The sequence below is a fragment of the Micromonospora sp. H33 genome (assembly GCF_052068455.1).
Classification (GTDB): domain Bacteria; phylum Actinomycetota; class Actinomycetes; order Mycobacteriales; family Micromonosporaceae; genus Micromonospora.
Genome location: NZ_JBQHDE010000012.1, coordinates 112948 through 168534, shown reverse-complemented (window position 1 = coordinate 168534; position 55587 = coordinate 112948). Strand labels below are relative to the sequence as shown.

The following is a 55587-nucleotide window of genomic DNA, read 5'->3' as shown; positions in this document are numbered from 1 at the left end:
CCTGATGCCGGGCGGCCTGCTGGCGGCGTGGCTGATGGTCCGGGCGGCCGGATTCACCGTCTGGCCGTGGGTGGCGCTCCTGGCCGTCGGCCAGGCCGCGGTCAGCATCGCCTTCTACCGGTTGCTGCGCGACCTGCTGCGTCCCGGCTGGGGCCTGCTGATCCCGCTGTGCATGTTCCTGTTCAGCCCGCTGACGCTGGAGGTCTCCTCGCTCTGGCTGGTGGGACTGCTGCTGCTGCCCGTGCAGCTGGCGATGGTGCTCGCCATCAAGGCCCACGTGCGGTACGTGCGGACGGGGCGGAAGCGGCACCTGGTCACCGTCGCGCTGTGGCTGGTCTTCGGCCTGCTGTTCGACACCAAGGCGCTGCTGATCGCGCCGCTGCTGTTCCTGCTGACGCTCTTCCTGTTCACGTCGGGCGGGGCGGGGCGGGCCCTGGTGCAGACCGTCCGCCGGCACTGGCCGGCCTGGCTGATCCTGGCTGTGCTCTCGGGGGGCTACCTGGCGTTCTACCTGTCCCGACCGGCCGGGGAACTGATCGGCCCGCAGTCGGTCGGCGAGGTCCTCGGGTTCCTCGGGGACCTGATCGGGGAGACGCTGATCCCCGGGCTGCTGGGCGGCCCGTGGCGGTGGACGTACGCCGGCGACGGGCCGCCGCTCGTGGACCCGTACGACGTGGCGAAGTGGTTGTCCTGGGCGGCGCTGCTCGCGGTGGTGGTCGTGACCGTGCGGCGGCGCCCGTCGGCCGGTCGGGCGTGGCTGCTCCTGCTGTCGTACGTCGCGATGGTCTCGGCGCTGTTCGCCGCCACCCGCCTGGGCGACGTGCTCAGCCCGCTCGCCGGTCTGGTGCCCCGGTACGTCGCCGACGTGGTGGTGGTCGCCGCGATCTGCGTGGGAGCGGCCCTGCTCGGCCGCGCCGACGCGGAGGAGGCCGACGTCAGCGCCTGGCCGGTGCCGACCGTGCTGCGCGAGCCCGGCGCGTTCGCCGTCGGGCTGGTCGCGATGATCGCCGTGCTGGTGACGATCGGGGTCGGCACGCTCTGGACCACCGCCCGGTTCGGCGACAACTGGCGGACCAAGCACGGCCGCGAGTACCTGGCCACCGCCCAGGAGGAACTGGCGGCGGCCCCGCCGGGGACGGTCTTCCTGGACGGTCTCGTGCCCGACCGGGTGGTCGCCGGGTACTTCTGGCCGGACAACCGGCAGTCGCACTTCTTCCGCCCGGCGGAGCGCCGACCGGTGTTCGTGACGGAGGCGCAACGGCCGTCGATGTTCGACGACGCCGGCCGGATCCGGCCCGCCGCCGTCCAGGGCCGGAAGATCGTGCCCGGTGGCGTGCCCGACTGCGGGCACCTGGTCACGGGTGGGCGCACCACCCGGATCCCGCTGGACGGGCCGCTGGAGGAGTGGCCGTACGTGGTCTACTTCGGCTATCTCAGCTCCGGGGACTCCACGGCGACGTTCCGGCTGGGTGAGGCGAAGCGGGAGATCAACCTCCGGCGCGGCCTCAACGAGGTCTACTTCAACCTCGAGGGGGCGGGGGACGCCGTCCAGGTCACGGTGGACGATCCGAACGTCGGGGTCTGCACCAACGTGATCACCATCGGAAGGCTGGTGCCGGCCTCCTGAGTCCCGATCCCATGCCCCCCACCGTCCGGAGCCGCCCGGCGTCGCTGTACGTCGTCGCCGCCGTCGTCAGCGCGCTGGTCCTCGCCCCGCTGGCGCTGCCCGGCTACGTGCTGCTGTACGACATGGTGTTCGTGCCCCGGCAGCCGCTGAGCTGGGACCTGGTCGCGCCGGCGCAGAGCCTGCCGCGCGCGGTGCCGATGGACGCGGTGGTCTCCGTCGCCACCCAGCTCCTGCCGGGCTGGCTCCTCCAGCGGCTGGCGCTCGTCGCGGCGGTGTTCCTGGCCGCCGTCGGGGCCGGTCGCCTGGTGCCGACGGAGCGGCGCGCGGTGCGGCTGCTCGCCGCGGTCGGGTACGCGTGGACGCCGTACCTCGCCGAACGGTTGCTGATCGGGCAGTGGGGGCTGCTCGTCGCGTACGCCGCCCTGCCCTGGATCGTGCGCGCGGCGCTCCAGGTACGGGCGGGCGTGCCGGGCGCGGCGCCCCGGCTGGTGCTCGTCGCGGCGCCCGCCGCGATCACCCCGACCGGCGGTCTGCTCGCGTTCGGCACGGTGGCCCTGCTGGTCGTGGGGCGGGAGCGGAAGCGGGTGTCGGCGCTCGTGGTGGGAGCCGTCGCACTCCTCAACGCCCCCTGGATCGTGGCGGCGGCGGTCACCGGGGCCGGCGGTTCCTCCGACCCGGCCGGTGTGGCGGCCTTCGCCGCCCGCGCGGAGAACTGGGCCGGCCCCTTGGTCGCGCTGGCCGGCACCGGTGGCATCTGGAGCGCCCAGGCCACGCCCGGCAGCCGGTCCGCGCCGCTGGTGCCGCTGGTGACGCTGGTGCTGCTGGCGCTCGCGGCGGCCGGTGCCGGCCTGCTGCGGCGGCGACTGCCGGCGGGCACGGCCGGGCGGCTGGCGGTCCTGGCCACCGGGGGCTTCCTGCTCGCCGCGCTCGGCGTGCTCCCCGGCGGGGCCGCGCTGCTGCGGTGGGCGGTGGTGGAGGTGCCGGGCGCCGGGCTGCTGCGCGACGGACAGAAGTTCCTCGCCCCGTACGCGCTGCTGCTGGTGCTCTGCGTCGCGCTGGGCGCCGAGCGCCTGGCGGCACGGGCCGACCGGGAGGTGGCCGGGCTGGTCCTGGTCGGGCTGCTGCTCCTGCCGGTCGCCGCCATGCCGGACCTCGCCTTCGGTGGCGCGGGTCGGCTGCGTCCGGTCGACTATCCGGCGGACTGGCGGGTGGTGGCCGGACGGGTGGCCGGTGAGCAGGGGGAGATCCTGGCGCTGCCGCTGTCCGCGTACCGGGCGTACCCGTGGAACCCGGATCGGGTCGTGTTGGACCCGCTGCCCCGCTACCTGCCCGGGACCGTGCTCACCGACGACACGCTGCGGGTCGGCACCCTCGAGGTGGCCGGGGAGAACCCGCGCGTCCGGGAGGTCCGCCGCCTGCTGCGGGAGGGCCGGCCGGTGTCCGCGACCGGGGTGCGCTGGGTGGTCGTCCAGCACGGCTCGGCGGGCCGGGTGGACCCGGCGGCCCTCGCCGGCCTCCAGGTCGTCCACGACGGTCCCTTCCTCACGCTGTACCGCAATCCGAAGGCAGGGGCCCGTCCGGCGCCCGTCCGACCGGCGCGGTGGGCGGTCGTCGCGGCGTTGACGGCTGCCGTCCTGGTGGTCCTCGGTGCGGCACTTTTGGCGCTACGCCGGAGGCCTACCGCGTGGTAACGTCCGCTCGCACGTCTCGCCATAGGAGGATTGGCATGCGTAAAGCCCTCACCCTGCTCGTCTCGGGCCTGGTCGCGGCGTTGCTCGGTGTCCTGGCCCTCGGGGGTATCGCGGCAGCCGCCACCACCACCGACGTCGAGGCGGCCCAAGAGGCCAAGAGCGTCCGTGAGGCGGCCCAGCGGGCCGGCAAGAAGGATCCGTACGCCCCGACGGTCTACGGCATCAGGTAGGACGGTTCGCCCCGCCGGTGAACCCGGCGGGGCGCATCCTGCGCGGCCACGATGGCCGCGAAGCGCCCGCCCGCGGCCTCCCACGTGAACGACGCGGCGTGCTGCCGGGCCTGCGCGCCCATGGCCTCGCGGGTCTCGTGCTCCGAGAGCAGCATCCGCACCTTGGCCACGTAGTCGTCGATGTCGTCGGCGAGCAGGCCGGTGCGGCCGTCCACCACGGCCTCGGCGACGCCGCCCGCGTCCCGGAACGCGACCGTGGGGGTGCCCGCCGATCCCGCCTCCACGATGGTCAGCCCCCAGCCCTCCTTGAGCGACGGGGTCAGCGCCACCCACGCCGAGGCGAGCAGGGCGGCCTTCTCCTCCTCCGTGACGAAGCCCCGGAACTCCACCCGCTCGCTGATGCCCAGGTCGCCGGCGACCTCGTGCAGGTGTGGCTCCCACCAGCCCTGTCCGGCGACGACCAGCCGCAGCTGCGGCAGCTCGTCGGCGAGGGCCGCGACGGCGCGCAGCGCCACTTCGACGCGCTTGTGCGGGACCAGCCGGTTGAGCGTCACGAGCAGGGGGAACGGCGCCCGCTCGACGTCGGTGCGGGGAAGTGCCGGCGTGCCGTTGTGCACCACGGAGACCTGCTCCGGAGGCACGCCGAGGGTGGCCAGCTCGCGGCGGGTGGCTTCGGAGACGGTGACGTAGCGGCACCGGCGGTAGATCCGTACGGCGAACGACGACTCGACCCACCAGCCGAAGCGGGCGGCCCAGGGCGGCAGCACGACGGGCCACTGCTCGCGGTGGACGTGGTGGATCAGCTTGACCACCGGTCGCCGCGCCCACAGCGGTGCCAGGAACGGCAGGCCGTTGCAGACGTCCACGAGGATGTCCGGTCGGCCGCCCCGCCGCCGCGAGAGGGGGCCGAGGCCGAGGGCGCCGGCGACGTAGCAGAGCGCCGCCCACAGGTACACCGTGTGCCGACCGCCGCGCCGTACCAGGCGGACGCCGGCGTCGTTGACCTCGTCCGCGGGTGCCCGGTCGTGGGCGGCGCAGAACAGGCTGACGCGGAAGCCGCGGGCCACCAGCTCGGCGGCGATCCGCTCGACGTACACCTCGGAACCGCCGCCCTCGGGGTTGCGGGTGTCCCGCCAGTTGAGGAACAGCACGTGTCCGGGGGTGTCGGCGTAGTGCTCCACGCGAGTCCTACTCTCAAGTAATATTTCCGCGACGCGCGTCACACTAGGCGTTAACAGTCGGCGGCGGCAATGCCCAGATCTGGCGACGGTGCTCAGCGTGACGGGCCGACCGCAGGCAGCGGGGCGTCCGGCACAGGCGCGACCGGCCGGTGTCGGCGCTGCGTGCCGAGCAGCGTGATCGGGCGCTCGATGCCGTAGTAGCTGACCGCCGCGTAGGCCAGGCCGCCCGCCATGGTCAGGGCGAACGTGCTGACCAGGCCGCCGGTGAACAGGGGGCGGTCGTCCACGAGGTAGATCAGTTCGAGGACGAGCGGGTGCCAGAGGAACAACCCGTACGAGACCGCGCCGAGCCAGCGGGCGGGCGCGGCACCGAGGGCGGCCTGGGTCCGGGTCGGCCGGCCGAACGCCACCGGCACCAGGATCAGCACGCCGATGGCGAGGTACAGGGTGAGCTTGACGGCGAACTCCGCCACGGTCGGCTCGGCGAGGTCACGCGGGCCGGCCACCGGGGTCGTCGCGATCGCCAGCAGGCCGACCGCCGCCACCCAGCATGCGATCGGTGCGGCGGCCAGGTCGTCCAGCATCCGGAAGGCGGCCGGGGCGGTCCGGGTCTGCAGCGCGACGTGTGCCGCCGCCAGCGCCATGCCGGCACCGAACCAGGCCCCGTACGCGGGGAGCCAGGTCGTGTGCAGGCCGGTGTCGAGCCAGCCCGCGGCCATCCCGGCCAGCCAGGCCGCCGTCACGAGGACCCCGCCCGCCGCGATGAGCGTGGTGCGGACCGGTCGCCAGGTGCGGCCCACCGCCAGCGCGGCGACCAGCGGCAGGATCAGGTAGAACGCCACCTCGGTCGCGAGGCTCCAGGTCTGGCTGAGCCCGTGCCGGAGCTGGCCCCGCTCGTAGATCTGGGTGAAGGTGAAGTGGCGCAGCCAGTCCCCGGCCGACGCGGGCCGGTTCTGCGGGAGCACGATCAGGCAGACCGTCACCGCCAGCCAGTACGCGGGCAGGATCCGCAGCGCCCGGCGCCACAGGTACCGGCCGGCGCCGGGGCGCGTCCGGCCGGTGGCGGCGCTCAGCGCCCAGGGCCGGAACAGCAGGAACCCGGAGAGCACGAAGAAGATCGCGACGCCGACGTCCAACCGTGCCAGCCATCCACCCCACTGCTCGGTGGCGGTCGCGCCGGTGTGGAAACCGACGTGGTGGCCGACCACGGCGGCCGCACCGACCGCGCGGAGCGCGTCGAGGGCGGGAAGTCGGCCGCTGGCCGATGGCTCCGACGCAGGTGGCGCGGCGGCTGTGGACATCTGGACATCCAGGGGGTCGCTTTTGAGGGTGACCGGAGAGTAACCTCCCGCCATGTTAAGGATCGGGTGCCCCCGGCGACAGTCGTAGGGCGGCAGGTTGCGGGAGGATGAGTGAAGCTTCGTGTGGGCGCCGCGCTCTTTGGGCTGGGCGTCTTGTTGCTGGTTTTCGCGGCCGGGTTGCCGCTGTACGTGGCTCCAGCTGTGACCAAGCTCCCGTACGATCTCGAGCCGACCACGTCGGTCGCCGAGGCGAAGGACGCCCAGTTCCTGAAGATCACCAAGGTCGGGGATTCGGTCAGCGTCGACGTCCCACGGGCCACGCTGGTCTCCACGGTCGAGGTCATTCCGCAGCCCGAGGACACCAAGGACCGGCTGCCCAAGGAGCTCAAGGGCGACGCGGTGATCTGGAACGTCTACCAGACCGTCCGGCGCGCCGACAGCCAGGAGGTTGTCAGCCAGTACAGCACCGAGCTCTCCCTCCTCCGGGTGTCCGGTGCCGCGGCGCCGTGGAAGGAGCAGTGGCTCAACGAGAGCGGCGCCGAGCAGACCCCGGTGGGCAACGTGAGCTACTCCGGCCAGGTCTACAAGTTCCCGTTCGGCACCGGGAAGCGGGATTACCAGGTCTTCGACCGTGACCTCAAGCGGGCGCTGCCGGCGAAGTTCACCGGCACCGAGACCATCAAGGGCCTCGAGGCGTACCGGTTCGAGCAGCGCATCGAGAACCAGGTGCTGAACACGTCGGAGAGCAGCATCAAGACGCTGGTCGGCAAGTTCGCGCCGGGTGCCACCACCGGCCAGGTCGTCTACAGCAACACGCGGACCCTGTGGGTGGACCCGGTGACCGGCTCGTACGTCAAGGTGCGGGAGCAGCAGCACAAGGAGCTCCGCCCGGACACCGGCACGCCGACGGTGCTGCTGGACGCGGACTTCAACTCCACCGAAGAGACGATCAACAAGAGCGTCGAGACGGCGAAGGACAACCGGTTCAAGATCGCTCTGATCAGCCTGTGGGTGCCGATCGTGGCGGGCGTCCTCGGCCTGATCGCGCTGGTGGCGGGCATCCTGCTGGTGATGCGGGGCAACGGTGGGGGCGACGCTGCCCGGCACCGGGCCGGCGCCGCTCCGATCACCGACGACACCCGGGTCGACCAGGAGCCGGTGCGCGACGACGCGACGGCGGAGCAGCCGGCTGTCGGGCGCGAGGGCGGCCCGTTGAGCGACGAGATCCCGCCGGCCACGATTAACTGGAAGTCCGACGACCCGTCGGTGCCGGCGCAGCGTCCCGCGCCGGGCGAGGTCGAGCAGCGGTGACGCGGTCGGGCTGAGGCCCGGCACGGACGAGGGGTGGACCGTTCCGGTCCACCCCTCAGTGTTTGCCGCCTTACGCCACGTGCTCGTTACGGAATCGTAATCCGTCGATGTTTTGACTACCGACTGTCACTGCTGTGCCCGGGAATGTCGCGTTTGGAGTCGCTTGCGCTTTACAGAAAACGCCGCTCTGTCAACGTCGTGTGACGGGATCATGGCGCTGTGTCAGGCCCCTGTTACTGACAGGTAATCAGGGTCTTGTGACGCGGGCCTCAGGGGTGCACCATCACTGCACGTTCGTTACCCGCCGGTAACAGGTGACGCGGCCCGGTGCGGGGCCGGCACCCCCGCCGACCGGCCACCCCGCGCGCCATCACCCCGAGGAGGGCCCCGTGCAGGATCGGTTCGACAACCCGGGTCGTACCCGGTGGCGGCGTTTCGCCGCGCTCATGGTGCCGGCGACGGCTGTCGCCGGCGCGATCGTGTTCGGCATGTCCAACGGCGCCATCGCCGCGTCGTTCGCCGTCTCCGGTCAGACGTTCAAGGTCTCGGCGACCGAGCTCCGCGGCGACGGCTTCGTCCAGTACGGCGGGATCGCCGAGGAGCAGAACGGCACGCGGCACCCGGTGGCGGTCTCCGGCATCCGCGACGCCAAGCTCTACAACCTGTGCCAGTCGGTGAAGGTGCCCGGTGCCCCGGTGGTCCTGACGATCAACGCCGGCGACGGCGGCAAGCCGGCCACCGCGAGCGAGCTGCTGATCGACATGGACCTGCTCGAGGGTGACGCCGAGTTCAAGAACATCAACATCGGCCAGGACGCCTCCACCCTGACCGGCGGCCCGAAGGGCGCCACCGGCGAGAAGAAGTCCTTCGGCCAGCAGTCGGACACGGTGGTCATCAAGAACCTCCGCCAGGTGGCCCGCTCCACCCACGCCGGCACGTTCAACCTGACCGGGCTCAAGCTCAAGGTCAACGTCGGCGCGGACGCCAAGGAATGTTTCTGAGCTGACCACCGGGGCCCGCGGAGGGCACGCTCCGCGGGCCCCCTCCCTGCCCACGACCCCTCACCCGGCAGGAGGCGTACGTGACAACCGCCGAACCGCAGCACGTCCGGCCCGGTCGGCTCCGCGAGACCTGGCGCGGCTTCCGCCGGTGGCGCCGGGTCCGCCCGTTCTGGGGCGGCCTGCTCACCGTGCTGGCGGGCCTGGAGATCTTCGGGACCACCCAGATGTCGCTCGGCGGTCTCTCCTTCCAGATGGGACCCACCGGGTTCCTGTCCTGGCTGATCCCCACGATCCTGCTGACCTGCGGCCTGCTGATCTGGTTCAGCCCGCAGCAGCGGATCTTCTACGCCGTGGTGGCCGCGGTCACCGCGCTCTTCTCACTGATCGGGGTGAACCTCGGCGGCTTCTTCGTCGGGCTCCTGCTCGGCATGGTGGGCAGCGCCCTGGCCTTCGCCTGGACCCCGGATCGGCTCCCCACCACGACACCCGACGCCGATCCGGCGCCGGACACCGACCACACCGGCGAGCAGACCGCGCCGGTCGAACCGACGTCACGCCACCTCCGGGCGGTGCCCGCCGTCCCCGACCGGGACACGCCGACGCTCGTCGACGAGGCCGGGCCCGGCGGCGACCGGCTCCGGGCGGCACGGCCGGCGCCATCGGCGTACGAGCGCAGGCCCTACCCGCCGCCGGCCGGTCCGCCCGTGCCCGGGCCGCGCGATCCGCGGTTCCTCGCGGTGCTGCTCGGGCTGGTCGGGCTCTCCGCCACGGCGGCGCTCGCCGCGCCCGCCCCGGCGCGGGCGGCCGTACCGGCGGGGTGGGCGGTCGCGGGGGCTCCCGCCGCCTGCCCGACCCGGCCGGCGGCCACCGGCTCTGCGGCGCCGAGCCGGTCGGCGACGCCCCGCCCGAGCGGCTCCCCCTCGGCCAGTCCGAGCCCGGACGCCGACGAGGACGACGGCAACATCATCACCGACATCCTCGAGGGGATCGGCGACCTGTTCGGCGGTGGCGACGACGAGGACGAGGCGCCGTCCGCATCGGTGACGCCCTCCGTGACCGCGACCGGCAGTCCCTCCGCGACCGGCACGCCACGCCCCCGGCCCACCGCGTCCGGCTGCCCCACGGCCACGCCGACCCCCAGCGCGAGCGGCGACGTCGAGGTGGGCCAACCGTTGCCGCGCGTCGCCGTCGACCTTGGCCAACCGGTGGTGAACGCGGTCCCGTCGAAGCTGACGGGCTCCAAGGTCACCATGACGGGGCTGCGGTTCGCGGGGATCGTCGACCTGCCCACCAGCCAGGGCACGCTCAAGGCGCTGAAGTTCACGATGGCCCGGGCGGTCACCGACGACTTCCTGCTCCGCGTGCCCGGGCCGGCCGGGCGCACCATGCGCTTCGCCACCGGTCGGCTGACCGTGCAGGGGAACGTCGACTTCTACGCGACCCGCTTCGTGGGCCGGCTGCTCGGCATCACGATCACGTTGACGCCGGACCTGCCGCTCCCGGACGGCCTCCCGATCACGTCACCGATCCCGATCACCTTCACCGAGCCGGTGATGGATCTGGCGTTCGTCACCAGCGACACGTTGACCGCGAAGCCGCGGCTGCGGCTGACCCTCGACTGACCTGGTTCCACCACCCCCCGGGGTGCGGGGCCGGCGTCCCACCGGCCCCGCACCACACCTCCACCTCAGAGGCGGGCGAGCGCCTGGCGGAGCGGGTCCAGCCCGAGGGCGCCCAGGTCGAGCGCCTGCCGGTGGAACTCCTTCAGGTCGAAGTCGGCGCCCTTGCGGGCCTTCGCGTCCTCCCGGGCCTGCAACCAGATCCGCTCACCGACCTTGTACGACGGCGCCTGCCCCGGCCAGCCCAGGTAGCGGTTCAGCTCGAAGCGCAGGTTCTCGTCCGGCACCCGGCAGTGCGCCCGCATGAACTCCCAGCCCAGCTCCGGCGTCCACCGCTCGCCGGGGTGGAAGCCGAACGGGTTGTCGGCGGGGATCTCCAGCTCCAGGTGCATGCCGATGTCGACGATCACCCGGGCGGCCCGGAAGGCCTGGCCGTCGAGCATGCCGAGCTTGTCGCCCGCGTCCTCCAGGTAACCCAGCTCGTCCATCAGCCGCTCGGCGTACAGCGCCCAGCCCTCGCCGTGGCCGGAGACCCAGCAGAGCAGCCGCTGCCAACGGTTGAGCTTGTCGGCGCGGACCGCCGTCTGCGCGATCTGGAGGTGGTGGCCCGGCACACCCTCGTGGTAGACGGTGGTGACCTCGCGCCAGGTGGAGAAGTCGGTGATGCCCTGCGGCACCGCCCACCACATCCGGCCGGGGCGGGAGAAGTCCTCGCTCGGGCCGGTGTAGTAGATGGAACCGTCGCTCGTCGGAGCCAGGCAGCACTCGATCCGGCGTACCTGCTCGGGGATGTCGAAGTGGGTGCCGTGCAGTTCGCTGATCGCCTTGTCGGCGAGCGCCTGCATCCAGTCGCGGAACGCCTCCTTGCCCTGGATCGTGCGGGCCGGGTCCGCGTCGAGGGCGGTGACCGCCTCGTCGATGGTCGCGCCGGGCCCGACGATCCGCGCGGCCACCGTCCGCATGTCGGCCTCGAGCCGCGCCAGCTCCTCGAACCCCCAGGCGTACGTCTCGTCGAGGTCGACCTTCGCGCCGAGGAAGTACTGCGAGGCCAGCTCGTAGCGCTCCCGGCCGGCGGCCTGCCGCTCCCGGCCGAGCGGGGCCAGCTCGGTGCGGAGGAACTGGCCGAACTCGGCGGTCGCCGCGGTGGCGGCCGCCGCGCCGCGGCGCAGCTCGGCGCCGAGGGTGCCCTCCTCGCCGAGCCGCTCGACGAGCCCGTGGAAGAAGTTGTCGCCGTCCGGGTCGACCCAGATGTCGCACTGCTTCGCGACCTCCAGCAGCTGCGCCCGGGCGCTGACGTGCTCGGCCGCGGCCTCCTCGCGCAGCGTGGTCTTGTAGTCCTCCAGCGCGCCGGCGAAGCGGTTGAGGCGGGCCGCGATGTTCGCCCGTGCGTCCTCGCCGTCGGTCGGCATCAGGTCGAAGACCGAGCGGAGGTCGTGCAGGCCGCTGGTGATGACGCTGACCCCGTTGCCGACCTCTCCCGCCTCGTAGCGGGCGAGATCCAGACCGAGCCGCTCCTGCATGGCCTCCCGGGCGGTCCGCTCCGCCTCCGACTCGGGCTCGGTGACGTCGAGGTCGGCGAGGGTCCGGCGGGTCAGCTCGGCCCGGGCCGCGTACCCGCCGGGTGACAGGTCGTCGAGCTGGTCGTCGTAGCCGGCGATGCCGACGTAGGTGGCGCCGGTCGGGCTCAGCGCGGCCCAGTCCGCCACGTAGCGGTTGGCGATGTCATCGATTCGTCCCACGCTGCGACCCTACGTGACCCCAGGGCCCGGTTGTCGACCGTGTTTGCGGTGTTCAGGCAGCAGCTCCGCCGGGTCGACGTCGATCGGGAACCGCGGTTTCTGTGGCGAGCGACACGGCGTCCGAAAAGCGCGGGACTTCGTCGTACCCCTGCGGCAGAGTGTCAGGGGTGACAGCGGACTTCACTCCTGACCGGGCGGCGCTGCGGAGCTGGCTGCCCGGGTTCATCGCCCTGGCCGCGATCTGGGGTTCCAGCTTCCTGTTCATCAAGGTCGGGATTCGGGAACTGCACCCACTGCACCTCACCCTCTACCGGGTCGCTGCCGGCGCGGTGACGCTGCTCCTCGTGCTCGCCGTGCTGCGCGACCGGCTGCCCCGCGAGCCGCGGGTCTGGGGCCACCTGTTCGTGATCGGGGCGCTCGGCGTGGCGGTCCCGTTCACCCTCTTCGGCTACGGCGAGCAGCGCGTCGAGTCCCTGCTCGCCGGCATCTGGAACGCCACCACACCGCTGATCGTGCTGCCGATGGCGGTGCTGGTCTTCCGCACCGAGCGGCTGACCGCCCGCCGGGCGGTCGGGCTCGGGCTGGGCTTCGCCGGGGTGCTGGTGGTGCTCGGGGTGTGGGAGGGGGTCGGCGGCTCCCACTTCGCCGGCCAGCTGATGTGCTTCGCCGCGGCGGCCTGCTACGGCGTGGGGATCCCGTACCAGAAGAAGTTCGTGGCGGGCAGCGCGTACTCGGGGCTCTCGCTTTCCGCCGCACAGCTGCTGATGGCGGTTGCGCAGCTCGCGATCGTCGCGCCGCTGGTGGCCGGCGCCCCGCCGGTGCCCACCGCCCTGTCCGGCGAGGTCGTCGCCAGCGTGCTCGCGCTCGGCGCGCTCGGCACCGGGCTGGCCTTCGTCATCAACCTGCGCAACATCCGGGTGGCCGGGGCGAGCACTTCCTCCACGGTGACGTACCTGATCCCGGTCTTTGCGGTGCTGATCGGCGCGCTCGTGCTCGACGAGCGACTGACCTGGCACCAGCCGGTCGGCGCGCTGGTGGTGCTGCTCGGCGTCGCCGTGACGCAGGGCCTGATCGGCCACCGCCCGACGCCGATCCCCACGGGCGCGCCGGCGGTGCCCGCCGCCGAGCCCGTCATGCACGGCAGGGCACCTTATTAATGGACGCCGCTTCCTAACGCTTCGCGGCCCACGCGACGAGCTGCTCCGCCGGCCAGGTGTTGACGACCCGGTCGGCGGGGACGCCGCAGCGGGCGGCGCGCTCGCAGCCGAAGCGCTGCCAGTCGAGCTGACCGGGGGCGTGGGCGTCGGTGTTGATCGCGAAGACGCAGCCGGCCTCCAGCGCGCGCCGGATCAGCCGCTTCGGCGGGTCCTGCCGCTCCGGCCGTGAGTTGATCTCCACGGCGACGCCCCGCTCGGCGCAGGCCGCGAAGACCGCGTCCGCGTCGAAGTCGCTCTCGCCCCGGGTACGCGGGCGGTGCGCCCGGTCGCCGGGCCCGGTCACGCCGGCCGGCCGGGACGACACCATCCGGCCGGTGCAGTGGCCGAGGATGTCCAGGTGCGGGTTGGCGATGGCGGCCAGCATCCGGCGGGTCATCTTGCCGCGCTCGTCGTTGAGGCCGCTGTGCACCGAGCCCACCACCACGTCGAGCCGGGCCAGCAGGTCCTCGTCCTGATCGAGTGAGCCGTCGGCGAGGATGTCCACCTCGATGCCGGTGAGGATCCGGAACCCCTCGGGGAGGGCGTCGTTGAGCGTCGCCACGTGGTCGAGCTGGCGGCGCAGCCGGTCGGCGGTGAGACCACGCGCCACCTTCAGCCGGGGCGAGTGGTCGGTCAGCACCAGGTACTCGTGACCCAGCTCGGCCGCGGCGAGCGCCATCTCCTCGATTGGCGAGCCGCCGTCGGACCAGTCGGAGTGCGTGTGGCAGTCGCCGCGCAGGGCCGTACGCAGGGCGGTCGCCTCCGCGTCCAGGTCGGTCCCCTCGGTCGCGACCAGCCGGCGCAGGTAGACCGGCTCCTCACCGGCGACCGACTCCACGACGCAGCGGGCGGTGACGTCGCCGACCCCGGACAGCTCGGTGAGCTTGCCGCGGCGCGCCCGCTCCGCCACCTCCTCGGCCGGAAGAGCGGCCAGGGCCTTCGCGGCGGACCGGAACGCGCGGACTCGGTAGGTGGCCTCGTTGGCCCGCTCCAGCAGGAACGCGATCCGGCGCAGGTCGGCGATGGGGTCCCGGGCGGTCATGTCCTGCAACCTACGCCCCGCGCCGCCGGACGGGGGACGCACCGGCGGCGCGGGCCATGGCCCGTGTCGTCGTCACGTCAGCGCGTGCGCGGTGCCTCCGGGCAGCCGTGCCGGCGGTGCCAGGCGGTCACCTCGGCCACCGGGCTGCGGTCGATGCCGCGCCGCCACGCGTCCAGGTAGGGCGCCGGCCAGACCACGCCCCGCCGGATCCACCAGCCGTCCTGGCCGGCGCACGGCGGCGAGATGCCGAAGTGCAGGTGGCAGACGTTGTTCGCGTTGCCGGTGCGGCCCACCGTGCCGAGTCGCTGGCCGGCCCGTACCCGGACTCCGGGGTCGAGCCCGGCGGCGACCTCGGCCAGGTGCGAGCCGTAGTAGCGGACGCCGTCGTCGCCGAGCACCGAGACCGACAGCCCGCCGTTCCACGGACCGAGCGGGCCGCGCCGGTCGAACCGGTCCACCCGGCTGACCTCCAGGACCGTCCCGTCGGTGACCGCCACGACGGGCTCCCCGCAGTCGGCGAAGATGTCCGTGCCGGGGTAGACGGAGTGGGTCGGGTGGTAGGCGACCTTGCGGGCGCGTACCGGGAAGACGTGCGTGAGCCCCGCGCGGGTCGGCGTCGCCGACGGGCCCCCGGAGGTCGCGGCGGCCGGCGTGGGACCGGCGGGCGATGGCGCGGCCGGTTGGTCCGCCGTGGCCGGTGCGGTGGGGGTGGCGACGTCCGCCCCCGGCCGGGTCGTCGCGCAACCGCCGGCCAGCACCGTCACGAGCAGCAGCACCGGGTACGCCAGGCGGTGTCCGGTCGACGGCGGGGGCATCCGGCCATCCTGACAGACCAGTACGGTGAGGACGAGGCGTGTGCGGAGAGAGGAGTGCCCGTGACGAGCGATCCGTACGGCGGGTTCCGCCCGCGTAACCCGTCGGGGCTCTTCCCCTCCGGGCCACCGGCACGGCCCACCTACCGGGAGCCGCACCCGGTCTCCGGGGCCGGCGTCGCCCTCGGTGGCGCCGGCGCGGCGGCGTGGCTGCTGCTGTTCGGGCTGCTCGGCACGAGCGTCCGGACGTACGCGTGGTGGACCCTCGTCGCCGGCGGCCTCGCCTGGCTGGTCGCCCTCCTGCTGGTCCGCTACGGCGACCGGGGCGTGGGCACCGGGATCGCCATCGTGACCGGCGGCGGGTGGAGCATCGCGGCCGCGGTCGTGGTGACCCGGTGGGCGACGAGCGGCGACTGGCCACTCTGGTGAGGTTGCCCTCCGTCGTGGGTCGGCTGCGCAGCGAAGCCCGTCTTGACGGGACCATGTAGGCTGCCGCACTCTCGGCGGTATGGCCTGGACCACTCCGCGGCTCGACCCTGAGCGCAGCCGCCGCCGCCTGCAACTCCTCGCCGAGTTGGCCGGTGCCCGGGCGGTACGCCAGCGGAAGCGGCCGCAGCGTCTCCGCAGCGAACGCCTGAAGCAGCTCATCGCCACCCGGCGACGCGTCGCCGGGTGACCCGACTTTCCCCAGGATTGGCCGGCCCTTCGGGGCGTTGACCGGTCGCCTGCCGACCCGACCGGCTAACGTGCACGCGTAACGGGTCGGCTGTAGGGCGCCGAGGCAGTTTGGGGGGACCGTGTCGTATTTCGCTGCGGCGGCGGTGCGCGACGAGAGCGGCTGGACCGCCGCCGAGGTGAACCTGCGCGGGGTCACGGACCTGGACGAGGTCGCCGAACGGTTGCGCGACGTCGACCAGGACGCCGACCTGTCGCTGCTCTTCGTCGAGGCCGAGGACGCGTACCTGGTGATCCTGCGCCTCGACGAGGGCGAGGACCTGCGGGTCTTCGGCTCTGACTCGGCGTACGCGGAGGAGTCCCGCCTGGGTGCGCTGCTGGTGGGGGACCTCAAGGCCTCGGTGACCGGCCTGGACGAGATTGAGGAGTCCCGCCCGGCCGGCGGCGACGAGGAGAGCGACCAGCCGGCCGTCGATCCCGAGGCGGACCCGGTCGGCGAAGCGGACATCCTCGCCGACCTGGGCATCCCGGCGGCCAAGCTGCTCGCGCTCTGCACCCACGAGGGCATGCTGCCGGCCGACGTCACGGCCGAGATCTGCGCGGTGCTGGGCTGCGCCGACGAGGTCGAGGAACTGCGTGAGGTCTGAGCCGCCCGGGTCGGGTCCGGCGGCCGGGGGCGTACCCCTGCCGCACGGCGGTGAGCCGGCCGACGCCACCGACCCCGCGCTGGAGACGCTCCGGCCCGGACAGCCGACGCCGGGCCGGGCCGCGCGCGTCGGTCCGGGCGCGCACGAAGGGCTGGCCGACCCGGACGGCGCCGGCCGCCGGCAGCGGCACGAGCTGTGGATGCGCCGGGCCCTGGAGGTCGCGGTGACCGGGGCGGACTCGACGGCCACCACGGCCGACGACATCCCGGTCGGCGCGGTGCTCTACGGCCCGGACGGCGCTGAGGTGGCGATCGGGCGCAACGAGCGGGAACTGACCGGCGACCCGACCGCCCACGCCGAGGTGCTGGCGCTGCGCCGGGCAGCCGACCGGCTCGGTCATTGGCGCCTCGACGACTGCACCCTCGTGGTCACGCTGGAGCCCTGCACGATGTGCGCCGGCGCCCTGGTGCTGGCCCGGGTCTCGACCGTCGTGTTCGGGGCCTGGGAACCGAAGACCGGCGCCGCCGGATCGCTGTGGGACGTGCTCCGCGACCGCCGGCTCAACCACCGCCCCGAGGTCTACAGCGGGGTCCTGGAGGACGAGAGCGCCGCCCTGCTGCGCGCCTTCTTCCGCTGAGGGTCCGGGCGCGGTGCCTCGGCCCGGGTCACGGGCGGCAGGCTGACCATCAGCCCACCGGTGTCGCCGGGTCGGGCGCTCGCCGTGCCGCCGTGCGCCCGGGCCACCGCCCGGACGATGGACAGCCCCAGGCCGAACCCGCGACCCCGGCCCACCCGCTCGCCTCAGCGGCGGTGGACGCCCCCGGCGCCGGTCAGGCCGGAGCGGGAGCCGGACGGAGCAGGGTCGCCGCCACCGCCCGCGCGGCGTCGGTCCAGGCGGCCGGGCGCATGGTCGCCGGGTCGAGCCGGACGATCGCCCGCCGGCCCTCCGCGTACACCGTCGTGCCGTCGACCGACCGGAACTGGAAGGAGTATTCGGCGCTGCTGGTGCCGAAACGGTCGAGCCAGAAGTGGACGGCGACCGGGCCGGTGCCGGTGATCGGCGCCCGGTACGTGATCGCGAACTCGCGGACCGCGTGGAAGACGTCCGGTGCGCTGTTCCCGCCCTGGAAGGCGACGCCCCGTTCGGCCCAGTACGGGGTCAGCGCGCGCTCCAGCAGCACCGCGTAGCGGGCGTTGTGCAGGATCCCGAGGGCGTCGAGGTCGTCGAAGTGCACGGTGACGTGCTCGACGTGACCGAAGTCGACGGCGGGCGGGTCGGCGAGGGCGTGGCTCATGTGAGGCCTTCCGGTAGCAGGGTCGGGTCCGGGCACAGCGCCCGGAGGCGGGTCAGCACGGCGTGGCGCGCGTGCGCGTACGTGGTCTCCGGGTCCAGCAGCCGGGACCGCACGGCGGCGGCGATCCCGAGGGCGTCGATCTCGTACGCGAGCCGGGCGGCGTCGATGCCGGTGGGGAGTTCGCCGGCGTCGACCGCCTCCGTCACGAGGCGCTCCAGGAACGCCGTCCAGCGGGCGAAGACCTCGGCGAGCCGGTCGCGGACCGGGCCGGGGCGGGCGTTGTACTCGAAGTCGCTGCTGGCGAAGAAGCAGCCGCCGGGGAGCGTCCCGGCCGCGTAGAAGGCGATCCGGGCCTCGTGCAGGGCCCAGAGCCGGCGTATCCCCCGGGGCGCGCCCAGGGCCGGTGCGACGATCCGCTCCTGCCACTGCTCGACCGCCCGGTCGACGGTGGCGAGTTGGAGCGCCTCCTTCGACCGCCAGTGCGCGAAGAGGCCGGACTTGCTCACGCCCAGGGCGTCGGCGAGCTGGCCGAGGGAGAGGCCGTGCAGCCCCGCCTCGGTCGCGAGCACCACGGCGGTGTCCAGCACGGCGGTGCGGGTGCGCTCGCCCCGCAGGAGGCGGCCGTCGACGGTCATGCGGCCAGCGTACTGAATAAGAACGACCGGTCGTATTGTTTTCTACCGTGACCGCAGTCACCTGGATACGCGTCGCCCCGCCGCCCGGAGGGGCGGTGGGGCGGCGGTACGGACCGTGATCAGGCGATGATCGTGTCCAGAGCGATCTCCACCATCTGGCTGAACGTCTGCTCCCGCTCCTGCGAGGTGGTCTTCTCGCCGGTCTTGATGTGGTCGCTCACCGTCAGGATCGTCAGCGCGCGCGCCTTGAACCGGGCCGCGATCGTGTAGAGCGCCGCCGATTCCATCTCCACCGCCAGGACGCCGTAGTCGGCGAGGGTGTCGTAGAGGTCCGGCCGGTCGGTGTAGAAGGCGTCCGCCGCCAGGATCGGCCCGACCCGCATGGTGATGCCGCGCCGCTCGGCCACCTCCACCGAGGTGCGCAGCAGCCCGAAGTCGGCGACCGGGGCGTAGTCGATCAGCCCGTCGAAGCGCATCCGGTTCATGTTCGAGTCGGTGGACGACCCGATCGCGGCCACCACGTCGCGGAGCCGGAGGTCCTCGGTGAGGGCACCGCAGGAGCCGACCCGGATCAGCGACTTCACGCCGTACTCGTTGACCAGCTCATGTGCGTAGATCGACGCGGACGGCATGCCCATGCCGGAGCCCTGGACGGACACGTCCACGCCGTTCCAGCGGCCGGTGAAGCCGAGCATCCCGCGGACGGTCGAGTAGCACTGAGCGCCCTCGAGGTAGGTCTCCGCGATCCACTTGGCCCGCAGCGGGTCACCCGGCATCAGGACCCGCTCGGCGATCTCTCCCGGCTTCGCGCCGATGTGCGTACTCATGGCAAGGATCCTGCCAGGCCGCCCGGCGGCATACCGGTTCGGCGTCCGAACCTTCGGTCCTGTACCCTACTCGGCGGTGGTGTGTCCGAGTGGCCTAAGGAGCACGCCTCGAAAGCGTGTGAGGGTGCAAGCCCTCCGCGGGTTCAAATCCCGCCGCCACCGCTTCTGAAACGGCGAGACGCCCGGCAATCCTCACGGATCGGCCGGGCGTTTCGTTTCTGGTGTCGTCGGGGCTCAGGAGCCGTGCCGGATGACTGTTTCGCCGGTCAGAGCTTCCGGCCGCCCGCGTCGCGGGCGACGATGCCGTCCAGTCGGGCTCCCGGAGCCAGCTCCTCCGGGTCGAACCAGAAGATCACCACCTGCGGGTCTCTGCTCCACCGCGCCAGTCGGGCCGTGACCTGGCGGCCATCGACGGTGCCGACGATCCGCTTCGCGGGTCCGACGAAGTACCCGAAGGTGGGCACCCGGGGTTTCGTCGGGACAGATCCGACATGGTCGTAGCCGATCGCGTGGAATCCGGGCCGGCGGTCGCTGCCCTCCACGTCGTTGGCCAGGAAGTCCGAGGTCAGGTTGCCGTCGGCGGCGCGGCGGCCGGCGACCAACCCGATCGTCACCTGGGGCTGTTGGGGCAGCTCGACCTGGACGAAGTAGAAGATCCGCTCCTCGCTGCCGTACCGGATCCCGGTGTCCACCACGTCACCGACCGGTTGCTGCTCCTCGGTGCTCTCGTCCTGGCTGGGGGTCGCCGTGGGGTGGGTGGGTGCGGTGGCGGCCGGAGCGGGCTGGCGCTCCGGCTCCGGCGGGCGGGGCCCCAGCACGCCGACCGCCACTCCGACGACGACCGCCATCGACAGCAGCACCCCGCCGGTGCCGGCGAGCCGGCGGCGCCGACGTACCCGGCGACCCTCGCGCATGATGGTGCTTAGGTCGAGGACGTCCCGGTGGGTACGTTCCGTCGCCCTCATGGCCTGGCGAAGCTGATCCACCTCGTTCATCGGCACGCTTCCTGCGTATCCACACGGCCGGTGGTGCGCAGCTTCTCCAGGGCACGGGAACTGGTGCTCTTGACCGTGCCGACCGACACGTTCAGCTCGCGGGCCACCTGAGTCTCCGGAAGGTCGAAGTAGTACCGCAGTACGACGATGGCGCGCTCGCGAGGGCTGAGCGCGCCGAGGATCGCGAGCAACCAGCGACGGGTGACGACCTCGTCGGCGACGTCGCCACGACGTTGCTCCGGGAGTTCCTCGGTGGGGTACTCGCGGATCGGGCGTCGCCAGCTGTCGATGAGGTGGTTGACCAGCACGGAGCGCGCGTATCCGTAGGCGTCGTCGTCCCGGACCCGGGACCACGACGCGTACGTGCGGACCAAGGCGGTCTGCGCCGCGTCCTCGGCCCGGTGGTAGTTGCCGGTCATCAGGTAGGCGGCGTGCACCAGCCGCCCGGATGCCGCCCGGGCGAACTCGACGAACTCCGCATCACCTCGGGCCATGCCGGCCCTTCCCGCACCTCACGCCGGACAGGACGAGCGGCACGGCGGAAAGGTTGAGTCCACGCGGCACCAACTTTGTGCCTGGATCACTCGTCCTCCTCGCTGCGCAGCACCGACGGGCGCTGCCAAGCGAGGAGAACGACATGACAGGGAAGACTACGAGTTCGGTTCGTGTCCGCGCGTTGTCGGGGCTGGTTCTGGCAGCACTGGTGTCGGGGTGCTCGGCACCAGCGGCCGGTCGGTCAGCGGTCCCCGCCGCCGGCGCCGCGTCGGCACCGGCGCCAGCGCCCAAACCGGCGCGACAGGCCACACCGGTCACCTATCCCGCCAACGGCGGCAACCGGTGGCGAATCGCCACCGGCGAACCGTCGAGCCCGCAGGGTACGGGAAGGCTGCTGCGCTACCGGGTGGCAGTCGAGCGCGACATCCAAGGTCTCCCCGTGGCCGGGTTCGCGGCCGAGGTCACCAGAACCTTGAACGACCCGCAGGGCTGGACCGCCGACGGGACGCTGCGCCTGCGCCGGGTCGGCGCGGGCCAAGCCGCCGACTTCACCATCTACCTGGCCACCCCCGGCACCCGTGACGAGCTGTGCCAAGACCTGGCAGACGGCTACACCTCCTGCCGCAACGGCAACCGGGTGGTGCTCAACGTGGCCCGGTGGGTGAAGGGGGCGCGCGGCTACGGGGCCGGCCTCCCCACCTACCGCAGGTACATGGTCAACCACGAGGTCGGGCATCGCCTCGGCCACGGTCACGAGCTGTGCCCCGGGCGAGGCCGACCGGCCCCCGTCATGCAACAGCAGACGCTGGGCCTGCACGGCTGCACGGCCAACGCGATGCCGTACCTCGACGGTGAGCGCTACGCCGGTCCTCCGGGAGGCTACGACGACCCCATTCCGCCCGGTGAGCGAGGCCGGCCCGGCTGAAAGCTGCAGGCCAGGTCCACGGCGCGCCACTCGACGAAGCGCCCGGGGAGATCCCGGGCGCTTCGTCGTCGGATGACCGGTTCGCCTGCTGGGGTCAACAGGGGCTGTGGCCCTCGTCGAAGGCGCGCTGGGCCCAGTCGGCGTACCCGGCGATGACCTTGCGAACCGTCTGCCCGTCGTGCAGGAAGAGGTACGCCCGGTCGCCGTCGCGGGCGAGCAGGCCGTCGAACCGGTACGTCCCCTGTGGAGCGTCGAGGTGCCGCGCCTCCGGGTAGCGTTCCCGGACCTCGGCGAGCGGCGTGCCGGCAGCGACCCCCTCGGGCGTGCGTACCGGGTCGCCGACCCAGAGCAGCACCAGCCGGTCCTCCACGAAGATCGGGCTGACCGTCTCGTGCCCGGCCAGCGTCGGGCCGCAGGCGTCGACGTCCGTCCGGAGTATGCCCCGCCGGGTGAGTTCGTCCTCGGTGTCGCCGAAGTCGACATTGGCCAGTCCGTCGAGGTCGACCACGGTGACCGCGCCGGCCGGTTCGTGGACGGCCGCCTGGTCCGGCGAAACAGAGCCGCTGCCTGCGATCGAGGCAGCGGTCATCAGTGCGGCAATGAAGCCGAATTGTCGCAATTTCATAGAATCCCCCAGTCCACAACGGAACGGGAGCGATCTGGTTGCTGGCCGATGCCGGATTGCTGCTCTTCCCACTCCTCGGCCAGCTCGTCCCAGTAGTCGGCGCTCAGCCCGCGCCGCCCGTGCGCCAGCCAGCCGGCGGTGTCCCGCTCGACGTGCAGCCCCAGCTCGGCGAACGGGTCGATCCACGCGCCGGGCTCAACACCCAGCTCGATGAGGGCGGCGTTGATCGGCCACTGCTCGCGCGGCCGGTCGAACACCGCGTCGAAGCGCGGCCCCCAGGACCGCTGGCCGCCGAGCCACACCACCGCCGCCTGGTGCCCGATACCGCCGGCGAACTCCGCCTCGACGTACGCCACCGGCCCCCGCCGCGACCAGCGGGCCAGCACCTCGGTCAACGTGGGCGAGAGCAGCAGCGTGAACGGGTGCTCCGGGTCGGGCTCGCCGGCCGCGTAGTCCGGCGGTGTGCCGATCAGCTCCTCCACCAGCTGCGGGGTCACCGGCAGCAGCGCGAAGTCCTGGCGCAGCCCGCCGAGGACCGCGTGATCCAGCTCGCGGGTCTCCTCGCGGAGCAGCTCGACGTCCGCGAGGACGGCGCTGAGCTGGTAACTCATTCCGCGTCCACAGCCTGTGGATAGAACATGTGTACGACGGGTTCAGGCGCGCCCGCGGACGCCGTCGGCGAACACCCGCCAGGCGGCCGGGCTGTGCCTCGCCGCGCGCGTTCCCCCACCCGGTCAGTATCGCCGCCATGCCGGCCAGATCGCTAACCATGACGGCGGGAGCGGGCACACCGCTGACAGGCCTTGGAAGGTTTGGGCCTCGCCGGGGGCCGCAGGCTTCCAAGATCTTGAAATGCTCGGGCCAGGGTGAGACGACGACGGGCCGGCTCCACCGGAGCCGGCCCGTCGATCAGGGTGCGGAGGATACGAGATTCGAACTCGTGAGGGTGTTAACCCAACACGCTTTCCAAGCGTGCGCCCTAGGCCTCTAGGCGAATCCTCCGCCGAACAGGATACAGGCCCCGCCGGGATCGCCCACCCCGCCACCCCCGGAAGATCCACCATCGGTCGGGTACGCTTGGCGTACCCCCCGTGCGGCGTGCATCTCGTGAACCTCCCCAGGGCCGGAAGGCAGCAAGGATAAGCGAGCTCTGGCGGGTGCACGGGGGGCCTTTCTGTCTCCGGGTCCCGGTACGGTCCCACCGGGGTGGTGGGTGGTCACCCGCGCCGGACCGGCGCAGAATGGCTCGGTCGAGAGGAGGCGGGACGCCGTGGCGCTGGCGCTCTACCGCAAGTACCGGCCGCGTACCTTCGCCGAGGTCATCGGGCAGGAGCACGTCACCGAGCCGCTGTCGCAGGCGCTGCGCAGCGGCCGGCTCAACCACGCGTACCTCTTCTCCGGCCCGCGCGGCTGCGGCAAGACCTCCAGCGCCCGCATCCTGGCCCGCTCGCTCAACTGTGAGCACGGTCCCACCCCCGAGCCGTGCGGCACCTGCGACTCGTGCCGGGCGCTCGCCACCGACGGCGCCGGCTCGATCGACGTCATCGAGATCGACGCGGCCAGCCACGGTGGCGTCGACGACGCCCGCGAGCTGCGCGAGAAGGCGTTCTTCGCGCCGGCGCAGAGCCGCTTCAAGATCTACGTCATCGACGAGGCGCACATGGTCTCGTCGGCCGGCTTCAACGCCCTGCTCAAGCTGGTCGAGGAGCCCCCGGAGTACGTCAAGTTCATCTTCGCCACCACCGAGCCGGAGAAGGTCCTCGGCACGATCAAGTCGCGGACCCACCACTACCCCTTCCGGCTGATCCCGCCGAAGGTCCTCCGGCCCTACCTGGAGCAGCTCTGCCAGGCCGAGGGCGTCCAGGTCGAGCCGGCGGTCTTCCCGCTGGTCGTGCGGGCCGGCGGCGGCAGCGCCCGGGACAGCCTCTCCGTGCTCGACCAGCTCATGGCCGGCGCCGGCCCCGGGGGCGTCACCTACGCCCGGGCCGCCGCGCTGCTCGGCGTCACCGACTCCGCGCTGATCGACGAGATGTGCGACGCGCTCGCCGCCGGGGACGGGGCGGCCGCGTACGCCACCGTCGACCGGGTCGCCGAGGCCGGTCACGACCCGCGCCGGTTCGCCTCCGACCTGCTGGAGCGGCTGCGCGACCTGATCGTGCTCCAGCAGGTGCCGGACGCCGTGGCCAAGGGGCTCATCGACGGCCCGGACGACCAGGTCGAGCGGATGACCGCGCAGGCCCAGCGGCTCGGCCCCGGCACCCTGTCCCGGTGCGCCGACATCGTGCACGACGGGCTGGTGGACATGCGCGGCACCACCGCTCCCCGCCTGCTGCTGGAGCTGATCTGCGCTCGCATGCTGCTGCCCGGTGCCGACGACTCGACCGGCGGCCTCCTCCAGCGCCTGGAACGCATGGAGCGCCGGCTCACGCTCAGCGGCACCGACGCCCCGCCGGCCGCCGCCGGCTCCGCGCCGGCCGCCGACCCCCAGGGGGTACGCCCGGCGCCTCCCGCCCCACCCGCGGCTGCCGCCGCGATCACCGACGACCCCGCCGGCGCGCCGGCGGCTCCCGGCGCCCCGTCCGGGGTGGCCGCCGCCCGCGCCGCCGCCGCGAGTGCCGGCGCCCGTGTCGGAGCGACCGCCCAGCCGGGAGCCGGCGCGAGTGCCGGTACCCGTGCCGGCGGGACCGTTCCACAGGCAGCCGCCGCGAGTGCCGGTGTGACCGCCACGTCGGGCGCCGCCGTGCGTGCGGACGAGTCGTCCCCCGCCCAGGACGCCCCGACCCCTGGGCACGCCGGTCCGGATGCCGGGGCCGCGCCGGTCGGCATCGTGGGGTCCGGCGGTGGGGCGGCCGAGGCCGGTGCCGCCGCTCGGGGCCGTGCCGCGGCGGGTGACCCGGCAACCCCGACCCGCCGTGTCCTGCCGTCGGCCGTGATGCCCGACCCGGCGACCCCCGCCCCGCCCCGCCCCGGCGCGACCGCCCCGGGTGCCCTGGACGCGGTCGCGGTGCGCCGGGTCTGGCCGGAGATCGTGGCCAAGGTCAACCGGATCAAGAAGCCGGCCGCCGCGCTCATGCGGGATGCGGTCGTCCGAGACGTGGACGGCGGCACCCTGGTGCTGACCGTGAAGTCGCCGGTGCTCGCCCAGATGATGGGTAACCACACCTCGGTCCTGGCTGACGCGCTCCATGAGGAGTTCGGCGGCAGCTGGCAGATCCGCTGCGAGGTGGCCGGTGAGCGGGGCGGGGTGTCGCTCGGCGGCCCCTCCCGACCAGCCGGCCCGGCCCGACCGGCTGTCGCCACCCCGGCTGCCCCGAGCTCGTCACCGACGCCTGCGCCGGCTCGCCCGGACAACGGCCGGCCGGCTGGCGTTAGCGGACCCGGAATCGCCGGCGGCGAGGACGAGGACTGGCCCGAACCCGCCCGCCCCGGTGGTGCCTCTGCCTCGTCGGTCGCCGCGCCCGCCGACGCTGAGGACGACTGGCCGCAGGCGGCGCGTCCGGGTGGCGCCGCAGCCCCGGCTGACCCCGAGCCGCCCGTACCGTCGGACGCCGGCGCCGCCTCGGAGGACACGGGTCCGCACTCCGGGCCGACGGTTCCCGCCCCGCCGGCCGCCGTACCCAAGCCGGTCGGGCCGGCGGCGCCCCAGGCCGGCGGCGCGCCGGTGAGCAGCGCGATCGCTGCCGCCCGTGCGGCCGCGGCCGGGGCCGGCAAGGCCCAGCGTTCCGCTCCGGCGGCGCGGAGGACGGCCGATGCGGACTGGGCCGGCGAGCCGCCGTACGACCCGGACTTCGACGGTCCGGTGCGCGGTGGCGGTGCCCCGCCGGCCGCCCCCGCGTACGAGGGGTTCGACCCTGGTGACGAGCCGTTGGACGAGGTGATCGACGAGCGGACCGCCCGCCAGTCCAGCGAGGAGCAGGCGGTACAGCTGCTCCGCGAGGCGTTCGGCGCCGAGAAGATCGACGAGGTCGACGCCCGGTAGACAGGGTTGACGCCCGATGGACAGGTGATCGACTCCGTGCCGGCGGTATCGCGGTGTCCGACGGGGTGGGATACCCCCATGCCGCCGACACGGAGTGGATCTCCCGACGGCCGCGCAGGTCTCAGACTGTCCAGGCGGGCAGGCCGTGCGGGTGTGCCTCGGCGAGCAGGCGTTCCGGTCCGGCGCCGAGCCGGGCGCGCAGCTCGCAGTGGTCCTGCTTGTCCACCGGGTGCGGCTCGAACAGCAGATGCGCCACCGGGGCGTCGGGGGTTGCCGCCGCGGCGAGTCGCGCCAGCTCGTCGGTGACCTGTGCCCATTCGTCGGCCGGCACGTACTGCCGCATCACCGAGTGCCACACGACGGTCAGCGTCCCCGGCTCGGGCCGGATCCCGCGTAGGAAGTCGGCGGCGCCGGCGGTGACCACGTGCGCCGGCACGCGCGCGGCCAGGTCCAGCGCACCGGCCAGGCGGGCGGCCCGGGCGGTGTGCTCCGGCCAGAGGTACGCCCGCAGCGCCAGCGCGCCGTCGGCGCTGCCCGGGTCGAGCGGGTTCAGGTCGCAGCCGAGCCGCTCCACCACGTCGAGGGCCGGTAGGACCCGCGCCGCGTCCCGCAGCCAGCCGGGTGCGCCGTCCCGCCACGCGTCCGGGAGCAGGACGGGTGAGTCGACGGGGCCCCAGGCGAAGTCCCCGGAGGTGACCCGGAACCGGTCGGCTCGCAGGTTGAGGCCGGCGCTCGCGCCGAGTTCGAGCAGGCGTACGGACCGCCGACCGGTCTCGGCAACGGCGTGCAGCAGGCCCGCGAGCAGCAGGTTGGCCCGGCCGACCTCGTTGGTCTGCGGCGGCCGGGGCAGCCAGCCGCGTACCGTGTCCCGCTCGGCGGCGACCACGGCCCGGAACGCGACCCAGGCGGCGTCCGCGTCCTCGGGCCGGTACGCCCCACCGGCGCTGGGGTAGAACCGGGCGAGCTCGGGTGCCCGTCCGGTCAGCACCAAGGCGTGCACCCCGCCGAGCAGGCGCAGCGACACGACGTCGTCGACGGGCGCGTCCGCGTACCCCTCGACGGCGTCGGCGCACGGACCGCCGGCGCGGACGTCGGCGGCGGCCCGGACCAGCAGGTCGGCGTAGAGGCCGGCAGCCAGGTGCCGGCACGCCCGTGCCTGCCGTTCCATGGCGGCGGCCGCCTGCTCGCGCGACATTCGGGCTCCCTCCGACAGGCTGTCCTGATCATTCAGTGGCGTGGCGAGACGCGGGAAGCACCGGGCAGGGCGAGGTCGGTCACAGCGACTAGGCTGGGCGGCGGCCGAGCAGACGATTGCGAGAAGGAGCCATCCGTGCGCCCAGGTGGACAGCCGAACATGCAGCAGATGCTGAAGCAGGCGCAGAAGATGCAGCAGCAGATCGCCAAGGCGCAGGCCGAGCTCGCCGAGGCGGAGCTGACCGGCACCGCGGGCGGCGGCCTGGTCACCGCGACCGTCGCCGGCACCGGTGAGCTCAAGTCGATCAAGATCGACCCGAAGGCGGTCGACCCGGAGGACGTCGAGACCCTGGAGGACCTGGTGGTCGCCGCGGTGCACAACGCGGCGGAGGCGGCCCGGGAGCTGACCGAGAAGAAGATGGGCCCGGTCGCGGGCGGGATGGGCGGCCTCGGCCTGCCCGGTTTCTGAGCCGCCGATGTATGAGGGCGCCATTCAGGACCTGATCGACGAGCTGGGCCGGCTGCCGGGTGTCGGCCCGAAGAGCGCCCAGCGGATCGCCTTCCACGTCCTGTCCGCGGACCCGGCCGACGTCAACCGGCTGGCCGGCGCGCTGCGCAAGGTCAAGGAGCTGGTGCGCTTCTGCACCACCTGCTACAACGTGGCCGAGTCCGAGCAGTGCCGGATCTGCCGCGACCCACGCCGCACCGACGAGGTGCTCTGCGTGGTCGAGGAGCCGAAGGACGTGGTGGCCATCGAGCGGACCGGCGAGTTCCGCGGCCGCTACCACGTGCTCGGTGGCGCGATCAACCCGCTGGAGGGGATCGGTCCCGACAACCTGCGCATCCGGGAGCTGATGACCCGGCTGGGCAGTGGCGTGGTGAAGGAGCTGATCCTGGCCACCGACCCGAACACGGAGGGCGAGGCGACCGCCACGTACCTCGCGCTGATGGTCAAGCCGATGGGGATCGCCGTGACGCGGCTGGCCAGCGGCCTGCCGGTCGGTGGCGACCTGGAGTACGCCGACGAGATCACGCTGGGCCGCGCCTTCGAGGGGCGCCGGGCGGTCTGAGGCGCCTCTGAGCTGGCGCGACGGGTCTGACACCGAGAGGTCGGAAAGGTCAAGTCGACGTAACAGTTTGGCATCGTGGGTACGGATCGTTAGCTGGAAGTGCCCTCCTGCCTTCGTTTCGTCGGTGGCATCGCGACAAAGACACGATCCGATACCAACCGTCCACCCGGCGGTTTCCGCAGCGTCGGCCCGGGAGCTAAGGTTCCGCCCATCGGTGGCCCCGGTCACCGCGTTGTCCGTACCCCCAAGGACGAGGTGAAGCACGATGCGTGCATCCAGGCCGAAGGCCGCTATCGCGGCCGTCGCGGTCGCGGCCCTCGCGGTAGCCGGCTGCGCCGAGAGCGACCGCGACGATTCTTCCGGCGGTAGCAAGAAGGACACCCTCGTCTTCGGCGTAGCCGGAGACCCGAAGGTGCTCGACCCGAGCTTCGCCAGCGACGGTGAGTCGCTTCGTGTGGCGCGTCAGGTCTTCGAGACGCTGGTCCGTCCGGAGGAGGGTGGCACCAAGGTCACCCCCGGCCTGGCCGAGTCCTGGACCCCGGACGCCGCCGGCACCACGTGGACCTTCAAGCTCCGCTCGGGCGTGAAGTTCCACGACGGCACCGACTTCAACGCCGAGGCCGTCTGCGTCAACTTCAACCGCTGGTACAACGCCAAGGGCCTCATGCAGAGCCCCGACGTGACGGCGTACTGGCAGGACGTCATGGGCGGCTTCGCCAAGAACGAGGACGAGGCGCTCCCGCCGAGCCTCTTCAAGTCCTGCACCGCCAAGGACGCCACCACGGTCGACCTGGGCTTCACCCGGGTCTCCAGCAAGATCCCGGCCGCCCTGATGCTGCCGTCGTTCTCCATCCACAGCCCGAAGGCGCTGGAGCAGTACGACGCCAGCAACGTCGGCGGCACCGCCGAGGACATCAAGTACCCGGCGTACGCGACGGAGCACCCGACCGGCACCGGCCCGTTCAAGTTCAAGTCCTGGGACGTCGCCAACAAGACGCTCACCATCGAGCGCAACGACGACTACTGGGGCCAGAAGGCCAAGCTGAAGACCCTCATCTTCAAGACCATCTCGGACGAGAACGCCCGCAAGCAGGCGCTGCGCTCCGGTGACATCCAGGGCTACGACCTGGTCGGCCCGGCGGACGTCGAGCCGCTGAAGGGCGAGGGCTTCAACGTCCTGACCCGTCCGGCGTTCAACATCCTCTACCTGGCGATCAACCAGAACGGGAACCCGAAGCTGAAGGACCTCAAGGTCCGGCAGGCGATCGCGCACGCGCTCAACCGCCAGGCCCTGGTCGACTCGAAGCTGCCCCCGGGCGCCAAGGTCGCGGTGAACTTCATGCCGGATACCGTCGAGGGCTGGAACGGCGACGTCACCAAGTACGAGTACGACGTCAACAAGGCCAAGCAGCTGCTGGCCGAGGCCGGTGCGTCGAACCTGACCCTGCGGTTCCACTACCCGACCGAGGTCACCCGGCCGTACATGCCGAACCCGAAGGACCTGTTCGAGCTGCTCTCGGCGGACCTCCAGGCGGCCGGCATCAAGGTCCAGCCGATCCCGCTGAAGTGGAGCCCGGACTACCTGAACGCCACCACCTCCGGCAACAAGCACGACCTGCACTTCCTCGGGTGGACCGGCGACTACGGCGACGGCTACAACTTCATCGGCACCTTCTTCGACCGGCAGAAGGACGAGTGGGGCTACAACAACCCCGCCCTCTTCGACCAGTTCAAGGACGCCGACACCACCGCCGACCAGGCGGCCCGGGTGGAGAAGTACAAGGCCCTGAACAAGGCCATCATGGACTTCCTGCCGGGTGTTCCGGTGTCGCACTCGCCGCCGGCGATCGTGTTCGGCAAGGACGTGACCGGCATCAAGGCCAGCCCGCTCACCGACGAGCGGTACGCCAACGCCGAGTTCAAGTCCTGATCTGACGCAAAGGACCGCGGGCGGGCGCTGTTTCGACAGCGTCCGCCCGCGCCCCTCCCCACCCCTTTCGAGGCCACCGTGTTCCGGTTCATCGTCAGACGCCTGCTGCAGCTGATACCGACGCTGTTCGGGCTCTCCCTCCTGCTCTTCATCTGGCTCCGCCGGCTGCCCGGCGGTCCCGAGACCGCCATCCTCGGCGAGCGCGGCACGCCCGAGATGCGCGCGGCGATCCGTCGCAGCATGGGCCTCGACGAGCCGATCCTGGTGCAGTACGGCCGGTTCGTCCGGCGGTTGATCCGGCTGGACCTGGGCACGTCGACCTCGACCAAGCGCTCGGTGGTCAGCGAGTTCCTGGAGCGCTTTCCCGGCACCGTCGAGCTGACCGTCACGGCGCTGGTGATCGCGATCGGGCTCGGTATCCCGCTGGGCTACCTGGCCGCCCGTCGCCGCGGCCGGCTGCTCGACCACCTGTCGGTCGGCGGGTCGCTGATCGGGATCTGCATCCCGGTCTTCTTCCTCGCGTACGTGCTCAAGGCGATCTTCTCGGAGAACCTCGGCTGGTTCCCGTCCAGCGGACGGCAGGACCCGACCATCGACGCCACCCGGATCACCAACTTCTTCGTCTTCGACGGGCTGATGACCCGGGAGTGGGACGCCGCCGCCGACGCCATCTGGCACCTCGTGCTGCCGGGCCTCGCGCTGGCCAGCATCCCGCTCGCGATCATCGTCCGGATCACCCGGGCCAGCGTGCTGGAGGTCCTCAACGAGGACTTCGTCCGCACCGCCGAGGCCAAGGGCCTCACCGAGCGGACCGTGCGCCGCCGGCACGTGTTGCGTAACTCGCTGCTCCCGGTGGTCACCTCGATCGGTCTGCTCACCGGTGGCCTGCTCTCCGGTGCGGTGCTGACCGAGACCGTCTTCGCCTTCACCGGCATCGGGGCGTTCATCTACGACGCGATCAACCAGCGCGACTACCCGGTGCTGATGGGCTTCATCATGATCATCGCGGTGGTGTACGTGCTGGTGAACCTCCTGGTCGACCTCTCCTACAGCCTGATCGACCCGAGGGTGAGGGTCCGATGACGATCACCGCCGGCAAGAAGAAGGAAAAGCTGGACCGGCTCGCCGAACTGGCCGCCCGGGACGACGAGCGGGGGGTCAGCCTCTGGCAGGAGGCCTTCCGGCGGCTGCGCCGCAACCCCGCGGCCATCATCGGTGCGGTCATCCTGGCGATCTTCGTCCTGGTCGCGCTGATCGGGCCGTTCCTGGTCCCCTACAGCCCGACCGACACGATCGGCATCCGGGAGGGCCTGATCCGGCCGGGCCTCATCCCCGGCGCCGACGGCGACCACTGGCTCGGCTACGACCACCAGGGCCGCGACGAGTTCAGCCGGTTGATCGTCGGTGCCCGGCAGACCCTGCTGGTCGGCGTGGTCTCCACGTTGATCGGTCTGGCCGTCGGCGCGGTGATCGGCGGCGTCGCCGGCGCCGCCGCCGGCCTCGGCGGCCGGTGGGGCCGGGCGATCGACAACGTCCTTATGCGCGTCATCGACATGATGCTGGCGCTGCCCAGCCTGCTGCTCGCGGTGAGCATCGCCGCCCTGCTCGGGGCCAGCCTGACCACCGTGATGATCGCGGTCGGCGTGGTCTCGGTGCCGGTCTTCGCCCGGCTGCTGCGCGGTTCCATGATCTCTCAGTCCAACAGCGACTACGTTCTCGCCGCCACCTCGCTCGGCGTCAAGAAGCCGAAGATCGCGCTGAGCCACGTGGTGCCGAACTCGCTCGCGCCGGTGATCGTGCAGGCGACCCTCACCCTGGCCACCGCGATCATCGAGGCCGCCGCACTCTCGTTCCTCGGCCTCGGCAACCCCGACACGGCCGTGCCCGAGTGGGGCGTGATGCTCGCCGACGCGCAGCAGTACCTCGGTGTCCGCCCCGGCCTGGCGATCTACCCGGCCGTCGCCATCATCATCACCGCGCTCGGCTTCACCCTGCTCGGTGAGGCGATGCGCGAGGCCCTCGACCCGAAGCTGCGGAAGTAGGTCTCCTCTCATGGCACTGCTCGAAGTGGACGATCTCTCCGTCACCTTCGCCCGGCGCGGTCAGCGCACCGTGCACGCGGTCGACGGGGTCTCCTTCGCCGTCGACGCCGGTGAGGTCGTCGGCCTGGTCGGCGAGTCCGGCTGCGGCAAGAGCGTCACGTCGCTGGCGATCATGGGTCTGCTCCCCAAGCAGCCCGGCATGCGGGTCGGCGGCAAGGCCGTCTTCGACGGCACCGACCTGCTCCAGCTCGACGACCGCTCCCGCCGGGACATCCGCGGCCGCGACGTCGCGATGATCTTCCAGGACCCGCTGTCGTCGCTGAACCCGGTGATCCCGATCGGGCTGCAGGTGACCGAGGTGCTGGCCCGGCATCGCGGGATGAAGGGCGCGGCGGCGGAGAAGGAGGCGGCCGCGCTGCTCGACCGGGTCGGCATCCCGGACCCGAAGCGCCGCCTGAAGGAGTACCCGCACCAGCTCTCCGGCGGCATGCGGCAGCGCGCCCTGATCGCGATGGCGGTGGCGTGCCAGCCCCGGCTGCTCATCGCCGACGAGCCGACCACCGCGCTGGACGTCACCATCCAGGCGCAGATTCTGGAGCTGCTCAAGGAGTTGGTCCGGGACTCGGGCACCGCCCTCGTGATGATCACGCACGACCTGGGTGTGGTGGCCGGCATGTGCGACACCGTCAACGTGCTCTACGCGGGCCGGGTGGTGGAGACGGCCCGGCGGCGCCCGCTCTTCCGGGAGCCGCGGCACCCGTACACCGTGGGTCTGCTCGGCTCGGTGCCGCGCCTGGACGCCGGGCGCGGCGAGCGGCTGACCCCGATCCCCGGCTCGGTGCGCGACGTGCTGTCCTGGCCGGACGGCTGCGCGTTCGCCCCGCGCTGCTCCCGGCGCGTCGACGCCTGCGTGGGCGAACCGCCCGCACTGGTGCTCACCCACGACGGCCGCAGCTACCGGTGTGTCAACCCGGCGCCGCTGCCCGGGATGACGCCGGCCGAGGAGGTCCGGGGCGCGGTGCCGACGGACGCCGAGCCCGGCTCGGTGCCGGCGCAGGCCGTCCCGAACGACCCGCCCGCGGTGCCCGGCCTCGGTCCCGCCCCGCGCGAGGAGGACGCACGTGACTGAGAATGAGATCCTCGTCGAGGTACGCGACCTGAAGGTGCACTTCCCGATCAAGCGGGGCGTGCTCTTCGACCGGACGATCGGCCACGTCAAGGCCGTCGACGGGGTCGACCTGCGGATCCCGCGCGGAAAGACGTACGGCCTGGTGGGCGAGTCCGGGTGCGGCAAGTCCACGCTCGGCCGGGCGCTGCTCCAGCTGACCCCGCCCACCGATGGCGAGGTGGTCTTCGACGGCGTCGAGCTGACGAAGCTGCCGGCGGGCCGGCTGCGGACGATGCGCCGCCGGATGCAGATGATCTTCCAGGACCCGATGTCCAGCCTGGACCCCCGGCAGAACGTCGAGTCGATCCTCACCGAGGGCCTCCAGACCCACGGCATCGGCGGCAGCCGGGACGAGCGGCGGAAGATCATCGGCGAGACGCTCGACAAGGTGGGCCTGCCCCGCTGGGCGCTCTCCCGCTACCCGCACGAGTTCTCCGGCGGCCAGCGGCAGCGCATCGGCATCGCCCGGGCGCTGGTGCTCGGCCCCGACCTGATCGTCGCCGACGAGCCGGTCTCCGCGCTCGACGTGTCGATCCAGGCCCAGGTGGTCAACCTCCTCGACGAGCTCCAGGAGAGCCTCAACCTGACCTACCTGGTGATCGCACACGACCTGGCCGTCGTCCGGCACATCTCCGACACCGTCGGCGTGATGTACCTGGGTGCGCTGGTCGAGGAGGCGCCGAGCGACCGGCTCTACAACGAGCCGCTACACCCGTACACGCGGGCGCTCATGTCGGCGGTGCCGGTGCCGGACCCGGACGTCGAGGACCGCCGGGAGCGGATCCTGCTCGCCGGTGACCTGCCCTCGCCGGCCAACCCGCCGGCCGGCTGCCGGTTCCACACCCGCTGCCCGTGGGCGCAGCCGACCCGCTGCGCCGACGAGCGGCCGGTGCTGCGCGAGATCGGCGGCAGCCGGGTGGCCTGCCACTGGGCCGAGCGGATCGCCAGCGGCGAACTCCGCCCGCACAAGGTCGAGGTGCAGATCACCCGCCCGCTCGACGAGGGCGAGGACCCGCACGCCGTCTCCGCGCCGAGCGAGCCCGGCTCGTACGTCTGAGTGAAAGGAAGGGCCCCTTCTTAACGCCTGGCGTATAGGAAGGGGCCCGTCTTCACAGGTGTACGTCAGCCCTCGGGGCGGTGCAGCAGCGCGACCGCGATGCCGTGCACCGCGTCCAGTCCGGTCGGATCGGCGAGGGCCACCCTGGCCCCCGTAACCGTGTACCACTCGTCGGCGTCCTTGTACTTCACCCGCAGCGTCACCTGGCCGCCGGCGTACTCGGCGCGCAGGGTGAGCTCGCCGGTGACCACGCCGACCTCGTCGGTCATCACCCCGCCCGGGCCGGGCACGACGTCGGCCGTCCGCTCCTGCACCGGAACCGAGGCGTTGCCGGCGTCCGCCGACATTCCCGCTCCCGGCACCGCGGCCGGGGCGGCGGCCTTGCCGTCGGCGGTCATCCCGGCCGTGGTGGGGCCGGTGGTCTCCGGCGTCACGGCTTGCTCGCCCATGTGCAGCCCTCCAACATCTCGGCCAGGGCGGCCTTCTCGGCGCTGGTCACCGTGAGCCGCCAGTGGTGCTTGACCACGACCCAGCTCGCCGCGTAGCGGCACCAGTACGACCGGTTCGCCGGCTTCCACTGGGACGGATCCTGGTCACCCTTTGCCCGGTTGGACGTACGCGAAACCGCGATGAGCTGCGGCAGTTCCGTGTCGTTGGCGAAGTCGCCCCGCTTCGCGTCGGTCCACTCGTCGGCACCGGAGCGCCAGGCGTTGGCGAGCGGCACCATGTGATCCACGTCCACGTCGGACGGATCGGTGAGGACGCGGCCGTCGTACACGCTCTCCCAGCGCCCGCCGACGACGTTGCAGCCGGAGAGCTTGATGTCCTCACCGTCGCGCTTGAGCACGGTGTCCCGGACGTCGCAATTCTTGCCGGTCTCCCGCCAGTGCGGGAAGTGGTCGCGGCTGTAGCCCCGCATTGACCCGGCGCTGGCCACCGTCAGCTCGGCCAGCTTGTCGACGGCGGTCCCCCCGTCGCTGGTCGGCGGCGTGTCGGGCTCCGCGACCGGGGCGCAGCCGGCCACGCCGAGCGCCAGCGCCGCCGCGAGCGCCGCGGCGGCGCGCGGTCCTGATCTGGTACGCACAGACGACACCTCTCCAGCTTGGGGGCTCCCGGCGATCCCGCACAGTACCCGGGGATGGTTTCGGCGTTTCGTGGCGTCTCCCACATGGTGCAGGGCAGATTGGGGTCCATGACTGCACCCGCCCTGCGGATGGGCACCCCCTCCGGGCGCGGCACGCTGCTCGCGGCGGTCCTCGCCTCCGGCATGGTCTTCCTGGACAGCACGGTGGTCAACGTGGCGTTGCCCCGCCTCGGCGGGGACCTCGACGCCACCGTGTCCGGTCTCCAGTGGACGGTCAACGGCTACCTGCTGATGCTCGCCGCCTTCGTCCTACTCGGCGGCGCGCTCGGCGACCGCTTCGGCCGGCGGCGGATCTTCCTGCTCGGGGTCGTGTGGTTCACCGTCGCCTCGCTCCTGTGCGGGCTGGCCCAGGACACCGGGCAGTTGGTCGCGGCCCGGTTCCTCCAGGGCGCCGGTGGGGCGCTGCTCACCCCGGGCTCGCTGTCGGTGCTCCAGGCCAGCTTCCATCCGGACGACCGGGGGAAGGCGATCGGCGCGTGGTCCGGGCTCTCCGGCGTCTCCACCGCGCTCGGCCCGTTCGTCGGCGGCTGGCTGATCGACGCGCTCTCCTGGCGGTGGATCTTCTTCCTCAACGTGCCCCTGGCGGTGCTGGTGGTGCTGGCCGCGCTGCGCTGGGCGCCGGAGAGTCGGGATGAGGACGTCTCCCGTACGGAGGGGCCGGGCCGGCGACGCCGCCGCTTCGACGTACTCGGGGCGCTGCTCGGCGCGACCGCCCTGGCCGGCGTCACATACGCCCTGATCGACGCGCCCGCCCGGGGGCTCGACTCCGTCCCGGTGCTGGTGGCGGCGGCGGTCGGGGTGGTCGGAGCAGTCGTCTTCGTCCTGGTGGAACGGCATCGAGGGGACAGCGCGATGCTGCCGACCGGGCTGTTCGCCAGCCGGCTCTTCTCAGCGTTGAACGTCTTCACCGTGGTGGTCTACGCGGCGCTCAGCGGGTTCACCTTCTTCCTCGCCGTCTACCTCCAGAACGTGGTCGGCTGGTCGGCGTTACTCACCGGGATCGCGCTGCTGCCGATGACCGTCCTGCTGCTGATCGGGTCACCGCGGGCCGGCGCCCTGTCGGCGCGGATCGGGCCGCGGTTGCCGCTGACCGTCGGGCCGGTGGTCGCCGCCGCCGGGCTGTTGCTGCTGCGTGGGGTCGGGCCCGGCGCGTCGTACTGGCGGGACGTCCTGCCCGGCGTGGCGCTCTTCGGAGTGGGGCTGACCCTGGTGGTGGCGCCGCTGACCGCCTCGGTGCTGGCCGCCGTCGAGGACCGCTTCGCCGGGGTGGCGAGCGGCTTCAACAATGCCGCCTCCCGGGCCGGCGGCCTGCTCGCGGTCGCCGCGCTGCCGCTGCTGGTCGGCCTCTCCGGCACCGGGTACGAGCAGGCGGGCGAGCTGACCGGCGCCTACCGGGGCGCCATGCTCTGGTGCGCGGGGCTGCTGCTCGCGGGCGCCGCACTGGCCGCCCTGCTCGTCCACCGGCCGTCCCGCGAGGCGCCCCCGTCGCAGCCGTGCCCGTCCCTCCCCGCGTCCACCCCGCCCAGGCGGGGCAGGCGTTAAGAAGGGCCCCTTGTACAACGCCAGGCGTTAACAAGGGGCCCTTCCTTACACGTCAGCGGGCGCGGTTGACGGCGCTGGTCACCGCCTTGATGGTCGCGGTGACGATGTTGGCGTCCACGCCGACGCCCCAGACCGTACGGCCGTCGACCTCGCACTCCACGTACGCCGCCGCCTGGGCGTCGCCGCCGGAGGAGAGGGCGTGCTCGTGGTAGTCGAGCACGCGGACGCCGACACCGAGCGCCTGGAGCGCGTTGACGTACGCGTCGACCGGGCCGTTGCCCACCGCGGTGATGACGCGCTGCTCGCCGCCGTGGCCGACGCGGGCCTCGATCTCGACCTTGCCCTCGACGGTGCCGATCGCATAGTCGGCCAGCGTGACGGCCGGGTCGGTCTGGTGGTCGAGCAGGTACTGCCCGGCGAAGATCTCCCACATGGCCTGCGGGTCGACCTCGCCACCGCCGTTGTCGGTGACCTGCTGGACCACCCCGGAGAACTCGATCTGGAGCCGGCGCGGCAGGTCGAGCTGGTGCTCACTCTTCATGATGTACGCGACGCCGCCCTTGCCGGACTGCGAGTTGACCCGGATGACCGCCTCGTAGGTGCGGCCCAGGTCCTTCGGGTCGATCGGCAGGTACGGAACCGCCCACGGGTGCTCGTCGACCGGTACGCCGGCCTCCGCCGCGTCGACCGCCAGGGCGTCGAAGCCCTTCTTGATCGCGTCCTGGTGGGAGCCGGAGAAGGCGGTGTAGACCAGGTCGCCCGCGTACGGGTGGCGCTCGTGCACCGGCAGCTGGTTGCAGTACTCGACGGCGCGCTTGATCTCGTCGATGTTCGAGAAGTCGATCATCGGGTCGATGCCCTGGGAGAACAGGTTCAACCCCAGCGTCACCAGGTCCACGTTGCCGGTGCGCTCGCCGTTGCCGAACAGGCAGCCCTCGATCCGGTCGGCGCCGGCCAGCAGGCCCAGCTCGGCGGCGGCCACGCCGGTGCCGCGGTCGTTGTGCGGGTGCAGGCTCAGCACCAGGCTGTCCCGGCGGGGCAGGTGCCGGTGCATCCACTCGATGGAGTCGGCGTACACGTTGGGCATCGCCATCTCGACCGTCGCCGGCAGGTTGACGATCAGCTTGCGGGCCGGCGTCGGGTCGACGACCTCGATGACCTTCGCGCAGACCTCCAGCGCGTAGTCCAGCTCGGTGCCGGTGTACGACTCCGGCGAGTACTCGTAGTGGATCTCCGTGTCCGGCGTGTGGATCTCCGCGTACTTCTGGCAGAGCCGCGCGCCGGTGGTGGCGATGTCGGTGATGCCGTCGCGGTCCAGCCCGAACACCACGCGGCGCTGGAGCGTGGAGGTCGAGTTGTAGAAGTGCACGATCGCCCGCTTCGCGCCGCGCAGCGACTCGAAGGTGCGGTCGATCAGGTGCTCCCGGCACTGGGTCAGCACCTGGATGGTGACGTCCTCGGGGATCAGGTCCTGCTCGATGAGCTGCCGGACGAAGTCGTAGTCGGTCTGGCTCGCCGAGGGGAAGCCCACCTCGATCTCCTTGTAGCCCATCTGCACCAGGAGCTGGAACATCCGGCGCTTGCGCTCCGGCGACATCGGGTCGATCAGGGCCTGGTTGCCGTCCCGCAGGTCGACGGCGCACCAGCGCGGCGCGGTCTCGACGTGCCGGGTCGGCCACGTGCGGTCCGGCAGGTCGATGCGGAACTGCTGCTGGTACGGCTGGTATCGCCGGTACGGCATGCGGCTGGGCCGCTGCCGCGCGATCGGATCGGTCTCAGCGTCGGTGGTGCCGGCTGGGTGAGCCATGGCGGAGTGCTCCCGTGGTCATGTGACGTCAGCAGTCGAAGGTCGGCGACGGTGCCGAAAGAAAGATCAGAGAGTGCTGGGCGGCGCGGTTCGACTCCGCGACGAGGTGCCGGCCGTCAGGCCTCGTCGCGGCGACCAAGGAGGAGGTGCGCCTGCCACATGACAGGGTCACCCTACGTGGTGGGACGGTCGGTGGGAAGGATGGTCCGCTCTATGAGACGGAGTTCGCAGTCGCGCCGGTCAGCATCAGATCGGCGACCGGGTGGCGGCGGCGCAGGCCGGTCTCCGAGTCCAGCAGGTCGGCCGGGAGGCTGAGCGGGTCGCCGAGCCGGCCGACGGCGACCACCACGGCGGGGTGGACGTCGTCGGGCAGGTTCAGGTCGGCGGCGAGGCCGGCCCGGTCCAGGTTGCGCAGTTGGCAGACGTGCAGCCCGAGGGCGGTCGCCTGCACGGTCAGGTGCGCGACCGCGTGGCCGAGGTCGTAGGGCGCGCACCCGCTCGGGTCGGCTGCCGGCGTGAGGTGCGCCGCCAGCAGCAGGGCCGACGCGCGGCCGGCCCACCGCTGGTCCCGCGCCGGCAGGTTCACCATGATCCGTTTCCACGTCTCGTCGTCCCGCTGACCGACGGCGAAGCGCCACGGCTGCCGGTTCGCCGCCGACGGCGCCCACCGGGCCGCCTCCAGGAGGACGCCGACCTCGGCCGGGCCGAGGTCGGCGCCGGGGTCGAACGACCGGGGGCTCCAGCGGAACGCGAGCAGCGGAGTGAGGTCGGCCATGCGACACAGCGTCCCGTATAGCCCTTTTGCTTACGGAGTCGGTGGGGTCCGAATGTGGGCAAACGCACCCGTAACGGATCGAAGCCTAGAGCGTTCCGGTGGTCGGCTCGGGTGCGGCGGTGCCCAGCGGCTCCCCGTCTATCACCGGCCCCGCCAGCTGCACGCTGGCCGGGCCGGGCGCGGGTGGGCCGGCCAGCGTCAGCGTGCCGGAGGCCGTGTGGACCGCGGTGGGCGTCCCATCGGCGTCGTAGCAGTAGATCCCGACGTCCAGCGGCGCGTTGATCGACGCGGACGTCGTCTCCACCGAGTAGCACGTCCCGGTCGCGCCGGGCGGCGGCTGCGCGGGGGACACGGACAGCGGCGACCGGCGGTCGGTCAGCACGTCCAGCCAGTCGGTGAAGGGGTGGTGGACCCGGGGGTCCAGGCGGCGCGGAAGGGCGTCGCCGGTGTCGCCGACGCGGACGCAGCTCGCCGCCTCGGGCCGGGCGGCGGACGGCAGCCCGCACTGGAACAGGCCGTCGGCGGTAGCGGCCAGCGAGACGTCCGCGCCGCCGCCCAGCGCACCACCTGGCACGTCGACCCGCCAGCTGCCGTCGCCGGCGGTGGTGACCAGGATCGTGCGGTCCGGGCCGTCCGGGCCGCGCAGCGTGTAGCTGGCGACCAGGTGCCGGTCCTGCGCCGCCGCCGCGAGGGCGGCCAGCTCGTCCCGCGCCGCGTCCGCTCCGGCCGCCGCCGGTGGCGGCGCCGTCGGTGTCGGCGGGGCGGCCGGGTCGGCGGTGCAGGAGACCAGGAGCGCCGGCAGGGCCAGCGCGAGCGGGCCGGTGAGCCGCCGGGTCGGCGGCACCGCCGGGAGCCGGGCGGGTACGGCCGGACGAAGGTGGGCGGGCACCCGCCCATTCTCGGGTGCGTCGCCCGTGTCCGGTGCCCCGTCGCCCGGTGGCGGGTCGGCGTGTCGTACGCCACCTCACCCCCTTCACCCGGGCCGGATGGTGGGATCACCCGACCCGGCCGATCCGGCCGCCCGATAGGCTGAGGGCGTCTGACATGCGCCGCCGGCCCTCATCCGGCGGCGTCGGCACGCTCAGGGTCGCTGGGAGGGAGTGCACGCTCGTGGCACTCGTGGTGCAGAAGTACGGCGGGTCCTCCGTCGCCAATGCCGAGCGGATCAAGCGGGTGGCCGAGCGGATCGTCGCCGCCCGCAAGGCCGGCGACGACGTCGTGGTGGTGGTCTCCGCGATGGGGGACACCACGGACGAGCTGCTCGACCTGGCCAACCAGGTCAGCCCGCTGCCGCCGGGTCGCGAGCTGGACATGCTGCTCACCGCCGGGGAGCGCATCTCGATGGCGCTGCTCGCCATGGCGATCCACAACCTGGGGTACGAGGCCCGCTCCTTCACCGGCTCCCAGGCCGGTGTGATCACCACGTCGGTCCACGGCAGGGCGCGGATCATCGACGTCACGCCGGGCCGGCTCAAGGGCGCGCTCGACGAGGGTGCGGTGGTCATCGTCGCCGGCTTCCAGGGCGTCTCGCAGGACACCAAGGACGTCACCACGCTGGGGCGCGGTGGTTCGGACACCACCGCCGTCGCGCTGGCCGCCGCGCTCGACGCGGACGTCTGCGAGATCTACACCGACGTCGACGGCGTCTTCAGCGCCGACCCGCGGATCGTGCCCAACGCGCGGCACATCAGGCAGATCACGTACGAGGAGATGCTGGAGCTGGCCGCCTGCGGCGCCAAGGTGCTGCACCTGCGGAGCGTGGAGTACGCCCGCCGGGCGGGGTTGCCGATCCACGTCCGTTCGTCATACTCGACCAACACCGGCACGATGGTCACCGGATCGATGGAGGACCTTCCCGTGGAACAGGCACTGATCACCGGGGTCGCCCACGACCGCAGCGAAGCCAAGATCACGATCGTCGGCGTGCCCGACGAGCCGGGTGCGGCCGCGCGGATCTTCGACACCGTCGCCGGGGCGGAGATCAACATCGACATGATCGTGCAGAACGTGTCCACCGAGGGCACCGGCCGCACCGACATCTCGTTCACGCTGCCCAAGACCGACGGCCCCACCGCCATGGCCGCGCTCAGCAAGATCCAGGACGTGGTGAAGTTCAAGGGCCTGCTGTACGACGACCACGTCGGCAAGGTCTCGCTGATCGGTGCCGGCATGCGCTCGCACCCCGGTGTGGCGGCCGGGTTCTTCGCCGCCCTCGGCCAGGCCGGCGTGAACATCGAGATGATCTCCACGTCGGAGATCCGGGTGTCCGTGGTCTGCCGCGACACCGACCTGGACGCGGCGGTACGTGCCATTCACGAAGCCTTCGACCTCGGCGGCGACACCGAGGCGGTCGTGTACGCGGGGACCGGGCGGTAGCCCCGTGACGTCGCTGCCCACCCTGGCCGTGGTCGGGGCGACGGGTGCCGTCGGCACGGTGATGTGCGAGCTGCTCAGCGGGCGTAAGAACGTCTGGGGGGAGATCCGGCTCATCGCCTCCGCCCGCTCGGTCGGGCGGGTGGTCCAGTGCCGGGGCGAGGACCTGACCGTCCAGGCGCTGACCCCGGAGGCGTTCGACGGCGTCGACGTCGCGATGTTCGACGTACCGGACGAGGTGTCGGCCGAGTGGGCCCCGGTCGCCGTGAGCCGGGGCGCGGTCGCGGTCGACAACTCCGGCGCGTTCCGGATGGACCGGGACGTCCCGCTGGTCGTCCCCGAGATCAACCCGGAGCAGGCCCGCAACCGGCCGAAGGGCATCATCGCCAACGCGAACTGCACCACTCTCACCATGATCGTCGCCGTCGCGCCGCTGCACCGCGAGTACGGCCTGCGCGAGCTGGTGCTGTCGTCGTACCAGGCGGTGTCCGGGGCCGGTCAATCCGGCGTGGATGCCCTCCAGACGCAGCTCACCAAGATCGCCGGTGACCGGTTGCTCGGCTCCCGCCCCGGCGACGTCCGGCAGGCGGTCGGCGACGAGCTGGGCCCGTTCCCGGCGCCGCTCGCGCTGAACGTGGTGCCCTGGGCCGGCTCGGTGGCCGACGGCGGCTGGTCGTCGGAGGAGATGAAGCTCCGCAACGAGTCGCGCAAGATTCTCGGCCTGCCCGACCTCAAGGTGTCCGCCACCTGTGTCCGCGTACCCGTGGTGACCGGGCACTCGGTGGCCGTGCACGCGGTCTTCGCCACCGAGGTGGACGCGGAGGGCGCCCGGGAGGTGCTGCGCAACGCGCCGGGCGTGATCCTGGTCGACGATCCGGCGGCGGGTGAGTTCCCGATGCCGATCGACGCGGTCGGCACCGACCCGTCCTGGGTCGGCCGCATCCGCCGCGCCCTCGACGACCCCCGCGCCCTGGACTTCTTCGTGACGGGCGACAACCTGCGCAAGGGCGCCGCCCTGAACACGGCCCAGATCGCCGAACTCCTGGCCCGCGAGTTCACCCGCCCCTGAACCCCACCCCCGCACGGGAGGGCCGGGTTAGGCCGCGGCTAGGCGGACACCGTCGCGGCCGTGGCGTTTCACCGCGTAGAGGGCCTGGTCGGCGCGGCGGAGGGTCAGATCGGGGGACTCGCCGGGGCGGGGGAGGGCGACGCCGACGCTGATCGTCCGGCCGATGCGCCGGGCCGCCTCGGTCAGGCGTTCGGCGATCCGGACGGCCTCCTCGGGCCGGTTCACCTCGATCACCGCCACGAACTCGTCGCCGCCGATCCGGTACAGCTCGTCGCCGTGCCGCAGCGCCCCCTCCAGGGCCCGCGCCAGGCCGACCAGCACCCGGTCGCCGGCCTGGTGGCCGTACGTGTCGTTGACGCTCTTGAAGCCGTCCACGTCGATCGCCAGCAGGGCCGTACGCCCGGGGGTGGCCGTGGCGATCCGCTGGCCGAACGGCCCGGTGTGCCGCAACCCGGTCAGCGGGTCGGAGCTGGCCTGCTCGCGCAGCCGGGCCAGGGTGCGCAGCCGGTCCAGGGCGTTCCAGGCCTGGCCGGCGAGCAGTTCCATCAGGTTCACGGTCGTCGGGTCCGGACGCAGCAGCCGCTCGTCGGCCACCAGCAGCAGCCCGCCGCCCTCGAGCGGGCCGACCGGCACCACCACCAGGGTGCGCGCCCCGGCGCGGGTCAGCGGGGCGTGGTCGACGGTCGGCGGGTGCCTGGCCTCCCCGAGGGTGTAGCCGGCGCCGTACCGGTGGGCGAGAGTGATCATGCGGCCGAGCGCCTCCGGACCGGCCTCGGCCAGCTCCGCCCGGATCCGGGACTCCAGCTCACCCGGTGCGGCGGTGGGCGCGCCGAGCCGGGGGCCCTGCCGGCCGGCCAGCACCAGGACGGCGGCGGAGAGGGTCGACACGTCCCGGGCGGCGGTGATCGCCGCGTGCATCAGGTCCCACTCGGTGGGTGCCGACGTCAGCGCGGCGGCGTGCCGGAGGAGCTTCTCGCTGCGGCTCTCCGCCGGCGGGCCGCCGAGCGCGACGATCCGCGCGCCGAGCCGGGTCGCCAGGCGTTCGGTGGTGTCCCGCCAGGCCGGCAGGTCCGCCGGCCCGCTCCACTGGAGGTCGAGGACGCCGATCGGCCGGCCCGCCGGATCCAGGACCGGTACGCAGACCTCGCTGGCGACGTCGGGGCGTACCGGGATGTAGTCCGGGTCCGCCGCGACGTCGGCGACGACCGCGGTGCGGCCGGACGCGTAGACCCGGCCGACGATGCCGGTGTCCGGCGGGACGGTCGAGTAGACCTGCCAGGAGCCGGTCGCCGCGACGCAGCGGAGCCGGTCGTGGACCTGGAGGAGCACGGAGATGGTGGCCGGCGCGTACCGGGCCAGCGCGGTGACGGTCCACTGGCACGCCTCGGCGGCGGTCGACGCCATCGGAAGGCGGACCGTGACGTCACGGATGACACGTTGATGATCCACTCGTACGTCGTCCCAGGTCGGCAGCGGGCCCGGCCGGCACCGGGTCACGCGATCAAGCGTAACCAGGGCGCGGCGACGCCCGGCGGTCTTCGTACACACGTGCTATCCACAGGGTGTGGACGGCGCCTGTGCGTCCCTGCGGGCGGGCCACGCGGGGTGCGTGGTGGCGATAGCGTGAGGATCCCGGTCGAGTGGTGGAGGTCCGATGCTCATCGCCCAGCTCAGTGACCCGCACCTGACCACCGGCGTGCTCGCGTCCGAGCCGGCCGCCGGGCTCCACCGGGCCCTCGGCCGGGTGCTCGCGCTGAACCCCCGGCCGGACTGCGTGGTCATCACCGGCGACCTGGTGGACCGGGGCCGTCCCGACGAGTACGCGGCCCTGCGCGAGATCATCGGGCGGTTCCCGCTCCCGGTGCACCTCGTCGCCGGCAACCACGACGACCGGGAGTCCCTGCTCGACGCGTTCGGCGGCACACCGTGGCTGGGCGGCGGCTTCTCCGCGTACTACCACGTCGACCACCCCGAGGTGACCGTCGTGGTGCTGGACTCGCTCGTCCCCGGGGCGGGCGGCGGTCGGATCGGCCCGGAGCAGCTCGGCTGGCTGGACGGCGTGCTCGCCGGGCGGCCCGAGGTGCCGGCCGTGGTCTGCCTCCACCACCCGCCGGTGACCGTCGGCATCCCGGCCGCCGACGCGGTCGGGCTGGCCGATGCCGACGCGCTCGCCGAGGTGATCGGCCGGCACCCGCACGTGGTCCGCGTCGCCGCCGGCCACCTGCACCGGCCGGTGACGGCCGGCTTCGCCGGCACGGTGCTCACCACGGCACCGAGCACCTGGCGGCAGAGTTCGCTCACCCTGAGCCCGGACGAGCAGATCGGCTGGGTCACCGAGCCCACCGCCCTGCTGCTGCACCGGCTCGACGGTGCCGCCTGCGTGACGCACGTCGTGCAGGTCAGCCACGCCGCCGGTCTGACGTGCAGTTTCTGATGTGGACCCACCGGCGGTCCTCCGCCGGTCACCGCGGACTCGTCCGTTCGTAGGGCCGTCCCCCGTACCGGCAGCTCAGATGTGCTGCCCCGGTCGACTGGCGGCGGTCCTCGGTGAGAGGCTGTCATCGACGCCGGCGGCGGTCCCCCACCGCCGCCACCGCGACCGAACCTGCCGACGGCGCGGCACGGCCCGGTGCGACCCATCGCCCGGGCGGCCGTGCCGGCTTCCCACGAGGAGATCCATGTCCATCCCCGGGATGCGTCGGGCCGCCATCGGTCTGACCGCGCTCGCCGTGACCGCGTTCGGCGCGGTCGCGACCACCCCCGACCAGGCGGACGCCGGACCGAAGCCGGTCGACGTCACGCTGCTCGCCCTGAACGACTTCCACGGCAACCTCGAGCCGCCGAGCGGTTCCAGCGGCACGATCGCCGGGCGGCCGGCCGGTGGTGCCGAGTACCTCGCCACCCACCTCGCCGAGCTGCGCGAAACCGTCCAGAAGAAGAACGTCATCACGGTCGCCGCGGGTGACCTGATCGGCGCCTCCCCGCTGCTGTCCGCCGCGTTCCACGACGAGCCGACCATCGAGGCGCTCAGCCTGGCCGGTCTGGACTACGCGAGCGTCGGCAACCATGAGTTCGACGAAGGCTCGGACGAGCTGCTGCGCATCCAGAACGGTGGCTGCCACCCGGTCGACGGCTGCGCCGACGGCACGCCGTACGCGGGCGCTGGCTTCCAGTACCTCTCCGCCAACGCCTTCGTCACCGAGACGGGCACGCCGCTGCTGCCGCCGTACGCCATCCACAAGGCCGACGACGACGTCAAGATCGGCTTCATCGGCATGACCCTGGAGGGCACGCCGGAGATCGTCAGCCCGCAGGGCGTCGCCGGCCTCACCTTCACCGACGAGGCGCAGACCGCCAACCGGTACGCCCGCGAGCTGCGCCGCAAGGGTGTGGAGACCATCGTCGTGCTGCTGCACGAGGGCGGCACCCAGGCCGGGGCCGGTGGCATCAACGACTGCGTCGACTTCACCGGCCCGGTGGTCGACATCGCCAACCGGATGGACCCGTCCATCGACGTCATCGTCAGCGGGCACACCCACCAGGCGTACAACTGCGAGATCAACAACAAGCTGGTCACCAGCGCCAGCTCGTTCGGCCGCCTGGTCACCGACATCGACCTGAAGATCGACCGGCGGACCGGTGACGTGCTGACCGCGACCGCCGAGAACGTGGTGGTCACCCGCGACGTCGCCAAGGACCCGGGGCAGACCGCGATCATCGACCACTACAAGGCCGTGCTCGGTCCGGTGGCCGGGCGGCAGGTGGGCACGACCACCGAGGCGATCACCAACACCCAGGAGATCCTCTTCGGCACCACGCGGGGCGAGTCCCCGATGGGCAACCTGATCGCGGACGCCCAGCTCTGGGCCACCGACGACGAGCAGGGCGCCGTCGCCGCCTTCATGAACCCCGGTGGTGTCCGCGGAGGCATCGACGCCGGCCCGGTCACCTACGAGGAGGCGTTCACGGTGCAGCCGTTCGCCAACAACCTGGCGACGCTCGACCTCACCGGTGCGCAGCTCTACTGCCTGCTGGAGCAGCAGTTCGTCACCGGGCGGACGCTGCAGCCGTCGTCCACGGTCCGCTACGTGATCGACCCGAACGGCACCGTCGCGCCGGCCGCCGACCCGTGCGCGGGCACCCGCATCGTCCGGGGCAGCCTCGCCTTCGGCGGCGTGGCGGTCGACACCGGCGCCACCTACCGGGTCACGGTGAACAACTTCCTGGCCGGCGGCGGTGACGGCTTCACCGTCCTGCGCGGCGGGACCAACCTGGTCACCGGCCAGATCGACCTGGACGCGTTCGTGGCGTACCTGACCGCGACCTCGCCGGTCTCCGCCCCGGCGCTGGACCGGATCGGCCTCACCACGGCGGTGCCCGCCGCCTGACGGCGGTGACGTCGCCACACGTGACGGGCCCCGGAGCCAGTGCTCCGGGGCCCGCTCCGTTTCCGGGCGTGTCTCGGGTCAGGCCGGCGCCGGCACGGGCTCGGCGGACGGCGTCAGCGTTGTCGTCCGGCCATCCTGGAGCGGGGTGAGCAGACGGCGCAGGGACAGGGCGACCACCGACGCGGTCAGGCAGCCGCCGACGACGCAGACCACCCAGATCCGGCCGTCGGCCATCCCGATCAGCGGTCCCGCCGTCACCGGGCCGATCACCCCGCTGATCCCGAAGATCATCGAGCTGATCGCGTTGTAGCGACCGCGCAGCTCGTCGGTGGCCAGCGCGTTGGTCAGCGCCGGCATCACCGGCGAGAGCATGGTCTCGCCGAAACCGAAGATGGCCGCGCACGCCACCACGCCGAGCGCGGCGAGGAGCGCGTTTCCCGGGCCGACCAGCCCGGCCGCGCCGAGGACCAGCCAGGCGGACGCGAAGACGGCGCCCACCACGGCCAGGGAGGCGGTGCGGCTGCGCCCCTCCAGGCGGCGGAGGACCACCAGCTGGGCGAGCACGATCATGACGGTGTTGCCCGCCAGCGCCCACGCCACCACCCGCGGAGTCACCTCGACCACCCGCACCGCGTACGCGGTGAAGCCCACCTCGATCTGCGCGTACCCGCAGGTGGTGAGGACCAGACCGAAGATCACCAGGCGCCGGAACGGGCGGTCCCGGAGGACGGCCAGGTAGCCCCCGGCCGACCCCCGGCCGGTCGATCGCCCCGCCCCCGCGAGCCGGTGGCCGACCGTCGGCAGGCTCAGCAGGATCAGCGCCGGCATCAGGTAGCTGATCGCGTCGAGCAGGTAGATGAGCTGGAAGGTGGCCGGCCGGGCGGTGTCGACGATCGCGCCCGAGGTCAGGCCGCCGATGCCGATGCCGAGGTTGAGCAGGGCGAAGTTCAGCCCGAACACCCGCTGCCGCTCGTCGTCGTCGGTGAGCGAGGCGAGGATCGTGGTCTGCCCCGACCAGATGGCGGAGCTGCCGACGGCGACCAGCGTCATCACCCCGAAGGCGGACGCCGTCGAGTCGACCAGTGCCAGCGAGCCGGTGCCGATCGCCTCGATCACCAGACACGGCAGCACCACCCGCCGGGCACCGAACCGGTCGATCAGCGTGCCGCCCAGCGGCGACAGCGCGAGGGTCACCGCGCCGTACCACCCGATCACCAGGCCGGCGCGGGCGTCGGTCAGCCCGCGCACGTCGGCGAGGTAGATGAACAGGAACGGCAGGGTCAGGCCGCGCCCGACGGCGGAGAGCAGGGTGCCGACGAGGATCCGCCGGGCCTCCGGGCGGCGGGGAAGGGCGCGGTGCAGCATGCCGCGATTCTGGGGGCCGGGTGCGACACGACGCGAACGGATTACCCGCCGCCGAGTGCTCGACGGTGACCGGAACGACGCCGTCGGAGGGGTCTGCCATGCTGGGGCCTGTGTCAGAGTCACAGCCCGGCCTTGCCGGATCGCCGCCTGGGCCTCGCCGCGGCTCGCGCCGGGACATCGACACCGGCCCCGGCCCGATGACCACGACCTGGCGGCACCTGCCCGCACCGGCACGCGAGATCGCGGTGGCGGCGACCGACGCGGTCACCGCGGCGCAGGGCCGCGACGTCGAGGCGTACGACCTGGCGACCGCGCGTCTCGCGGCGGCCGAGCGGTCCGGGCTGGTCCTCGGGGCGGTGGTCCGGTCCCTGCTGGAGCTGGGTCATCCGGACGGGCTGGCCGGCGACGACGTCCGACGGGTGCTGGAGCGCTGCGTCCGTGGTGCCGCCACCTGGCGGGCCGACGTCGACCCGCACGTGGTGCTGGTGCTGCTGGCCGGCGCGCTCGGCCTGTACGACGCGGATTCCGACGAGGCCCCGCCGACGCCGGAGGCGTACGCCCGGCACGCCCCGCTGCTCCTCGCCGACCTGCTGGCCGCCACGGGGGCGACGCTCGACGCGCACCTGGCCGGGGCCTTCACCGACATCCGGCGCGCGGAGCTGCACGACTGAGCACTGTGGAAGCTGTGCCCGGATCGTTGCCGAGCGGGACAGCGCCCTCCTTCCTCCCGGGGTTACGTTCCCGGAAATCGACCACGGGGGAGAAGAGATGGGAAACAGATCGCTCGCGGCTGCGCTGGTGGCCGTCGTCCTGCTCGGCGGCGCTGGTTGCGGCGGTGACACCGAGCCCGACGCCGGGCCTGCCACGGCCTCGGCGAGCAGCAGCCCGCCGGCGGCACCGGCGCAGCCCGCCCCGGGCGACCACAAGCTGACCGTCGACGGCCGGCCGGGCGGCTACGAGCTGCACGCGCCACCCGGCTACCGGCCGGGGCGGAAGCTGCCGCTGGTGGTGTCCATCCACTACCGGGGCGCCGACCCGGCGATGATGCGGCAGATGACCCGGCTCGACGCCAAGGCCGACGCGGAGAACTTCCTGGTCGCGTACCCGTGCTGCGGCGGCAGCGAGGACATCGGCTTCATCCGCGCGATGGTGGAGCACCTGGTCACGACCTGGGACGCCGACCCCGCGCGCGTCTACGCCACCGGCATGTCGGCGGGCGCCACGATGACGTACCGGCTCGCGGCCGAGGCACCCGACCTGTTCGCGGCGATCGCCCCGGTCAGCGGTGGCCTCATCAGTGGCCAGAAGCCGGAGACCACCGCGGAGCGGCCGGCCCGGGCGGTCTCCGTCCTGTCGATCATCGGCGCGGACGACCGCACCGCCGACGCCCTGGAGATCCGCCTGGGTCAGTGGCGTCGCGAGTACGGGTGCCGGGACGCGGCGCCGGCCTGGGTCGATCGGGGGAGGACGGTCAACCGCACCACGTCCGCCTGCCCGGACAGGATGGAGATCGTCGGGTACACGGTCAACGGGATGGGGCACCGGTGGCCGGGCGGCGCCGAGGTGGGGCTGGGCGCGCCCGACACCGCCGTCAACGCCACCGACCTGATCTGGGACTTCTTCGCGGCACACCCGAAGCGCTGATCGTTCGGGGCGCGGGGGACCGGCCGGCGGCGTCGGGCGGCGGCCATACCGTTCGCGCAGCAGCGTCAGCCGCGGCGCAGCCGGCCGGTCTCCTTGCCCTGCGCGTCCCGCAGCACCAGCACGTCGCCGTCGAGCCCGGCCTGCCGGGCGGCGCTGAGCCACCCGCCGACGGACACATTGTCGCAGCCGATCGCCGTGCTCATGCCCCCGGTCGCCCCGAACGCCCCGCCGGGCCCGGCCGCCCAGCGTCCGCCCGAGCTGTTGCAGCCGTCGGACGCGCGCCACGTGCTGTCGGCCGCCAGCTCGGCGAACGGCGGTGTCGGCCAGCCACCGGGCCTGGGGGTCGGCGCCCGGCCGTCCGGCCCGCTGACCGGCAGCCACCGGCCGACCAGATCGTCCGGCGCGGGTGCGGCGAGACCGGCGGGGAGCGCCGGCACCGGAGCGAGCCGGCGTCGCATCTCGTCGGTCACCGTCGGGGGCTCCAGCCAGGGCCGGTACACGTCCGGGCCGCCCCGCGGCCGGGCCCCGGGCCGCAGCCGGGCCAGTTCGCCGCCCTGAGCGTCGAGGAGCACGCGGCTGTCGCCCTCGGCCCGGAAACCGGCGGCCCGCGCCAGCCAGTCCGGTGCCTGTGGCCTGGAAGCCGGGCCGCACCGGCGGTCGTCGGTCATCGAGGCGCCGTGGACGCCGGCGAGGAAGAACCCGCTCTGGTCGGCCCGCCACTCCCCGAGCAGCATCTCGCACCCGCGGAACACCAGGAGGCCGTCGTCCGCGAGCCGCAGCACGGTGTCCGCCGGTACGCCTCGCCCGTTCACCGCCCACGCCCCGACCAGCCCGGCCGGCTCCTGCGCAACGGCCGGCGCGGTGGCGGTCGGTGACGGCGGCGCGGGCGCGGACGGGGCGTCGGTGCCCGCGCAGCCGGCGAGCACCAGCACCGCGAGAGCGAGGGATCCGATCACGTACCTGTCCTGGCGCATCCGTCCTCCGTCCGTCACGTCCTGAACCTGGGACGGCACGGCCGCGCCGGCGGTTCCTGGATTGCCTCGTCGACTCCCCGACTCAGCGGGGTTTCTCGTCCGGGGCTCCGTCGTGCCAACGGGCCCGCCAGTCGGCCTCGTGCTTCTCGTAGGTGGTCTTCTCCTCGAAGACCGCATTGCGCAGGGCTTGGCGGGCATCCGCCATGACCGCCATCTCGGTCGCCACCAACCCGATGCAGATGGCCGTCAGCAGGCTGAGCGCCGCCAGCGCGGGGAGGTGTATGGCGAGCGGAATGGCGGCCGCGAGCACGAGCACGGTGCCCACGCGGGTCCAGGACAGCGTGCCCAGCATGCGCAGTTGGAACAGCATCCCGCCGCAGAGGTAGCAGATCACCCCGATGAACAGCAGCGGCACGCCCGGGCCGTGGGTCGGCTCGGCGAGGTCGACCGAACGGTCCGCGATCTGCCGCACCATCTCCTCGGCGCCCAGGGCGAACAGGATGATCCCGCCGATCATGACGAGCTGGCAGTACGCGTAGCCGTCCCGCGCCATGGCCACCCGCTGGCGCCCCTGCGCGACGTGCTGGGCGATCCGGGCGGCCGGAGCGATGACGTCGAAGTGCGTCCACCACAGGGCGGCGGTGAAGAAGATCCCCAGCACCGCGGCGGCGACGCCCCGCCAGGTGACCGGCTCACCGAGCAGGTTGCCGCCGACGCCGACGGAGATGATCGACTCGCCGAGGGCGATGATGAGGATGAGGTCGTACCGTTCGGTCCAGTGCTCGGCGGAGGTCAACACCCAGCCCCACGCGCCGGCGACCAGGCTGGCGCCGTACTGCAACAGGACGACGGCGATCCAGAGCCCGTCGCGCACCATGTCGGCCAGCCACTGGTCGTCGATCTGCGGCGGGACCAGCGCGGCAGCCAGCAGCAGAAGGGTGCTCATCGCCAGTTCGGGGGAGTACTTCAGCAGCAGCCGACGTTCGCCGGGACTCTCCCGGGTGACGTGCCAGTACAGCAGCAGGTGCACGCCGCGCAGCACCAGGTAGCTCACGGCGACCACCACCGGTCCGATCGCCCACTGCTCCGGATTGCCGAACGCCTGCGGCAGGGACAGTGAGAAGCAGAACAGCGCGGCCATCGCGACGACCATCAGCGCCGGGACGAAGCCCACGCCGAGCCGGACCCGGGTCGCGACCACCGTGTGCACCACCCAGCACCACCAGAGCACCGCGAGGACCAGCATGCCGTGCAGCAGACTGTCGGCGGTGATGTCCACCGCGGTGGCCCGGGTGATGATGAAGAACGAGAAGACGAAGACCAGGTCGAAGAAGATCTCGAACCGGTCCACCCGGGTGCCGGGGGCCACCGGGACGGCCGGCCCCAGCCGCTCCGCCCACCGCCGGCCACCCACCGACCGAGTGTCGCAACGCGCGAGCCGTGTCCGGGCGCGATTCGTCACCGGATAAACGACAGAGGGAAGGCCGATGTCGTGAGCTAAATGACCGCGCGAAGAATACGGTCGGGTTGGCGGCGCAGCCGCTCCATGGCCCGCGCCGTCGCGTCATCGGCGGGCAGGAGAACGACCAGCTCCTGCGCGTCGGTTCTCGGCAACTCGAGCTTCTCCCGCTGCCACCGAAGCTCGTGGGCGACCGGGTGGTTGAGCCGAAGCGGGATATGCGGTGGGGGCAGGTGGCGGTTGAGTCGTCGGGTGAACTCCTCTCCGGCCAGGGGGGCGAGCTCGGCCCTGAACCATTCGGAGGTCTCCGCGGACGGCCCGAGCCACAGGTCGAAGGCTCGTTCGTCGGCCACCTGGTCCCAGTCAGGGAAGACCGTCCGGGCGCGCGGATCGGTGAACACGTAGCGCGTCAGGTTCGGCGTCCGGCTCTCGAGCAGCCCGGTCCCACGCATCAGCAGCTCGAACCCGCTCGTGTACGCGAGCACGTCTCCGAGGCGGTTGGTGACGAATGCGATGCCGGGCTCAAGAAGTTGGAGGGTCTTCAACACGGTGGGCCGGACATGGCGGTTGGGTGGCACTGGCTGCCCGCGCCCTGGGCACCCACCGCTGGTGATCTTGGCGAGGTGGCGCAGGTGATTGCGCTCGGCGGCATCGAGGCTCAAGGCGTCCGCAAGTGCATTGAGCACGGCAGGGGACGGGTTGCGGTCTCGTCCTTGCTCGATGCGGGTGAGGTATTCGACGCTGATTCCAGCGCGCGTGGCGAGGTCTGAGCGCCGTAGTCCAGGGGACCGGCGGCGGCCACGATCAGGCAGCCCGAACGAGTCTGGCTGGATGCTGTCGCGCTTGGCACGGATGAAGTCGCCCAGCGGCGTGCTCATGTTCCGAGTCTAGATCTCCCCAGCGCTTCGAACGCAGGGTGGCCCCACGGGGGCCAGCCTACGCCCGGTCTGGTTGCCATCGTCCGAACGATGGACCGTGGAGTGCATGAGTGAGAAGCACAAGTTGGTCATCATCATCGGGAGCGTCCGAGAGGGCCGCTTCGGGCCTGTCGTCGCCTCCTGGGTCGCCGACCAAGCCCGGGAGCACGGCGGGTTCGACATCGACCTCGTCGATCTCGCCGACGCCGAGATCCCGCTGTCGTTGCCGGCAGTCTCACCGAGGTTCGCCGGCGACTCATACCCGCGCCCCGACGGAATGGCGTCCTTGACGTCCCACCTGGCGGACGCGGACGCGTTCATCATGGTCACGCCGGAGTACAACCACAGCTACCCCGCGTCCCTGAAGGCCGCCATCGACTGGCATTTCACCCAGTGGACGGCCAAGCCCGTCGCTTTCGTCAGCTACGGCGGCGCAGCTGGCGGCCGCCACGCTGTCCTCCACCTGGAGAACGTGCTCACCGAACTGCACGCCGTGACCATCCGCGATGGCCTGGCCTTCCCGAACTACTTCACAGCGTGGGAGGACGGTCGGCCGCTGGACCCTCAGGCGCCCGGATATGCCAAGACCCTGCTGGACCAGCTCGCCTGGTGGGCCGCCGCCCTGCGTGCGGCACGCAACTCGGTCCCCTACCCGGCCTGAAGGGACCACTCAGGGAGCACCCAAAATCCGGCATGCCGGAATGCAAAGGATGTAACGCGCCGCCCACCTCCAACGCCTGTAGATGGTGGAAGGCCGGGTGCGCGGCCTCCATGACCGGGCGGGACCGGCCACCCGACCCCTCGCGGCCCCGCCCGGTCTCAATCCGAACAGCGCACCAGGACGCGTCGGAGGGCATCCGTGATGGGCGAGTCGACATCCCGCACCCCGCCACCGCTGCGGCCGGACCGCCGCCACGTTGTGGCGGTACCTCCGGCCTGGAACCAACCGACCCAGCTTCTCCCGAAGCAACGCCGGCGCTCCCGCGAGTCGTCGCCGCATGTCACGTTCGGCGGAATCATCCTGCTGGTCGGGTGCTTCGCCATCATGGTTGCCGTCCTGGCCCGGTGACGGGGCCCGCCGCTGTCGGTGATGACGCATCGCACGGTGATGCCGTGAGCGGTGAACCAGGCTTGCGTCCGCTGCCGTTCAGGGCAGCGGGCCGTCGGTTTCCGCAGTCGCGCTGAGGCGATCCCGGATCACCGCGATCACGGTGTCGGCGGTCCGGTCGAGGTAACTGCGGCCGTCGGGTAGCCGGGCCTCCGGGCTGATGTAGCTTCGCGGACCGACGTGGGTAGCCGGGTCGAGCCAGTGCACCGTGATCTTGCCTTCGCGGTCCGCCCGGTTCCATCCGCTCCAGCGGAACAGCCGCCACCGCTGCGGGAACATCCAGGTGCCGACTCGCTCAATCCGGTCGCCGGCACTGGTGAGCCGGCAGAGGTGCTGGGCGTGGGTGATGTCGTTGGCGCCGTTGTGGAACCCGCCGAGAGTGATCAGCCAGAGCGGGGAGCGCAGCTCGGACCACAGTTCGTCCACCGCGCCGGTGGCGACCTGGGCGCCGCCGCTGTAACAGAGCAGTACCACGGGGATGTCGCTGTCCCGCCGGTAACCGGCGAGCCGGAGCTGAGTGGCGATCTGCGAGCCGACGGCGCGGTTGTACAGGGGACGGTACCGCCGGTCGGCGGCGACGAAGATCTGCACCACGTTGTGCAGGAACAGCACCAGCCCGATGTGGCGGCGCAGCCATGTCCACACCGGCCGGTCGGCGAGCGGATCGGCCAGCGGAGAGTAGGGCTGCACCTGGCCCAGCACCCTGAGCTCCG

General features: G+C 72.6%; 52 protein-coding genes, 2 tRNA genes, 1 other RNA gene and 1 pseudogene (2 of these 56 cut by a window edge). 30 read left to right on the top strand and 26 right to left on the bottom strand.

Going from position 1 to position 55587, the window contains the following annotated elements; genetic code table 11:
* The 3 genes in view from ACTMS0_RS23295 to ACTMS0_RS23285 are tightly spaced (at most 35 nt apart) and all read left to right on the top strand, a layout consistent with a single transcriptional unit that may run on beyond the window.
* Positions 1-1627: the 3' portion of a hypothetical protein gene (locus tag ACTMS0_RS23295; RefSeq protein ID WP_441157385.1), read on the top strand. It extends 251 nt beyond the left edge of the window; the window shows 1627 of its 1878 coding nt (coding positions 252-1878); its start codon lies beyond the left edge, outside the window; its stop codon occupies positions 1625-1627.
* Between the two features lie 11 nt (positions 1628-1638).
* Positions 1639-3318: a hypothetical protein gene (locus tag ACTMS0_RS23290; RefSeq protein WP_441157375.1), complete on the top strand. Its 1680-nt coding sequence runs from the start codon at positions 1639-1641 to the stop codon at positions 3316-3318.
* Between the two features lie 35 nt (positions 3319-3353).
* Positions 3354-3548 carry a hypothetical protein gene (locus ACTMS0_RS23285; RefSeq protein ID WP_441157374.1) on the top strand — a complete coding sequence of 65 codons (195 nt, stop codon included), beginning with the start codon at positions 3354-3356 and terminating at the stop codon, positions 3546-3548.
* Here the strand turns inward: ACTMS0_RS23285 and ACTMS0_RS23280 are convergent.
* Together ACTMS0_RS23280 and ACTMS0_RS23275 are read right to left on the bottom strand one after the other, a co-directional pair.
* Positions 3533-4729 carry a glycosyltransferase family 4 protein gene (locus ACTMS0_RS23280; RefSeq protein ID WP_441157373.1) on the bottom strand — a complete coding sequence of 399 codons (1197 nt, stop codon included), beginning with the start codon at positions 4727-4729 and terminating at the stop codon, positions 3533-3535. The two genes, ACTMS0_RS23285 and ACTMS0_RS23280, sit on opposite strands and share 16 nt — an antisense overlap.
* A 92-nt stretch (positions 4730-4821) precedes the next feature.
* On the bottom strand, positions 4822-6030 hold the full coding sequence (locus ACTMS0_RS23275) for an acyltransferase family protein (protein ID WP_441157372.1): 1209 nt from the start codon (positions 6028-6030) through the stop codon (positions 4822-4824).
* A 111-nt stretch (positions 6031-6141) separates the two neighbouring features.
* Here ACTMS0_RS23275 and ACTMS0_RS23270 point away from each other — a divergent pair, with 111 nt between their 5' ends.
* The 3 genes from ACTMS0_RS23270 to ACTMS0_RS23260 all read left to right on the top strand — a co-directional run bounded on the left by ACTMS0_RS23270 (position 6142) and on the right by ACTMS0_RS23260 (position 9964).
* Entirely contained in the window at positions 6142-7341 is a 1200-nt protein-coding gene (locus ACTMS0_RS23270; RefSeq protein ID WP_441157371.1) for a DUF3068 domain-containing protein, read from the top strand.
* A 389-nt stretch (positions 7342-7730) separates the two neighbouring features.
* Positions 7731-8342, top strand: coding sequence for a DUF6230 family protein (locus tag ACTMS0_RS23265; protein WP_441157370.1), 612 nt, complete (start codon positions 7731-7733; stop codon positions 8340-8342).
* An 80-nt stretch (positions 8343-8422) separates the two neighbouring features.
* A complete protein-coding gene (locus ACTMS0_RS23260) occupies positions 8423-9964 on the top strand; it encodes a DUF6114 domain-containing protein (protein WP_441157369.1) in 1542 nt (513 codons plus the stop codon).
* Between the two features lie 65 nt (positions 9965-10029).
* On the opposite strand, the gene ACTMS0_RS23255 is transcribed toward ACTMS0_RS23260, so the two are convergent.
* Positions 10030-11700 (bottom strand): DUF885 domain-containing protein, encoded by a 1671-nt coding sequence (locus ACTMS0_RS23255; RefSeq protein WP_441157368.1) that lies wholly within the window; start codon positions 11698-11700, stop codon positions 10030-10032.
* A gap of 167 nt (positions 11701-11867) precedes the next feature.
* Between ACTMS0_RS23255 and ACTMS0_RS23250 the strand changes: the two genes are divergently transcribed.
* The gene (locus tag ACTMS0_RS23250) at positions 11868-12857 is read left to right on the top strand and encodes a DMT family transporter (RefSeq protein WP_441157367.1); all 990 of its coding nucleotides are present in this window, start codon (positions 11868-11870) and stop codon (positions 12855-12857) included.
* A gap of 13 nt (positions 12858-12870) precedes the next feature.
* Here ACTMS0_RS23250 and ACTMS0_RS23245 read toward each other — a convergent pair whose 3' ends face one another.
* Both ACTMS0_RS23245 and ACTMS0_RS23240 read right to left on the bottom strand, forming a co-directional pair.
* Entirely contained in the window at positions 12871-13938 is a 1068-nt protein-coding gene (locus ACTMS0_RS23245) for a PHP domain-containing protein (RefSeq protein ID WP_441157366.1), read from the bottom strand.
* A 77-nt stretch (positions 13939-14015) separates the two neighbouring features.
* Positions 14016-14753, bottom strand: coding sequence for a M23 family metallopeptidase (locus tag ACTMS0_RS23240; RefSeq protein ID WP_441157365.1), 738 nt, complete (start codon positions 14751-14753; stop codon positions 14016-14018).
* A gap of 60 nt (positions 14754-14813) precedes the next feature.
* Between ACTMS0_RS23240 and ACTMS0_RS23235 the strand changes: the two genes are divergently transcribed.
* The 4 genes from ACTMS0_RS23235 (at position 14814) to tadA (ending at position 16709) form a co-directional block, all read left to right on the top strand.
* On the top strand, positions 14814-15179 hold the full coding sequence (locus ACTMS0_RS23235; RefSeq protein WP_441157364.1) for a hypothetical protein: 366 nt from the start codon (positions 14814-14816) through the stop codon (positions 15177-15179).
* 79 nt (positions 15180-15258) lie between these two features.
* The gene (locus tag ACTMS0_RS23230) at positions 15259-15426 is read left to right on the top strand and encodes a hypothetical protein (RefSeq protein ID WP_441157363.1); all 168 of its coding nucleotides are present in this window, start codon (positions 15259-15261) and stop codon (positions 15424-15426) included.
* Between the two features lie 121 nt (positions 15427-15547).
* Entirely contained in the window at positions 15548-16072 is a 525-nt protein-coding gene (locus tag ACTMS0_RS23225) for a tRNA adenosine deaminase-associated protein (RefSeq protein ID WP_441157362.1), read from the top strand.
* A gap of 151 nt (positions 16073-16223) precedes the next feature.
* Positions 16224-16709 (top strand): tRNA adenosine(34) deaminase TadA, encoded by a 486-nt coding sequence (gene tadA, locus ACTMS0_RS23220; RefSeq protein ID WP_441157384.1) that lies wholly within the window; start codon positions 16224-16226, stop codon positions 16707-16709.
* On the opposite strand, the pseudogene ACTMS0_RS23215 reads toward tadA, so the two are convergent.
* The 4 genes and pseudogenes from ACTMS0_RS23215 to deoD all read right to left on the bottom strand — a co-directional run.
* Positions 16652-16870 (bottom strand): annotated as a pseudogene (locus tag ACTMS0_RS23215) (hypothetical protein); the annotation flags it as partial. The gene tadA and the pseudogene ACTMS0_RS23215 sit on opposite strands and share 58 nt — an antisense overlap.
* A 32-nt stretch (positions 16871-16902) precedes the next feature.
* Complete coding sequence (locus ACTMS0_RS23210) at positions 16903-17367, bottom strand: acyl-CoA thioesterase (RefSeq protein ID WP_441157361.1); 465 nt, start codon at positions 17365-17367, stop codon at positions 16903-16905.
* Complete coding sequence (locus tag ACTMS0_RS23205; protein ID WP_441157360.1) at positions 17364-18002, bottom strand: TetR family transcriptional regulator C-terminal domain-containing protein; 639 nt, start codon at positions 18000-18002, stop codon at positions 17364-17366. Before ACTMS0_RS23205 ends, ACTMS0_RS23210 begins: the two co-directional genes overlap by 4 nt.
* Positions 18003-18121: 119 nt before the next feature.
* Positions 18122-18829, bottom strand: coding sequence for a purine-nucleoside phosphorylase (gene deoD, locus ACTMS0_RS23200; RefSeq protein WP_441157359.1), 708 nt, complete (start codon positions 18827-18829; stop codon positions 18122-18124).
* A gap of 75 nt (positions 18830-18904) precedes the next feature.
* On the opposite strand from deoD, the gene ACTMS0_RS23195 reads away from it, so the two are divergent.
* A tRNA-Ser gene (locus tag ACTMS0_RS23195) sits at positions 18905-18991 on the top strand.
* A gap of 104 nt (positions 18992-19095) precedes the next feature.
* Here ACTMS0_RS23195 and ACTMS0_RS23190 read toward each other — a convergent pair.
* On the bottom strand, positions 19096-19824 hold the full coding sequence (locus ACTMS0_RS23190; RefSeq protein WP_441157358.1) for a hypothetical protein: 729 nt from the start codon (positions 19822-19824) through the stop codon (positions 19096-19098).
* Entirely contained in the window at positions 19821-20318 is a 498-nt protein-coding gene (locus ACTMS0_RS23185; protein WP_441157357.1) for a SigE family RNA polymerase sigma factor, read from the bottom strand. Before ACTMS0_RS23185 ends, ACTMS0_RS23190 begins: the two co-directional genes overlap by 4 nt.
* Between ACTMS0_RS23185 and ACTMS0_RS23180 the strand changes: the two genes are divergently transcribed.
* Positions 20273-21244, top strand: coding sequence for a DUF3152 domain-containing protein (locus ACTMS0_RS23180; RefSeq protein WP_441157356.1), 972 nt, complete (start codon positions 20273-20275; stop codon positions 21242-21244). The two genes, ACTMS0_RS23185 and ACTMS0_RS23180, sit on opposite strands and share 46 nt — an antisense overlap.
* A 94-nt stretch (positions 21245-21338) precedes the next feature.
* Here the strand turns inward: ACTMS0_RS23180 and ACTMS0_RS23175 are convergent, their stop codons facing one another.
* The 3 genes from ACTMS0_RS23175 to ACTMS0_RS23165 form a co-directional block, all read right to left on the bottom strand.
* On the bottom strand, positions 21339-21833 hold the full coding sequence (locus ACTMS0_RS23175) for a hypothetical protein (RefSeq protein WP_441157355.1): 495 nt from the start codon (positions 21831-21833) through the stop codon (positions 21339-21341).
* A 32-nt stretch (positions 21834-21865) separates the two neighbouring features.
* On the bottom strand, positions 21866-22480 hold the full coding sequence (locus ACTMS0_RS23170) for a hypothetical protein (protein WP_441157354.1): 615 nt from the start codon (positions 22478-22480) through the stop codon (positions 21866-21868).
* A 306-nt stretch (positions 22481-22786) separates the two neighbouring features.
* Positions 22787-22871: transfer RNA gene (locus tag ACTMS0_RS23165), tRNA-Ser, on the bottom strand.
* 81 nt (positions 22872-22952) lie between these two features.
* On the opposite strand from ACTMS0_RS23165, the gene ffs reads away from it, so the two are divergent.
* Both ffs and ACTMS0_RS23155 read left to right on the top strand, forming a co-directional pair.
* Positions 22953-23043: signal recognition particle sRNA small type (ffs, locus tag ACTMS0_RS23160), an RNA gene on the top strand.
* A gap of 96 nt (positions 23044-23139) precedes the next feature.
* Complete coding sequence (locus ACTMS0_RS23155) at positions 23140-25848, top strand: DNA polymerase III subunit gamma and tau (RefSeq protein ID WP_441157353.1); 2709 nt, start codon at positions 23140-23142, stop codon at positions 25846-25848.
* A 121-nt stretch (positions 25849-25969) separates the two neighbouring features.
* Here ACTMS0_RS23155 and ACTMS0_RS23150 read toward each other — a convergent pair whose 3' ends face one another.
* A complete protein-coding gene (locus ACTMS0_RS23150) occupies positions 25970-27043 on the bottom strand; it encodes a DUF2332 domain-containing protein (RefSeq protein ID WP_441157352.1) in 1074 nt (357 codons plus the stop codon).
* 159 nt (positions 27044-27202) lie between these two features.
* Between ACTMS0_RS23150 and ACTMS0_RS23145 the strand changes: the two genes are divergently transcribed.
* From ACTMS0_RS23145 to ACTMS0_RS23115, 7 genes are all read left to right on the top strand, one after another.
* Entirely contained in the window at positions 27203-27511 is a 309-nt protein-coding gene (locus ACTMS0_RS23145) for a YbaB/EbfC family nucleoid-associated protein (protein WP_230689043.1), read from the top strand.
* 7 nt (positions 27512-27518) lie between these two features.
* Positions 27519-28112 carry a recombination mediator RecR gene (gene recR / locus ACTMS0_RS23140; RefSeq protein ID WP_441157351.1) on the top strand — a complete coding sequence of 198 codons (594 nt, stop codon included), beginning with the start codon at positions 27519-27521 and terminating at the stop codon, positions 28110-28112.
* 265 nt (positions 28113-28377) lie between these two features.
* Positions 28378-30042 carry an ABC transporter substrate-binding protein gene (locus ACTMS0_RS23135; protein WP_441157350.1) on the top strand — a complete coding sequence of 555 codons (1665 nt, stop codon included), beginning with the start codon at positions 28378-28380 and terminating at the stop codon, positions 30040-30042.
* Positions 30043-30120: 78 nt separating this feature from the next.
* The gene (locus tag ACTMS0_RS23130; protein WP_441157349.1) at positions 30121-31125 is read left to right on the top strand and encodes an ABC transporter permease; all 1005 of its coding nucleotides are present in this window, start codon (positions 30121-30123) and stop codon (positions 31123-31125) included.
* Positions 31122-32084, top strand: coding sequence for an ABC transporter permease (locus ACTMS0_RS23125; RefSeq protein ID WP_441157348.1), 963 nt, complete (start codon positions 31122-31124; stop codon positions 32082-32084). Before ACTMS0_RS23130 ends, ACTMS0_RS23125 begins: the two co-directional genes overlap by 4 nt.
* Positions 32085-32094: 10 nt before the next feature.
* Entirely contained in the window at positions 32095-33213 is a 1119-nt protein-coding gene (locus ACTMS0_RS23120) for an ABC transporter ATP-binding protein (RefSeq protein WP_441157347.1), read from the top strand.
* Positions 33206-34309: an ABC transporter ATP-binding protein gene (locus ACTMS0_RS23115; RefSeq protein WP_441157346.1), complete on the top strand. Its 1104-nt coding sequence runs from the start codon at positions 33206-33208 to the stop codon at positions 34307-34309. Before ACTMS0_RS23120 ends, ACTMS0_RS23115 begins: the two co-directional genes overlap by 8 nt.
* 65 nt (positions 34310-34374) lie before the next feature.
* Here the strand turns inward: ACTMS0_RS23115 and ACTMS0_RS23110 are convergent, their stop codons facing one another.
* Complete coding sequence (locus ACTMS0_RS23110) at positions 34375-34758, bottom strand: hypothetical protein (RefSeq protein WP_441157345.1); 384 nt, start codon at positions 34756-34758, stop codon at positions 34375-34377.
* Positions 34740-35402 (bottom strand): HNH endonuclease family protein, encoded by a 663-nt coding sequence (locus tag ACTMS0_RS23105; protein WP_441157344.1) that lies wholly within the window; start codon positions 35400-35402, stop codon positions 34740-34742. Before ACTMS0_RS23105 ends, ACTMS0_RS23110 begins: the two co-directional genes overlap by 19 nt.
* A gap of 99 nt (positions 35403-35501) precedes the next feature.
* On the opposite strand from ACTMS0_RS23105, the gene ACTMS0_RS23100 reads away from it, so the two are divergent.
* Positions 35502-36995: an MFS transporter gene (locus tag ACTMS0_RS23100; protein WP_441157343.1), complete on the top strand. Its 1494-nt coding sequence runs from the start codon at positions 35502-35504 to the stop codon at positions 36993-36995.
* 52 nt (positions 36996-37047) lie between these two features.
* Here the strand turns inward: ACTMS0_RS23100 and leuA are convergent, their stop codons facing one another.
* From leuA to ACTMS0_RS23085, 3 genes are all read right to left on the bottom strand, one after another.
* Positions 37048-38802: a 2-isopropylmalate synthase gene (gene leuA / locus ACTMS0_RS23095; protein ID WP_441157342.1), complete on the bottom strand. Its 1755-nt coding sequence runs from the start codon at positions 38800-38802 to the stop codon at positions 37048-37050.
* A 211-nt stretch (positions 38803-39013) separates the two neighbouring features.
* Positions 39014-39577 (bottom strand): nitroreductase family protein, encoded by a 564-nt coding sequence (locus tag ACTMS0_RS23090; protein WP_441157341.1) that lies wholly within the window; start codon positions 39575-39577, stop codon positions 39014-39016.
* Between the two features lie 85 nt (positions 39578-39662).
* Positions 39663-40466, bottom strand: a complete 804-nt coding sequence (locus ACTMS0_RS23085; protein WP_441157340.1) for a hypothetical protein — start codon at positions 40464-40466, stop codon at positions 39663-39665.
* A gap of 221 nt (positions 40467-40687) precedes the next feature.
* On the opposite strand from ACTMS0_RS23085, the gene ACTMS0_RS23080 reads away from it, so the two are divergent.
* Positions 40688-41953: an aspartate kinase gene (locus tag ACTMS0_RS23080; RefSeq protein ID WP_441157339.1), complete on the top strand. Its 1266-nt coding sequence runs from the start codon at positions 40688-40690 to the stop codon at positions 41951-41953.
* A 4-nt stretch (positions 41954-41957) separates the two neighbouring features.
* On the top strand, positions 41958-43019 hold the full coding sequence (locus ACTMS0_RS23075) for an aspartate-semialdehyde dehydrogenase (RefSeq protein WP_441157338.1): 1062 nt from the start codon (positions 41958-41960) through the stop codon (positions 43017-43019).
* Positions 43020-43046: 27 nt separating this feature from the next.
* Here the strand turns inward: ACTMS0_RS23075 and ACTMS0_RS23070 are convergent, their stop codons facing one another.
* Positions 43047-44423 (bottom strand): diguanylate cyclase, encoded by a 1377-nt coding sequence (locus tag ACTMS0_RS23070; RefSeq protein WP_441157337.1) that lies wholly within the window; start codon positions 44421-44423, stop codon positions 43047-43049.
* A 250-nt stretch (positions 44424-44673) separates the two neighbouring features.
* On the opposite strand from ACTMS0_RS23070, the gene ACTMS0_RS23065 reads away from it, so the two are divergent.
* Both ACTMS0_RS23065 and ACTMS0_RS23060 read left to right on the top strand, forming a co-directional pair.
* Entirely contained in the window at positions 44674-45453 is a 780-nt protein-coding gene (locus tag ACTMS0_RS23065; RefSeq protein WP_441157336.1) for a phosphodiesterase, read from the top strand.
* 244 nt (positions 45454-45697) lie between these two features.
* On the top strand, positions 45698-47407 hold the full coding sequence (locus ACTMS0_RS23060) for a bifunctional metallophosphatase/5'-nucleotidase (RefSeq protein WP_441157335.1): 1710 nt from the start codon (positions 45698-45700) through the stop codon (positions 47405-47407).
* Between the two features lie 78 nt (positions 47408-47485).
* Here ACTMS0_RS23060 and ACTMS0_RS23055 read toward each other — a convergent pair whose 3' ends face one another.
* Positions 47486-48772 (bottom strand): MFS transporter, encoded by a 1287-nt coding sequence (locus ACTMS0_RS23055; protein WP_441157334.1) that lies wholly within the window; start codon positions 48770-48772, stop codon positions 47486-47488.
* Positions 48773-48969: 197 nt separating this feature from the next.
* Between ACTMS0_RS23055 and ACTMS0_RS23050 the strand changes: the two genes are divergently transcribed.
* Complete coding sequence (locus tag ACTMS0_RS23050; RefSeq protein ID WP_441157333.1) at positions 48970-49443, top strand: hypothetical protein; 474 nt, start codon at positions 48970-48972, stop codon at positions 49441-49443.
* Between the two features lie 97 nt (positions 49444-49540).
* Positions 49541-50416, top strand: coding sequence for an alpha/beta hydrolase family esterase (locus tag ACTMS0_RS23045; protein WP_441157332.1), 876 nt, complete (start codon positions 49541-49543; stop codon positions 50414-50416).
* A 65-nt stretch (positions 50417-50481) separates the two neighbouring features.
* On the opposite strand, the gene ACTMS0_RS23040 is transcribed toward ACTMS0_RS23045, so the two are convergent.
* From ACTMS0_RS23040 to ACTMS0_RS23030, 3 genes are all read right to left on the bottom strand, one after another.
* The gene (locus tag ACTMS0_RS23040) at positions 50482-51390 is read right to left on the bottom strand and encodes a hypothetical protein (protein WP_441157331.1); all 909 of its coding nucleotides are present in this window, start codon (positions 51388-51390) and stop codon (positions 50482-50484) included.
* A gap of 82 nt (positions 51391-51472) precedes the next feature.
* A complete protein-coding gene (locus ACTMS0_RS23035; protein WP_441157330.1) occupies positions 51473-52804 on the bottom strand; it encodes a low temperature requirement protein A in 1332 nt (443 codons plus the stop codon).
* Between the two features lie 83 nt (positions 52805-52887).
* Complete coding sequence (locus ACTMS0_RS23030; protein ID WP_441157329.1) at positions 52888-53727, bottom strand: helix-turn-helix domain-containing protein; 840 nt, start codon at positions 53725-53727, stop codon at positions 52888-52890.
* Positions 53728-53833: 106 nt separating this feature from the next.
* Here ACTMS0_RS23030 and ACTMS0_RS23025 point away from each other — a divergent pair, with 106 nt between their 5' ends.
* Positions 53834-54427 carry an NADPH-dependent FMN reductase gene (locus ACTMS0_RS23025; protein WP_441157328.1) on the top strand — a complete coding sequence of 198 codons (594 nt, stop codon included), beginning with the start codon at positions 53834-53836 and terminating at the stop codon, positions 54425-54427.
* Positions 54428-54913: 486 nt separating this feature from the next.
* Here the strand turns inward: ACTMS0_RS23025 and ACTMS0_RS23020 are convergent, their stop codons facing one another.
* On the bottom strand, positions 54914-55587 hold the 3' portion of the coding sequence (locus ACTMS0_RS23020; RefSeq protein ID WP_441157327.1) for a hypothetical protein. The gene runs 271 nt beyond the window's last position; the window shows 674 of its 945 coding nt (coding positions 272-945); its start codon lies off the right edge, out of view; it ends in the stop codon at positions 54914-54916.

Bases quoted from the DNA above. Each gene is read 5' to 3' on its own strand.
- ACTMS0_RS23290 (WP_441157375.1), top strand. From the start codon at position 1,639: ATGCCCCCCACCGTCCGGAGCCGCCCGGCGTCGCTGTACGTCGTCGCC.
- ACTMS0_RS23285 (WP_441157374.1), top strand. From the start codon at position 3,354: ATGCGTAAAGCCCTCACCCTGCTCGTCTCGGGCCTGGTCGCGGCGTTG.
- ACTMS0_RS23275 (WP_441157372.1), bottom strand. From the start codon at position 6,030: ATGTCCACAGCCGCCGCGCCACCTGCGTCGGAGCCATCGGCCAGCGGC.
- ACTMS0_RS23245 (WP_441157366.1), bottom strand. From the start codon at position 13,938: ATGACCGCCCGGGACCCCATCGCCGACCTGCGCCGGATCGCGTTCCTG.
- ACTMS0_RS23240 (WP_441157365.1), bottom strand. From the start codon at position 14,753: ATGCCCCCGCCGTCGACCGGACACCGCCTGGCGTACCCGGTGCTGCTG.
- ACTMS0_RS23230 (WP_441157363.1), top strand. From the start codon at position 15,259: ATGGCCTGGACCACTCCGCGGCTCGACCCTGAGCGCAGCCGCCGCCGC.
- ACTMS0_RS23210 (WP_441157361.1), bottom strand. From the start codon at position 17,367: ATGAGCCACGCCCTCGCCGACCCGCCCGCCGTCGACTTCGGTCACGTC.
- ACTMS0_RS23205 (WP_441157360.1), bottom strand. From the start codon at position 18,002: ATGACCGTCGACGGCCGCCTCCTGCGGGGCGAGCGCACCCGCACCGCC.
- deoD (WP_441157359.1), bottom strand. From the start codon at position 18,829: ATGAGTACGCACATCGGCGCGAAGCCGGGAGAGATCGCCGAGCGGGTC.
- ACTMS0_RS23190 (WP_441157358.1), bottom strand. From the start codon at position 19,824: ATGAACGAGGTGGATCAGCTTCGCCAGGCCATGAGGGCGACGGAACGT.
- ACTMS0_RS23180 (WP_441157356.1), top strand. From the start codon at position 20,273: ATGCCGCCCGGGCGAACTCGACGAACTCCGCATCACCTCGGGCCATGC.
- ACTMS0_RS23185 (WP_441157357.1), bottom strand. From the start codon at position 20,318: ATGGCCCGAGGTGATGCGGAGTTCGTCGAGTTCGCCCGGGCGGCATCC.
- ACTMS0_RS23175 (WP_441157355.1), bottom strand. From the start codon at position 21,833: ATGACCGCTGCCTCGATCGCAGGCAGCGGCTCTGTTTCGCCGGACCAG.
- ACTMS0_RS23170 (WP_441157354.1), bottom strand. From the start codon at position 22,480: ATGAGTTACCAGCTCAGCGCCGTCCTCGCGGACGTCGAGCTGCTCCGC.
- ACTMS0_RS23150 (WP_441157352.1), bottom strand. From the start codon at position 27,043: ATGTCGCGCGAGCAGGCGGCCGCCGCCATGGAACGGCAGGCACGGGCG.
- ACTMS0_RS23145 (WP_230689043.1), top strand. From the start codon at position 27,203: ATGCAGCAGATGCTGAAGCAGGCGCAGAAGATGCAGCAGCAGATCGCC.
- recR (WP_441157351.1), top strand. From the start codon at position 27,519: ATGTATGAGGGCGCCATTCAGGACCTGATCGACGAGCTGGGCCGGCTG.
- ACTMS0_RS23135 (WP_441157350.1), top strand. From the start codon at position 28,378: ATGCGTGCATCCAGGCCGAAGGCCGCTATCGCGGCCGTCGCGGTCGCG.
- ACTMS0_RS23125 (WP_441157348.1), top strand. From the start codon at position 31,122: ATGACGATCACCGCCGGCAAGAAGAAGGAAAAGCTGGACCGGCTCGCC.
- ACTMS0_RS23120 (WP_441157347.1), top strand. From the start codon at position 32,095: ATGGCACTGCTCGAAGTGGACGATCTCTCCGTCACCTTCGCCCGGCGC.
- ACTMS0_RS23110 (WP_441157345.1), bottom strand. From the start codon at position 34,758: ATGGGCGAGCAAGCCGTGACGCCGGAGACCACCGGCCCCACCACGGCC.
- ACTMS0_RS23100 (WP_441157343.1), top strand. From the start codon at position 35,502: ATGACTGCACCCGCCCTGCGGATGGGCACCCCCTCCGGGCGCGGCACG.
- leuA (WP_441157342.1), bottom strand. From the start codon at position 38,802: ATGGCTCACCCAGCCGGCACCACCGACGCTGAGACCGATCCGATCGCG.
- ACTMS0_RS23090 (WP_441157341.1), bottom strand. From the start codon at position 39,577: ATGGCCGACCTCACTCCGCTGCTCGCGTTCCGCTGGAGCCCCCGGTCG.
- ACTMS0_RS23070 (WP_441157337.1), bottom strand. From the start codon at position 44,423: ATGGCGTCGACCGCCGCCGAGGCGTGCCAGTGGACCGTCACCGCGCTG.
- ACTMS0_RS23065 (WP_441157336.1), top strand. From the start codon at position 44,674: ATGCTCATCGCCCAGCTCAGTGACCCGCACCTGACCACCGGCGTGCTC.
- ACTMS0_RS23060 (WP_441157335.1), top strand. From the start codon at position 45,698: ATGTCCATCCCCGGGATGCGTCGGGCCGCCATCGGTCTGACCGCGCTC.
- ACTMS0_RS23055 (WP_441157334.1), bottom strand. From the start codon at position 48,772: ATGCTGCACCGCGCCCTTCCCCGCCGCCCGGAGGCCCGGCGGATCCTC.
- ACTMS0_RS23050 (WP_441157333.1), top strand. From the start codon at position 48,970: ATGACCACGACCTGGCGGCACCTGCCCGCACCGGCACGCGAGATCGCG.
- ACTMS0_RS23045 (WP_441157332.1), top strand. From the start codon at position 49,541: ATGGGAAACAGATCGCTCGCGGCTGCGCTGGTGGCCGTCGTCCTGCTC.
- ACTMS0_RS23040 (WP_441157331.1), bottom strand. From the start codon at position 51,390: ATGCGCCAGGACAGGTACGTGATCGGATCCCTCGCTCTCGCGGTGCTG.
- ACTMS0_RS23030 (WP_441157329.1), bottom strand. From the start codon at position 53,727: ATGAGCACGCCGCTGGGCGACTTCATCCGTGCCAAGCGCGACAGCATC.
- ACTMS0_RS23025 (WP_441157328.1), top strand. From the start codon at position 53,834: ATGAGTGAGAAGCACAAGTTGGTCATCATCATCGGGAGCGTCCGAGAG.